Annotated in this window: 38 protein-coding genes and 1 pseudogene; 8 read left to right on the forward strand and 31 right to left on the reverse strand. The window is 49.5% G+C overall.

Annotation, left to right across the window (positions count from 1 at the left end; all coding sequences use genetic code 11):
- Nucleotides 1-89: 89 nt before the first annotated feature.
- Genes QQ055_RS02110 through gpmI form a run of 3 tightly spaced genes read right to left on the reverse strand, consistent with a single transcriptional unit; the run spans nt 90 to nt 2639 of the window.
- Nucleotides 90-791: a matrixin family metalloprotease gene (locus QQ055_RS02110; protein WP_283361918.1), complete on the reverse strand. Its 702-nt coding sequence runs from the start codon at nt 789-791 to the stop codon at nt 90-92.
- Nucleotides 769-999, reverse strand: a complete 231-nt coding sequence (gene secG / locus QQ055_RS02115; protein ID WP_069966892.1) for a preprotein translocase subunit SecG — start codon at nt 997-999, stop codon at nt 769-771. Before secG ends, QQ055_RS02110 begins: the two co-directional genes overlap by 23 nt.
- Before the next feature lie 41 nt (nt 1000-1040).
- Entirely contained in the window at nt 1041-2639 is a 1599-nt protein-coding gene (gene gpmI / locus QQ055_RS02120) for a 2,3-bisphosphoglycerate-independent phosphoglycerate mutase (RefSeq protein ID WP_283361919.1), read from the reverse strand.
- A gap of 245 nt (nt 2640-2884) precedes the next feature.
- Between gpmI and QQ055_RS02125 the strand changes: the two genes are divergently transcribed.
- Nucleotides 2885-4072: an HhoA/HhoB/HtrA family serine endopeptidase gene (locus QQ055_RS02125; RefSeq protein WP_284476333.1), complete on the forward strand. Its 1188-nt coding sequence runs from the start codon at nt 2885-2887 to the stop codon at nt 4070-4072.
- On the opposite strand, the gene QQ055_RS02130 is transcribed toward QQ055_RS02125, so the two are convergent.
- The 5 genes from QQ055_RS02130 to QQ055_RS02150 all read right to left on the reverse strand — a co-directional run bounded on the left by QQ055_RS02130 (nt 4069) and on the right by QQ055_RS02150 (nt 6845).
- On the reverse strand, nt 4069-4398 hold the full coding sequence (locus tag QQ055_RS02130; RefSeq protein ID WP_069966889.1) for a DUF760 domain-containing protein: 330 nt from the start codon (nt 4396-4398) through the stop codon (nt 4069-4071). The genes QQ055_RS02125 and QQ055_RS02130 overlap by 4 nt on opposite strands.
- A 101-nt stretch (nt 4399-4499) precedes the next feature.
- Nucleotides 4500-5039, reverse strand: coding sequence for an SMC-Scp complex subunit ScpB (gene scpB, locus QQ055_RS02135; protein ID WP_284476334.1), 540 nt, complete (start codon nt 5037-5039; stop codon nt 4500-4502).
- A gap of 23 nt (nt 5040-5062) precedes the next feature.
- Complete coding sequence (locus tag QQ055_RS02140) at nt 5063-5914, reverse strand: ABC transporter ATP-binding protein (RefSeq protein ID WP_284476335.1); 852 nt, start codon at nt 5912-5914, stop codon at nt 5063-5065.
- A gap of 44 nt (nt 5915-5958) precedes the next feature.
- A complete protein-coding gene (locus tag QQ055_RS02145; RefSeq protein WP_284476452.1) occupies nt 5959-6246 on the reverse strand; it encodes a TIGR02450 family Trp-rich protein in 288 nt (95 codons plus the stop codon).
- Between the two features lie 5 nt (nt 6247-6251).
- Nucleotides 6252-6845: a rhomboid family intramembrane serine protease gene (locus tag QQ055_RS02150; RefSeq protein WP_284476336.1), complete on the reverse strand. Its 594-nt coding sequence runs from the start codon at nt 6843-6845 to the stop codon at nt 6252-6254.
- A gap of 278 nt (nt 6846-7123) precedes the next feature.
- Here QQ055_RS02150 and QQ055_RS02155 point away from each other — a divergent pair, with 278 nt between their 5' ends.
- Nucleotides 7124-7294, forward strand: a complete 171-nt coding sequence (locus tag QQ055_RS02155; RefSeq protein ID WP_190566587.1) for a hypothetical protein — start codon at nt 7124-7126, stop codon at nt 7292-7294.
- A gap of 229 nt (nt 7295-7523) precedes the next feature.
- Nucleotides 7524-8552, forward strand: coding sequence for a helix-turn-helix domain-containing protein (locus QQ055_RS02160; protein WP_284476337.1), 1029 nt, complete (start codon nt 7524-7526; stop codon nt 8550-8552).
- Here the strand turns inward: QQ055_RS02160 and proB are convergent.
- The 7 genes from proB to QQ055_RS02195 form a co-directional block, all read right to left on the reverse strand.
- Nucleotides 8549-9658, reverse strand: coding sequence for a glutamate 5-kinase (gene proB, locus QQ055_RS02165; protein WP_284476453.1), 1110 nt, complete (start codon nt 9656-9658; stop codon nt 8549-8551). The genes QQ055_RS02160 and proB overlap by 4 nt on opposite strands.
- 239 nt (nt 9659-9897) lie before the next feature.
- Nucleotides 9898-10440, reverse strand: a complete 543-nt coding sequence (locus tag QQ055_RS02170) for a YqeG family HAD IIIA-type phosphatase (RefSeq protein WP_069966884.1) — start codon at nt 10438-10440, stop codon at nt 9898-9900.
- A 12-nt stretch (nt 10441-10452) separates the two neighbouring features.
- Nucleotides 10453-11571 carry an endolytic transglycosylase MltG gene (mltG, locus tag QQ055_RS02175; protein WP_284476338.1) on the reverse strand — a complete coding sequence of 373 codons (1119 nt, stop codon included), beginning with the start codon at nt 11569-11571 and terminating at the stop codon, nt 10453-10455.
- Nucleotides 11572-11606: 35 nt separating this feature from the next.
- Nucleotides 11607-12155, reverse strand: a complete 549-nt coding sequence (locus tag QQ055_RS02180; RefSeq protein WP_283361926.1) for a DUF3727 domain-containing protein — start codon at nt 12153-12155, stop codon at nt 11607-11609.
- Nucleotides 12156-12890: 735 nt separating this feature from the next.
- Nucleotides 12891-13361, reverse strand: coding sequence for a Holliday junction resolvase RuvX (gene ruvX / locus QQ055_RS02185; protein WP_284476339.1), 471 nt, complete (start codon nt 13359-13361; stop codon nt 12891-12893).
- Between the two features lie 3 nt (nt 13362-13364).
- A complete protein-coding gene (locus QQ055_RS02190; RefSeq protein WP_284476454.1) occupies nt 13365-14633 on the reverse strand; it encodes a GNAT family N-acetyltransferase in 1269 nt (422 codons plus the stop codon).
- 78 nt (nt 14634-14711) lie between these two features.
- Nucleotides 14712-15881 (reverse strand): F420-0:Gamma-glutamyl ligase, encoded by a 1170-nt coding sequence (locus QQ055_RS02195; RefSeq protein WP_283361928.1) that lies wholly within the window; start codon nt 15879-15881, stop codon nt 14712-14714.
- A 322-nt stretch (nt 15882-16203) separates the two neighbouring features.
- Between QQ055_RS02195 and cruF the strand changes: the two genes are divergently transcribed.
- Genes cruF through QQ055_RS02210 form a run of 3 tightly spaced genes read left to right on the forward strand, consistent with a single transcriptional unit; the run spans nt 16204 to nt 19136 of the window.
- On the forward strand, nt 16204-17118 hold the full coding sequence (gene cruF, locus QQ055_RS02200; RefSeq protein WP_069966878.1) for a gamma-carotene 1'-hydroxylase CruF: 915 nt from the start codon (nt 16204-16206) through the stop codon (nt 17116-17118).
- A 14-nt stretch (nt 17119-17132) separates the two neighbouring features.
- On the forward strand, nt 17133-18323 hold the full coding sequence (cruG, locus tag QQ055_RS02205; protein ID WP_286004159.1) for a 2'-O-glycosyltransferase CruG: 1191 nt from the start codon (nt 17133-17135) through the stop codon (nt 18321-18323).
- Between the two features lie 21 nt (nt 18324-18344).
- Entirely contained in the window at nt 18345-19136 is a 792-nt protein-coding gene (locus tag QQ055_RS02210; protein ID WP_284476341.1) for a ZIP family metal transporter, read from the forward strand.
- A gap of 43 nt (nt 19137-19179) precedes the next feature.
- On the opposite strand, the gene rnhA is transcribed toward QQ055_RS02210, so the two are convergent.
- The 10 genes from rnhA to argZ all read right to left on the reverse strand — a co-directional run bounded on the left by rnhA (nt 19180) and on the right by argZ (nt 32212).
- The gene (gene rnhA, locus QQ055_RS02215; RefSeq protein WP_069966876.1) at nt 19180-20019 is read right to left on the reverse strand and encodes a ribonuclease HI; all 840 of its coding nucleotides are present in this window, start codon (nt 20017-20019) and stop codon (nt 19180-19182) included.
- Nucleotides 20020-20149: 130 nt separating this feature from the next.
- The gene (cysC, locus tag QQ055_RS02220) at nt 20150-20728 is read right to left on the reverse strand and encodes an adenylyl-sulfate kinase (protein ID WP_286004160.1); all 579 of its coding nucleotides are present in this window, start codon (nt 20726-20728) and stop codon (nt 20150-20152) included.
- Nucleotides 20729-20743: 15 nt separating this feature from the next.
- A complete protein-coding gene (locus tag QQ055_RS02225) occupies nt 20744-21829 on the reverse strand; it encodes a hybrid sensor histidine kinase/response regulator (protein WP_284476344.1) in 1086 nt (361 codons plus the stop codon).
- 99 nt (nt 21830-21928) lie between these two features.
- A complete protein-coding gene (locus QQ055_RS02230) occupies nt 21929-25333 on the reverse strand; it encodes a PAS domain S-box protein (protein ID WP_284476345.1) in 3405 nt (1134 codons plus the stop codon).
- 107 nt (nt 25334-25440) lie between these two features.
- Entirely contained in the window at nt 25441-26601 is a 1161-nt protein-coding gene (locus QQ055_RS02235; protein ID WP_284476346.1) for a TFIIB-type zinc ribbon-containing protein, read from the reverse strand.
- A 135-nt stretch (nt 26602-26736) separates the two neighbouring features.
- The gene (locus QQ055_RS02240; protein ID WP_284476347.1) at nt 26737-28005 is read right to left on the reverse strand and encodes an SPFH domain-containing protein; all 1269 of its coding nucleotides are present in this window, start codon (nt 28003-28005) and stop codon (nt 26737-26739) included.
- A 160-nt stretch (nt 28006-28165) separates the two neighbouring features.
- A complete protein-coding gene (locus tag QQ055_RS02245; RefSeq protein ID WP_069966870.1) occupies nt 28166-28426 on the reverse strand; it encodes a hypothetical protein in 261 nt (86 codons plus the stop codon).
- Between the two features lie 89 nt (nt 28427-28515).
- Nucleotides 28516-29208: a Uma2 family endonuclease gene (locus QQ055_RS02250; RefSeq protein ID WP_284476348.1), complete on the reverse strand. Its 693-nt coding sequence runs from the start codon at nt 29206-29208 to the stop codon at nt 28516-28518.
- A gap of 47 nt (nt 29209-29255) precedes the next feature.
- The gene (locus QQ055_RS02255; protein WP_284476349.1) at nt 29256-29990 is read right to left on the reverse strand and encodes a Uma2 family endonuclease; all 735 of its coding nucleotides are present in this window, start codon (nt 29988-29990) and stop codon (nt 29256-29258) included.
- 107 nt (nt 29991-30097) lie between these two features.
- Complete coding sequence (gene argZ / locus QQ055_RS02260) at nt 30098-32212, reverse strand: bifunctional arginine dihydrolase/ornithine cyclodeaminase (protein ID WP_069966866.1); 2115 nt, start codon at nt 32210-32212, stop codon at nt 30098-30100.
- A gap of 412 nt (nt 32213-32624) precedes the next feature.
- Here argZ and QQ055_RS02265 point away from each other — a divergent pair, with 412 nt between their 5' ends.
- Complete coding sequence (locus tag QQ055_RS02265) at nt 32625-33587, forward strand: glutathione S-transferase family protein (RefSeq protein WP_284476350.1); 963 nt, start codon at nt 32625-32627, stop codon at nt 33585-33587.
- Nucleotides 33588-33592: 5 nt separating this feature from the next.
- Here the strand turns inward: QQ055_RS02265 and QQ055_RS02270 are convergent, their stop codons facing one another.
- From QQ055_RS02270 to QQ055_RS02290, 5 genes and pseudogenes are all read right to left on the reverse strand, one after another.
- Nucleotides 33593-34327: a DUF4336 domain-containing protein gene (locus QQ055_RS02270; protein ID WP_284476351.1), complete on the reverse strand. Its 735-nt coding sequence runs from the start codon at nt 34325-34327 to the stop codon at nt 33593-33595.
- A 45-nt stretch (nt 34328-34372) separates the two neighbouring features.
- Nucleotides 34373-34551 (reverse strand): annotated as a pseudogene (locus tag QQ055_RS10775) (Uma2 family endonuclease); the annotation flags it as partial.
- Nucleotides 34552-34649: 98 nt separating this feature from the next.
- Entirely contained in the window at nt 34650-35522 is an 873-nt protein-coding gene (locus tag QQ055_RS02280) for a 6-carboxytetrahydropterin synthase (protein WP_069966860.1), read from the reverse strand.
- An 87-nt stretch (nt 35523-35609) separates the two neighbouring features.
- The gene (locus QQ055_RS02285) at nt 35610-37133 is read right to left on the reverse strand and encodes an FAD-dependent oxidoreductase (protein WP_284476353.1); all 1524 of its coding nucleotides are present in this window, start codon (nt 37131-37133) and stop codon (nt 35610-35612) included.
- A 140-nt stretch (nt 37134-37273) separates the two neighbouring features.
- On the reverse strand, nt 37274-37873 hold the full coding sequence (locus QQ055_RS02290; protein WP_069966858.1) for a DJ-1/PfpI family protein: 600 nt from the start codon (nt 37871-37873) through the stop codon (nt 37274-37276).
- 254 nt (nt 37874-38127) lie between these two features.
- Between QQ055_RS02290 and QQ055_RS02295 the strand changes: the two genes are divergently transcribed.
- A complete protein-coding gene (locus tag QQ055_RS02295; RefSeq protein WP_286004161.1) occupies nt 38128-40173 on the forward strand; it encodes a diguanylate cyclase domain-containing protein in 2046 nt (681 codons plus the stop codon).
- A gap of 89 nt (nt 40174-40262) precedes the next feature.
- Here the strand turns inward: QQ055_RS02295 and QQ055_RS02300 are convergent.
- Nucleotides 40263-40450, reverse strand: a 188-nt coding sequence (locus tag QQ055_RS02300; protein ID WP_286004162.1) for a nitrate reductase associated protein, incomplete at its 5' end; no start/stop codon positions are given.

Below are 40450 nucleotides of genomic sequence, written 5' to 3' on the forward strand. Positions count from 1 at the left end.
CTGAGAAGTATAGGAGTAATTAGGATTCAACCCTGAATTCCTCTTCTTCCCCAACCCCCAACTCCCTAACCTCCCAACTCCCTTCTTCCTTAGCGTTGCTCCCAACCGAGGCGCGTCGGCTGTTCGTAAATGCGTTTTAGGGTATTAATATCTCTAGGGGAAATCTCTACGGGGTCTTGAACTTGCGAGAAGTACATGACATCTTCGGGGGAGGGAGAATGACCCCAGATCCCCAATGCATGACCCAATTCGTGACGAGCGGTTGCTAGGGTATAAATTGCGCTTTGATGGGGACTGAGGTAAATGTCGCAGCGATGCATCGGGGTTGCTGGCGATCGCGTATAGAATTCATAGCGGGTTTCTGCGGTTCTCGCCCGTAAAATTTCGCCTGTTGAAGAGAGTCGCAAGGGCGGACGACGAGACCAGATGCGTATATCGGCGTTTTCTGGACTGTCTACGGGGTTTAAGGGTAAATAGGGGTTCCAGTCCATTACAGCCCGTTCAACCGCCTTCTGCCAAGTCTGAGCGCGGTCTGAGGGGTCTTTGGGGACTTCAATGTAAACGGTAATGGGTAACGTTGACCACACTAAATAGCCCAGCGGGGTGGATTCGATCTCCTCGAAATAATCGCCACTGCGATCGCGCCACTGAGCCAGCGTTGGGGGTAAAGGATGAGCTTGGGGTGGAGGTAGGGCTGGGGTAGCGATCGCCAAAACTGACCCCAAAAACAGTAGGAGAATAGAAGCGATCGCCCACCGCCTCCAGGGTTTAACTCGCCAACCAACCCGCACTTAAAATCACCGTTAAGCCCATAAAGATCGCTGTTAGTACCCAAGTGGTTCGGTTGAGGGTGGTTTCTGCACTTTTGGCAGAGGTAAACAATTGGGCTTGTCCGCCAATTCCCCCAAGTCCATCGCCTTTGGGACTATGGAGCAAAACCAGCACAATTAAACCAATCGCCGATAAACCCCAAATTCCTTGTAAAACGTTATTCAGCATTGTTACAGTCTCACCGTTAACCCAAGAGCCAAATCCCTATCTTAGCGCGATAGACGCACGGGAGAGCGATTTTGCCGGACTTCGTAGGCGGGCGAACCAATCAGCGATCGCCCTGTCATTTCCGGCGGTTGAGGAAGCTTGAGAATCTCTAAAATAGTCGGTGCAATATCGGCTAGGCGTCCGTCAGATTTGAGATTGACTGAGGCCCCATGTCCAGGAATTTTTAAGCCTTCCCCTTCAACCAGGATAAAGGGAACGGGGTTAGTCGTATGCGCCGTCCAAGGATTACCTTCCGCGTCATTCATCAATTCCGCATTGCCATGATCGGCCAAAATTAAGGCAGTTCCGCCCGCTTTGAGGATGCTTTCAATCAGACGCCCCAAACACTCATCGACGGTTTCAATCGCGGTGACGGTTGCCTCTAGATTGCCGGTATGTCCCACCATATCAGGGTTGGCGTAGTTAATCACCACCAGCGAATAAACCTGTTCCGAGATGGCGGCGATCGCCACTTCTGTCACCTCAGCGGCAGACATTTCCGGGGCTTTGTCGTAGGTGGCTACCATTGGACTGGGAATCAGGTGGCGATCCTCGCCTTCAAAGGGTTCTTCTAAACCGCCATTGAAAAAGTAGGTGACGTGGGCGTACTTTTCGGTTTCAGCGGTGCGAAACTGGCGCAAACCGCGCTGGGCGAGGACTTCCCCTAGGATATTACTGAGGTTTTGCGGTTCAAAAGCGACCAATACGGGTAAGGTGGAGTCGTATTGGGTGAAGGTGACAAAGCTGAGGGGTTGAATTTGCGATCGCTCAAAATCCGCAAATCCTGGATCGACAAACGCTTGAGTCAGTTGTCGCGCCCGATCCGGACGAAAGTTAAAAAAGATGACGCCATCATTGGGTTCAATCGCCCCTTGAGCAATTCGCACGGGAACCACAAATTCATCGGTGACGCCTTCAGCATAGGAGGCTTCCATCACCTCTGTCGGGGTGCGTCCGTCGCCGCTTCCGGTTTGAGTCATCACCTCGTAGGCTTGTCTGACCCGATCCCAGCGGCGATCGCGATCCATTGCATAATAGCGACCGCTGATGGTGACAATTTGGCCGATCCCTATAAGAGCGATCGCCTCTTCAATTTTCTTCAGGCTACCAATCCCATCGGTTGGATAGGTATCGCGTCCATCCGTAATGGCATGGATGCACACCTGAGTAATATCTTGTTGTTTGGCAAAACTTAATAACCCCAGGAGATGGTCGAGATGGGAATGCACGCCTCCTTCCGAACACAAGCCCACCAAATGCAATTTGCCTCCGCTAGCGCGAACTTCTTGGCAAACTTTCAGCAGGGCTAGGTTCTCCTGAATTGAGCCATCTTCAAACGCATCGGTAATCCGCATCAGTTCTTGCTTAACAACTCGGCCTGCCCCTAAATTCATGTGACCGACTTCCGAGTTGCCCATTTGTCCCTCTGGCAGTCCCACTGCTTTTCCAGAGGTTGAGATTAAAGTTTTGGGATACGCTGCCCACAGGCTGTTCATGACGGGTGTCTTAGCAGCAGCAATGGCATTTCCATCTGTGGCTTCGCGATAACCCCAGCCATCTAAAATGACTAGCACCACAGGAGAGACAGGTGCTTGTGCCATACTGATTTCACCCTTATGTCGTGTATTTTCTCCGCCAATCATACCATCGACCTATACTAACCCGTTAACAAACCTACAAATTTGTGAAAATCGGCTCAAGATAAGGTTTCCTCACAATACTGTGTTGAACTCGTTAATCAAGAGATAATGTGAAATAACTTCCTATTTTCCCGGAACGCCTGAAGGCGTACCAAACGCAACTCTATTTTGTAATGAGCGATCGAGCAAAGTTGGATCGAGGAACTATGAGCTTATCAATCAAGCAATTAATGGTTTATCTCTGTTTGCTGACCATCGGCGGTGGGGCTGGCTTGCTCGGTAGTCGATCGGGACTCTTCCCACAGCGCGATCGCTCCTCCGCTGTTCCAGGCGTGATGGAACCTCTAATTTCCCATCAAGCTGATACTCCGAGTCGAAACGCCAACTCTAACTTTATTGCCGAGGCAGTAGAACATGTGGGGCCTGCTGTGGTGCGAATCGACGCGACGCGCCGCGTCAGCGCTCAATTACCCGATGCTTTGCGATCGCCCTTACTCAGGCGCTTCTTTGGGGACGAATCCCCCGTACCCAGAGAGCGGGTGGAACGCGGAACCGGATCGGGTTTAATTTTGAGCAACACTGGAGAAATTATAACGAACGCGCACGTCGTTGATGGGGCAGATTTTGTGGATGTGACGCTCAAAGATGGGCGAACTTTTGAAGGTCGAGTCATTGGTACCGACCCCGTTACAGATATTGCCGCGATTAAAATTAATGCTCAAGAGTTGCCAACCGTTCGGTTAGGAAGCTCTAACAATCTTGCGCCCGGACAATGGGCGATCGCGATCGGCAATCCTTTAGGTTTAGATAATACAGTCACGGCGGGCATCATTAGCGCCATCGGGCGATCGAGTTCCCAAGTGGGCGTTCCTGATAAGCGAGTGCGCTTCATTCAAACCGATGCCGCGATTAATCCGGGCAACTCTGGCGGCCCCTTGCTCAACGATCGCGGCGAAGTCATCGGGATCAATACCGCGATCCGGGCAGATGCTCAAGGTTTAGGCTTCGCGATCCCGATTGAAACCGCCCAACGCATTGTCAGTCAACTGTTTTCCAAGGGACAAGTAGAACATCCCTTCCTTGGCATTCAAATGATTGAGCTGACTCCCTCCATGCGCCGACAAGTGAATCAAGAAGGGGACTTTAACTTTCCCATCGTCGCCGAACGCGGCGTCTTAATTGTGAGCGTCTTAGACAATTCCCCAGCCGCCCGCAGCGGACTCAACCCTGGCGATGTCATCCAAAGCATTGATGGGACTCCCGTCAAAGAAGCCATTGAAGTCCAAGAAATTGTTGAGGCGAGTTCGGTCGGATCGTTGCTCAACGTTGAGGTCGATCGTAATGGACAACGAATGAGCATCCCAGTCCGCCCAGGACCTTTACCCAGAAATTAAAGGGAAGGGCCGTCTAAACGTTCTTCTAACTCCATACGCTGTTCCATGCGGCGCAAAAAATATCCCGTCATCATGGCTGAAGCCAGCAAGCCTGCTAAATTCTCGCGATCTGTCACAATTTGCACATTGAAATGATCGGATGGCAACATCCCCACCAGTCCGTGAACGTTCTGGGAAATAATTTGTTTGATTTCTGGACTCGCCGAACGAGCCACCCGCGCTAGCAGTTCGGGACTTTGGTGTTTCAGGTATGTCAGCAACTGATTGACTTGCTCTTCACCTTCATTGGCACCGAAAAAATCTGTGCTGTCCGGAGGAAAAACCATGAGAAATCTCAGTCTGTATGAGTCTACATCCTCCATTGTGACATTTGTTTTCTTCCCTGTACTGGCCTAAGCGCTGAATTCCCCCGAAGGGAAGGACATTTCTAAGCTGAATCTGCTGAGAGATCTGGATCTCCCACCTCTGTAACAGCAGGCGAAGCGATCGCTCGCTTTAGGGGGTGAGGGAGTTGATCGAGTTGAAAATATTGATGAAACTTGTCGGTGACATGCAACCAGTAGGAACGCCCATCGGCTTGTCGTCGCCGCCGCACAAAGCCTAACTGCACCAATTCGCCGACATGTTGGTAGGCTCCGCTTCCCCGGAGGTTGACTAACTCGGTTTGGCTGATCGAACCGCTCAGAGCGATCGCCGCCAGCGTCCGCAGCGCCCCAACTCCTAACTCAGCCGGAACCAAATTATAAATCAACTCTTGATAAGAGTCGCGCAGTTGCAAGCTATAGCCTTGAGGCGTTTCCAGCACTTCCAAGGCGCTATCGCGATGGGCATAGTCCGCCATCAATTCGATTAAGGCATCCTCCACCGCTTCGCGATCGCACTGGGCAAACTCTGCAAGTTCCCCCGTCGAAAGCGGCTGACCTTTTAAATACAAAATTGCTTCAATTGTTGTTGCTAACCGAGACATAACGATCCAAGTCTCACTTTTGATTAATCCAGTTGGCGTCCTGTGAGTTCCACAAAAATATCTTCTAGGTTAGAAGGACGTACCATCAGCCCCGTCTTGTCGGGTTGGGCTTCTAAATAGGTATTGGCTTCTGTCAGCGTTGGGAAAAATAGATACTCCCAGCGATCCCCCACCTGTTTCATCACCAGACCTTCCCCATGTTTTTGCCGAAACTGGGAAAGGGTGCCAAGTTCAATGAGTTTACCACCATCCACGATCCCAATGCGATCGCACAAAAATTCCACCTCATCCATGTAATGGGTGGTTAACAGCATCGTCATCCCCTGTTTATTGAGATCGAGAATAATTTCCCATAGGCGGCGGCGCGTTTGCGGATCGAGTCCCACCGTAGGCTCATCTAAAAATAAAATTTGCGGTTGGTGCAACAGCGCCCTGGCAATTTGCAAGCGCCGCTTCATTCCGCCTGAAAGCGTTTTTACCAGGGAATCTTGACGATCGACCAACTCTACATACTCTAGCCATTGCTGAATTTGCGATCGCCGTTGAGAGCGGGAAAGATGGTGCAGGCGGGCATGGAATTCCATATTCTCCCAAACCGTTAAATCCATATCCACGCTGGTTTGCTGCAACACCACCCCAATGTGTTGCTTCACCCGATGGGCTTCGCGGACGACATCATACCCCGCTACTGTAATTTTGCCTTGGCTAGGGCGAGTCAAGGTAGTCAGCATCCGAATTGTCGTAGATTTGCCCGCCCCATTGGGCCCCAATAAGCCAAACATCTCTCCAGAGGCAATCTCAAAGGAGAGATGATTCACAACTGGCACCTGATTAAACGATTTACAAACGTCTTCTAAAACAACAGCGGCACCCATAAACACGATTTCACATCATTTTTAACCGATGTTAGCATTTTGGCCTATCGCCATTCGCTGTCCGCGAGGGCTTGTTGCACGAGGGTTTTCGTGTCGAGGGTTTCCATTTCCTCCAAGGTTTGCCAACCCGGTACCCAGAGGGATCGATCCTGAAGCTGTTGAGCATTCATCCAGAAACGCACCTGGGGATCGCACGAGGCTTGCATCTCTGCAAAGACCCATCTGCCTTCGTTTTTGCGATTTTTAACCTGAAAATGCCGCCAGCCCCAAGTCTTTTGTTGGGCAGTCCATTTAGAACCCACCAAATAGGGGAATTTTTGTTTCTTTGCCATCATCTTTAAAGCGTCTTAGATTTAGCGCGATCGCTCAATAGGTAAGCCGCTACGCCTCCGCCAATAAAACCAAACAGGTGGCCTTCCCAAGAAATCCCCGGAACCGTGGGTAAAACGCCCCACAGCAGGCTGCCATAGAAAAAGCCAACGACCACAGATAAAAATATCGTGACAAAACTGCGCTCAAAATAACCCCGCAACAGGAGAAAGCCCAAGTAACCAAAGATGACGCCACTCGCGCCAATGTGAAAACCGGACGAACCGAACAACCAGACGCCTAAGCCGCTAATCAGCAAGGTAATGGCACTGACAATGAAAAAATCGCGGGTTTCTTTGAGCATCACTAGCCAACCTAATGTCAGGAACGGCAGGGTATTGGCGATTAGGTGATTGAAACTTCCGTGTAAAAATGGAGCCAACAAAATCCCGCGCAACCCGATGGGGTGGCGGGGTAAAATACCGAAAGTGTCGAGCTGCCCTTGAAAAACCATAACGTCAACAATTTCTACGATCCAGAAGATTGCGACCAAGGTTCCGAGGATAAGCGCTTGGCTTTTCAGTTCTTTGGCGATCGCATTAGTCTCATCTTGGCGATCCATTCATCCACCTCAAGCTAGATTAGGAGCTGATTCATGCTCTTTTCAGATTAGCAACTCGACCGACCCATCGACGAGGGTTAGAATGAAACGCATTCCGTCGATTCGCGCCCCCATTATCCGTAAAACTACTGCCTGCTCTGTGCCCCGCCTGAAAGATTCAGTAATCTTCTCTAGAGAATCTAAGCGGAATCTTTGGCACAGTTTTAGTAGTAGACAAAAGCGTCCAGCACTCCGATACTTCCTTCTGCGTCGCAACGGTTCTAGGTAATTTGATTTTTATGAACAAGATGTTTCGCTTCCCCCTGTGGTCCTACCTCAACCAACCGCTGTTTAGCTCTTCTTACAAAGCCGTTTTAAATCCACGTCGGTTTTGGTATATCTATCAAATCTATTGGCTAGAGCGCTGCTGGACGATGGACGGGAAACCGGAAGAGCATCCCCGCAGCTAGCGCCTTCTCCTGGGTTGGGGAGTTGAATTGCGCTTTTGAGATTCCGGAATGAAGATTCCTCTAGTGAAAAGGGAATTCAGACAGCACCGTTTTTCCGTTCGCTCGTTGTTCGCGCTCAATAAGATTTAGCCGCTTGTAGGTTAAAGTTGCACCTTCTAGCGATCCATTGCGAGTAGGGCTTTTTTTGAGGACGGCTGTGTTTTAACTTTTCGAGGAGAGAATCGAAATCATGGTATCAAACTCTGCGTCCTATTTGAATGTTGCCAAAGGCGCAACTTTAGAAACGCTATCCGCAGAAGTTTCCGCTGGGGCTGATTCGCCCGATCTCCTAGCTTTGTTGGGGCAAGTTGAAAGTCAACTCTATCACTCCGAAGTGTATCGCCGTTGTCTGAAGAGTTTGCGCGGAATGCTAGGAGAAACGGCAAGCAATGCTCAAATGCTATTTAAAGCCATTGGTCGAGAAGCGATTCGACTAGCTCTACAGGAATTTAGCCAACATTATGCCAACGCTGAGTCTCCTCAACCGGCGATCGCCGATCGACCTGCCCCTCCGCCCACTTGGGTTGCCATTGAGGAGGAGCCTTCTACAGCCGTCGTTGCCCCTCAAACTACTAGGGTTGTGCCTTCCACAATGCCTGATATTTTGGGTTCAAAACCGCAAAAACGCCTTTCAAAAACCGAACTTGCCGTCCAACAAGCAGAGCAGGAACGTCAAGAATGCTTGCGCTCAATTGGCGAACAATTGCGAAAAGCCCGTCAAGCGCGATCGCTCTCTTTAGCCCAACTCCATTCTCAAACGCTTATTCCCCCTCACCAGCTTGAAGCGCTGGAATTAGGACGCGTCGAGCAGTTACCCGAAGATGTATACGTGCGCGGATTTATTCGCCGTATTTCAGCAGTTTTAGGCGTTGATGGACAGCGGTTGCTAGCCGATTTACCGGCACCCGATCCGGTGAGATCGGCGATCCCATCGTGGTATCATCCGCCAACGACGCATCAGTCGGGGTTCTACTTGAATACGGTTCATCTCTACCTGGGTTATTCGGCGTTAATTGCTGGGGCTGTGGGAGGGCTGGCTTGGCTGTCGAACCAAACCGCGCCCGATGTGGGTTACGAAGCCGAACCGATCGTCCCCACAGAAACTGCGAACCCGACTAGTCAACGCGATAGCGGTAGCAAGCCCGGTTTAAGAGCGAGTCAGTCGGGTGGAATTGCCGGTTCCGATCTGGCTCCACCGGAAATGCTACCGTCTTTTTAGCTCACGACTAAGTTATCGCGGTGAATCACCGTTTCTGCGCCTTCATAGCCAAGAATTGCGGGAATTTCATCGGAGTGATGGCCGCGAATCTGCTTGAGTTCGGTGCTGCTATAGTTGACAAGGCCTCTGGCAATTTCTTTGCCAAGCGGATCGCAAAGCTGAACGGCGTCAGAGGGTTGAAACTCGCCACTCACTTGGAGAATTCCCGCTGCTAATAGGGATTTACCGGCTTGACAGATGGCCTTTACGGCTCCAGCATCTAGGACTAATTTGCCCGCCGGAATCAGACCGTTGGCGATCCAGCGCTTGCGAGCGTTCATGGGGCGCGGTTGGGCTTCAAATTGGGTGCCGAGGGGTTCGCCTTGGAGAATTTTGAGGATATTTTCTGGGCGCTTACCTTCGGCGATCGCAGTCCTAACGCCAGCGCTGGTGGCAATGCGGGCGGCGGTGATTTTGGTCGTCATGCCTCCGGTTCCCCATTGAGAACCGCGATCGCCGGTTTGGACTTGGAGTTGTTCGAGTTGCTCGATGTTATTCACTAAGCCGATCGGTTGAGCGTCGGGGAATTGGCGCGGATCGGCGGAGTACAGGCGATCGACATCGGTGAGTAAAAACAGCCAGTCTGCCTCAATTAAGCTGGCTACCAAAGCGCTGAGGGTGTCGTTATCGCCAAATTTGAGTTCGTCAGTGGCAACGGTATCGTTTTCGTTAACGATGGGAATGACGCCGAGGTTGAACAGTTCGGTGAAGGTGCGGTAGGCGTTGAGATAGCGAGATCGCTCCATGAGATCGGCCCGCGTTAGCAACACTTGAGCAATGGGTTGTTGCAGCGAGGTAAATAGGTCATCGTATACGCGCATCAGCCGTCCTTGACCGACGGCGGCGATCGCCTGTTTGCGAGACATGGTGCGGGGGCGTTCGACTAAACCTAAACGGGCGCATCCCACCCCAACGGCACCGGAGGATACTAAGACGACGGCGTGTCCTTGGCGTTGGAGTTGGCTGAGGACTTCAACTAAGCTGGCGAGCGTCGCTAAGGCCAAGCTGCCCGTTTCTGGACGCGTGAGGCTGGAAGTCCCAATTTTGACAACAAGGGTTTGAGGCATTGCAAGGCGTTCGGGAAGTGAAATAAGATTAAAGGTTGCCATCTCAATTGAACTTCCCTTAATTGTAAAGCGCCAGCCCTTCTATCGATTGAGGGCTGACGCTTCACTTAGATATTTATGAGGTTTTATTTTTAGGGTCTTTATGTTCGCTGACCCCATTTGATCTATTTCTATTTTGCCCCCGAATTGAGGTTTTCCCGGATCTCGTAATGTTTTCTTTATGTTTCCAAAGCTCAGGATTATTCACGATTTGTAAAGATTTGTTCTTTTGGGGTCAGGGAGGCTCCTAACGCTTGAGAAATCATGACTTCCAAGGATCTCAGGGGACTAGAACTCGCCGCCGCGCCCGGATTAACCATCGGTTCGACCAGAATGGTAAACAAACCTAAGCGATTTCCGGCCAGCACGTCAGTAAATAGGCGATCGCCAACCATCGCAATTTGTTGGGGGGGCAAATCCATTCCCTGAGCGGCTTGTCGGAGCTTGCGCCGCGAGGGTTTGCCCGCCCCCATAATGTAAGGTAAATCTAAAGCCTCAGCAATTCCCCGAATCCGAGGCTGGTTGATATTATTACTGACCAGCCACAGCTTGGCGACGGAACGAATGTTTTTAATCCACTCCTGCAACTCGCTAGAGGCCTGAGCCGACTTAATAGGCACCAAAGTATCGTCTACATCGAGGATCAGCCCCTTGAGGTGGTAGTGTTGTAACACCTCCGGGGTCAGATACAAAATGGGCTTCCCTAGCACTAAATCGGGTTGTAGGTGACGATTCCAAGTCATGGTGTTGAATGTTTACTCCGTGGTCAACTCATTACCCGCTTGAGGTTGACGATTGCTTAACTCTCGTTCAACTTGCGCGATCGCGCGGTTATGTTCCTCCAGGGTACGACTAAAAATATGCGTCCCATCATAGCGAGCCATAAAAAATAAATAGTCCGTTGCTGCCGGATTTAACGTGGCCTCTAAACTTGCCACTCCCGGACTTGCAATCGGCGTCGGTGGCAACCCAGCATTCAGGTAAGTATTGTACTCCGAGGGGGTCTGTACCTGGCGTAGGGTCAGCGGTTGCTCTTGAGTTTGGCGAATTCCCAAACCATACTCCACCGTCGGATCGGCTTCCAAGCGCATCCCGCGCTGGAGTCTTTGCGTAAACACGCCTGCAATCAATCCCCGTTCTTCGGCAACCACAGACTCTTTTTCCACAATACTGCCCAACGTTACCCACTCCAGCAACGACAAATTCGTCTGTCCTTGTCTCTGTTCGTAAACGGGTAAAGCCACCTGCTCAAACTGATACAGCATTTGCCGAATCACCAACTCCGGTGTCAGCACGCCATCCGCTAACTGATAGGTATCGGGATACAAAAAACCTTCTAAATGGGGTAAGTTCGGCGGCAGCCATACAAAGTCGTCATCGGGGATCTGTCGAGTTGCGGCTAAAAACGCCTCAGCACTGAAAAATCCCCGCGCCTCAAAATACTCCGCCATTTGCTTGAGCGACCATCCTTCCGGGATGGTGTAACTCAACTGCACAACCTCACCGGCCCAAATTTTTGAGGCAATTTCCGACAGAGATTCCGCTTGAGATAAAGCGTAAGTCCCGGCTTGGAACTCGCCCCGCGTTTCGGGAGCCATTCTAGCTCTTAAGCGCAACCACCGCGCCCATAAATTCCAAGCCGACGCCGAACGAATCACACCAATCGCCTCTAAATCCCTGCCAATTTGCTCAATGGAAGTCCCTAGGGGAATTTGAACTTGAATGGTTGCCTCTTCCAGATTGCTACCTGGGAGTTGTACCGGAGCTTTTGCCCAACTCCACCAAGACCAGCCTTGCCAGCCTACAATCCCTAAAACGGCAGGGAAAAAAATGAGATAAAACGACCATTTAGAAAGGCGACTTGCAACTGTCATTGAACTCAACTCGCGTGACAACTTCCACAGCAGGGTTATTCTAGAGCTTCAAACAACTGATCTTCGATCTGAGGGAGCAAGGGTTCAAGGCGCTGCAACTCCTCTACCGAGAGCAATTCTGGTTCTCCATCTTCATTCATCCGGGCCAAAATGAACATTGGATCGAGCGGTGCAAAAATTTCGTACTCCTGCCGATCGTAGTAGAAGCTGGCCAGAGACTGAAATTCTTCCTCGTCCTCGTTGTCGATTTCCTCTTCTTCTTCTTCTTCTAGGTCGAGATCCGGAATTTCGCCCACCACTGTGAGGGTGACTGCCGTGCGCTTCAGCGTCAGATTCTGTTCTGCTAAAACGGCTTTAGCCAGATCGAACAATCGATCGATTTCTTCGTCAGAATCCACAGGAGTCGGGGCTTCGCGGTCTTCAAGCCATGCAAAGATTTCTACAGGCGTATCCACAGGTAACAACAAGGCATAATCCTGGTTATCCACTTCTAGGCTGTGTTCGACATAGCAGACCAACTGGCGTCCAGCTTCGTCAATCACTGTCACAGTTGGGGTATCTACATCGAGATTATCGTCATCCATCGGGCGAGGTCTCCTTTGTCATGAGCGAGGCTTGCTAGACAGCAAGCTGCAAATTTTGTCATCTTCAAGAGTATCGCTTTGGGAGTTCCCTAGCCCTTATTGAACAGATGCAGGGTAGGGAGCTTTTACTGCGAAATCGGAATGTGTAGGCGATCTTCCTGGCGGCTTTGGGTGCTGACCTGACCCGATTTGATGCCTCATTTGTGGGTGGTCTAGGTCACAAGAGCGATCGCGCAGCCCGTGCGTTCTCAATTAAGCATCCAACAAACCCATCAAAAAATACCGACCTACTCCATAGAAGTTTTCCCCCGCTACCCCCGTAGAACAGACGGCGTTCAACTGTTTGAGCGAGAATTCTCTAAGTTTCGATTCTCACGGGTTCTCACTTGCTGATGTTGCTTGCACTGTTGCCCGCACCTTTAAAGATGGGGTAGTTTAAGCTCAAGCAACCGAGAGTGATTCGGTGTCCTGATTTTATCATTTGGGCGGTCACAACCTCTCCTATAAATCCTTAATTTTCAGGTTAATTTTAGGCGGAGCGAACTCGCTCAAATCCCTTGAAGAAGCCCCTCTATCCCGCATGAATTCTTTGATTACAGTATGAGGTTCGAGAGATTCTTCTGTGAACCCTCAACAGGTGACAGAATTTTTTTAGAAGGCAGTAAAATGCTGAATCCCTAGAGAAAATCGAGAGCGCTGATTTCAAATTTTGAGTCGCCTCAGTTTGTATTGAACTTAAAACTCCTCGTTTGTAACTATCTCTAATGGCGGATTTTTTGGAGAAGTTCTGCGCCGTTCGTCTAGCCATTGCTGCAAGATCAAAGCAGCCGCTTTGCGATCGATTAACGCTTTATGGCGGGAGGGAGAAAGCTTTTGGGTGATGAGCAACTGTTCGGCTTCTACTGAAGTCAGGCGCTCGTCAATATACTCTACAGGCAGTTGTAAGGCTCGTTCTAGGCGAGCAGCATATTTTTGGACGCGCTTTGCCTGATAGCCGAGGGTTCCTTGCAGCGTGTAGGGGAGACCAACGACTAGGACTTCAACGTGTCGCTCTTGGATAAGCTGGCGCAAAGCGGCAATATCTTGCTCAAACGAAGTTCGCACCAAGGTGGTTAACCCTGTGGCAATCAGTCCGGTGCCGTCACATCCCGCAACACCGATGCGTTTTTGACCAATATCCAAACCCAGGGCAGAAATGCGACTCACACCTTATCCCTCATCTGGGCGAACGCTACGAGGGGGCGGTGGGGTGGGATCGTTTTTGGCAGGGGGAGTGGCAGGACTTGCGCCATTATTGGGTAAATGGGTGGATTCAGCGGCGGCTGGGGGAGTGTTTAATAAATCGGGGTTGGTTTCTGCGGGCAACGGTTGCAGGGACATCCGACCTGGAACGGGCTTGCGGGTGGGTTGCAAGCTTTGCAGGACATCAGAAAGCTGCAATCCTTCTAAGGAAACGGGTTTCGATTCTCGCAGTTTGTGCCAAACTGAGCGCGACATCATCATGGTGTGCTGAACCCGCGTTGCGCCGAGACGCTCTAGATATTCTTCGCGTTCGGGTTGGTAGTCAGCCGAGGGGATCAATAGAGATTGTTCGGGAAAATCTTGGACGATGCGGGCCATTTGCGACAAGATTTCGGGGTACAGCCAAGTGTAGGCGGGGTGGACGGTGAGCTGGGCAACATAGGGCGCAGAACCGTCTTTGTGAATTCTGACTTGGAAGTAGCCGATCGCAGCTTTGCGGACTTGTTCAAAGACGTAGCCGCTGACGACTTCTGTACGAGAGAGCCATTGCTGCATTCCCTGAATGAGCGATCCAAGGAGGCTGGTTTTAAAGTCGTCAATATGGCGATCGTAGACTTGGCGCACGAGAGGCGGCATGGCGACGGTATCGAGTTGGTAGAGCAACTGGGCGTCGGCATTGCTGACGGGCAGAAGATTGGGTAAGTCTGGCTCGCGTTCGGCCAGTTGTTGCAAGAGGGCAGCGTCAACGGCCCAGTAGGTTTGCTGGGCGAGGGGCTGAAACCCGTTTTGGCGATAGAGCGCGATCGCATCTTTTTCGTTCACGTCCACTTCTAACAGCCAGGTACGGGCCTCGCGGACGGCTTGCAAGCAGTGGCGGACAAGCTGCGAACCAATCCCTTGACGCGAAGCCGCCGAGTTAACCGCAACCCGATGCACGCGCCAAGTGCTGCGCGTGCGGTTAAACGGGGAAATTTGAATCATGCCGACGACTTGGTTTTCCTGTTCGGCAACCTGAGCGTAAAATTGATATTGAAAGGGGTTGGGAAACCAGCTTAAGAGTTTAAATAAACCGTACCAACGGCGAATTTGCTGGACTTTCCCTTCCGAGTTCGGCGTACTCAAAGCTGTGGGGGAGGTAGACTCTTCCCCTAAGAGCAATTGTTCAATCGCATCTAAGTCGCGGTATTGAAAAAAGCGAATCTCTGCTTTGGTATTTTGCGGCAGGACGGGAGTCATGTTGGGTAGGGGCACAGGTTTTGCCTCTCATTACAGCCAAGGGCGCAATCTAAGTAAGACTGCTAAGAGCTAGCCTAACTAATTTTTTGGGGTTCTAATCAACACGACCGGGGTTTGCTCGTCGGCGTTGCCTGCGGGATTGCTAATTAGAGCTTGTTCCAAAATGTTAGAACTCAGATCGCGGGTTGCTGCCAATATCTTAACTGCTTTCAAGTCGTTCACGTCTACAATGGCCGCCGAGAGTCCGGTTTCTTTTTGGATGCGGTTAACGACGGCTTGCGGGTTTTCCGGGCCGTAGACGATGAATTGATCGTAAGGGGGTAAGCTGCCGGTTACGTCATCAATTAACCGCGCTTGTTCGCCCGCGAGTTGATAAAAGACGCCTGGTTTGCGAAGAATGGCTTTGGCGATCGCGCCAACGATAAAGGCGAATAGTACGCGCCCTGCACCTTCTACTTCTACCAAGGATTGCATCCCGCAGGCGGTGGCTAAACTGGAGGTGGGTAAAAAGTAGTAACAAATCCGTTTAGCGACCCATCCCGGTTTCAGGGTACTGGGATGGCGCATTCGACCTTGCATAATAGCGATCGGGGTTTCGCCAATGGTGACAATATCGCCCGGTTTGGCGTGGGGAAGAACGTAGCGTTTCACCATCTCCACCGGATCGTCGAGGTTTGTCAGCAGGTGGGTGCGGATGGGAAATACATCTCCGACGCTCGTTTGCCGTCCTTTGGGGAGAATCTGCGGATCGGGATATTGCAAGGGATAAATAATATGACCCGTTTTAGGAATTCTGCCTTCTGGGCCGTAGGTGAGGTAATGAACTTGTATCCAAGCGGTTTGTAACTGGCTCAAGTCTGGCCCGGTAATCTCAATGGCGACTTTGAGACGGGTGGTTTTGCCAACTTTGACAATATAGCCAAACCAGTAGCCATCGGCACGGGCAGGGGCATCTGGGTGTAGGGGGGTGACGTGGATGTGCGATCGCACTTCATCAAGCGGCCCGGATGAGAGTAACTTCACTTCGGCCGCGAGTTCCGGCACCATAATTTCTAAACGCCGCGTGCGGTTAATTAATTCCAACTCGCCGATCAACCGATAGCGGTTGGTCTGTTGAATATCCCACGTCCATTCACCGGGCGTCAGTTCTAGCTGGTTGCCGGGACGCTGGCGAAATTGCCACTCAAACAACACCACGAGGAGGGCGATCGCGCCCAAAAAGACCCCTAGGAGGATTGGCCAACCCATAATTGATATCTTCTCCTGTACTCTCAGACCTGATTTATATCAGAGTTTGGTTCAAAAAACTTCCGGCCTTTTCCGGCAACTCTGGGGAAAACTTCTCGCCTTACCTCTTTACAGTGCTTAATATTTTGTAAAATAATGATTCAAACTGTGCCGCGTAACTTTACCCAGAACCCGGAAAATTTTGGGTGAAAAATAGCTTCTAAGCCTCACGGCATTTAGACTTAGACAAACTTAGCTCGCTGGCAACCCCTAAGCAGTTTGGCAAATCTTTGTAAACTGTTAGGAAACGCCTAGCCGGAATGACCGCGAATTGAGGAGTTTTATGAAACAAGTATTGCTAGCAGAGCGCTTCTGCTTAATCGGTCACATTGTTGCCCTCGTGTTTGGTTTGGTGGGCTTGTTAGTCATCCTGCCCAACACAGAACTGATTATGAACTTACCTCCCATCGGACAAACCGCCATGCAGTGGAGCATGGCAGGTGGGGGAGTCGCGTACATCATCCTGGGTGCGATCGCCGTAGCCCTGTACGCTTACCGCATCCTCGGACTTGGCCCGTGGCTGGCGTTTATGGTGCCTTCGGTTGCCATTTCCCTAAGTAGCGAACTGCTCGGTACTAGCACCGGATTTCCCTTCGGTCATTATCAATACCTCAGCGGCTTGGGGTATAAAGTCGCGGGTTTAGTTCCCTTCACCATTCCCCTATCCTGGTTTTACCTGGGCTTAGTCTCTTATTTAATTGCCCGTTCTGGGTTAGAAGCCCGTAAAGCACCCCGCTGGCTGGCTTTCCCGGCAGCGATCGCCCTGGGTGCTTTGTTGCTCACCTCCTGGGATTTCGTCCTCGATCCAGCAATGAGCCAAACCATGACCCCCTTCTGGACGTGGAAGCAACCCGGCGCATTCTTCGGGATGCCCTACCAGAACTTTGCGGGCTGGATGGGAACCGGAGTCATCTTTATGAGCGTGGCAACCCTATTGTGGAAAAAAACCGAATTGGGCTTAACGCGATCGCAACTCAACTTCGCCTTAGTCGTGTACTTAAGTAACTTTGCCTTTGGCGGCATTATGAGTTTAGCGGCCGGCTTTTGGGTTCCAGTGGGCTTAGGCGTCCTAGTCGGCGTCGTTCCAGCAGTCGCGCTTTGGTGGGCAGCCAAACCCAGCTTAGGCGAAGGCAATACCGTTTTACGCGCCAACCAACGGGAAGTCACCCCCGCTCCTCTCAAAGTGGCCGCCAAGTAGTGAGTGCATCCGTCGTGATAGACCGACCAACCATCCAGGGGGCGTGCGAGCTGCTGTTACTCCTCATTCAACTTCCCGCGATCGCGCTGCTGCTGTCTCGCTTGCTCAAAGGCCCCACTCGCTATCCGCCCATTCAACCGCGCCCATCCCAACCCCAAGATATCGGAACCGTTAGCGCCGTCGTTCCCACCCTTAACGAGGCTCAACGGATTTCTCCCTTGCTGGTGGGGTTAAGTCGGCAAAGTTACGAGTTGCGAGAAGCGATCGTTGTCGATAGCCACTCCCAAGACGGTACCCCAGAACTAGTTAAAGCTGCCGGAGAGCAAGATCCTCGGTTTCGGCTCATTCAAGATGACCCCCTGCCCCCAGGCTGGGTGGGGCGTCCGTGGGCCTTGCATACGGGTTATCTGGCGAGCAACCCAAAAAGCGAATGGATTTTAGGGTTAGATGCCGATACTCAACCGCATCCCGGTTTAGTGGCGGGCTTGCTAGAGGTGGCTCAAGCCCAGGGATACGATCTGGTTTCCCTGTCTCCTCGGTTTATTTTGAAATACCCTGGGGAACTTTTATTACAGCCAGCGTTATTAATGACGTTGGTGTATCGCTTTGGCCCAACCGGAACCCCTGAAACGCCCGAACGAGTGATGGCGAACGGTCAGTGCTTTTTGTGCCGTCGGTCCGTTTTGGAAGCATTGGGCGGTTGTGCGATCGCCCGTTCCTCCTTTTGCGATGATGTCACCCTCGCCCGGTACGCGGCGCAACAGGGTTACAAGGTCGGCTTTCTGGATGGTTCTCAGGTTTTAAAAGTCCGGATGTATGATGGCGCTTGGGATACCTGGCAAGGCTGGGGGCGATCGCTCGATCTCAAAGACGCTTCGAGTCGTCCCCAGCTCTGGCAAGATTTAGCCTTTCTGTTCGCCGTTCAGGGTTTGCCCCTACCCATGATGGCTTTGCTCCTGTTCTGGCAACTGGGGGGAAGTGCTAGCCCCATTCTCGGCTATGCCTTGGGACTCAATGGCTTTTTAGTCTTCATTCGCTTTGCCCTAGGCGGTGCGATCGCCTCTGCTTACGATCGTCAAGACGCCCAGTATCCTTGGCTATTCTGGTTTTCCCCCCTCGCCGATCCCCTCGCATTTCTCCGCATTTGGCTATCTTCAACCCAAAGTTCCATTCAATGGCGCGGGAGGGAGTATCAAGCCCAATAAAAAGCACTCAATCGCCGCTCTATGCCTTCCTTAGATGAGATCCCCGTTTTATATCTGGGTTTATTGGGTAGTTTGCTGGCTGGTTTAGGAACCGGAGTAGGAGCATTACCCATCTTCTTTTTTAACGAGATTACCCAGCGAGTTCAAGGAATTTTGTTAGGATTTGGGGCGGGTGTGATGCTGGCAGCCACCTCTTTTTCCTTAATTGTGCCTGCAATAGAAGCTGGGGTAGAACAACAGGGAAATCGCCTATTTGCAGCTTTGGTTGTAGCGATTGGAATTTTAATCGGGGGAATTTTTCTTGGGTTAGCCCACCGCTATATGCCCCACGAGCATTTTGTTAAAGGGCCTGAAGGTGCCAGTACAACTCGTTTAAAGCGGATTTGGCTGTTTATTCTGGCCATTACTATTCACAACTTCCCGGAAGGTTTAGCGGTGGGGGTTGGATTTGGTGGCGAACAAATTAGTAATGGAATTGCCCTAACTCTGGGCATTGGTTTGCAAAATATTCCTGAAGGATTTGTGGTGGCGATCGCCCTAGCCACTGAAAAATACTCCCGGCGGACGGCGTTTTTAATTGCCCTCTTCACTGGATTAGTTGAACCAATGGGGGGAATTGTTGGGGCAAGTATTGTCTCAGTGGCTCAAGGCGTTTTACCGTGGGCGATGGCATTTGCTGCCGGAGCAATGCTATTTGTGATTAGCGATGAAATTATCCCAGAATCTCATCGGTTAGGTTGCGAAAAAGAAGCCACTGCTGGAGTGATGATCGGCTTCGTTATCATGATGTTTTTAGATGTGACGCTCGGTTAGCAGATTGTACGTTAAGAAGAATGACCCATGCTTTAATGACTGGCTAATCAACTCGTTCGAGTTGCCAGAGAATTTGATTTCCTTCGCGACGAACGCGGGAAACCACCCAATTTCGCCAAACCCAGTTATCGCCGCGACTGGTGACGGCGCTGGCGTTGACATCCATTAAATCTGCAAGTTCTGAACTGGTGATTAAGTAGCCTTTGCTGGCGACTTCTTCCGCCATTTGCAGGGTTTCCATGAGGTTGCGGAGTTGAGCAACTCTCACTTCACGGGGGGGGTTATCGAGAAATTCCGCTGTCGGTGTGGCAAGTGAATCTGTCATAACAGCATCAAGTGGGACACTACTGGATTGTATCGTTTTGTTACCAGTTGGGTGAATAGAGTTTGAGCTAACTGAATCGACTGATGCAGCTTGGCGCAGGGAGGGCGTTTGGCCGCCTGCGAAGGCTCTGGCGATCGCATCGCAGCGATCGTTACAGACATCATTGGAATGACCCTGTACGTAGCACCATTGCACTTGCTGGGAGTTAAGTCGATCGAGGGTTTCCCAAAGGTCTTGATTTTGAACGGGTTTGCCTTGGGAGGTTTTCCATCCTTTTGTTTTCCAACTAGAAATCCATTGAGTAATCCCTTTTTTGACATATTCACTATCGGTGTATAGGCTGACTGCTTCAGATTGTCCTGAAGCTGCAAGTAGTTTTAAAGCAGCGATCGCCGCCTGTAACTCCATGCGATTGTTCGTCGTTTGAGCCGCGCTACCGCCCATTTCATAAACCGAACCATCGTTAAAGTTAACCACTACTCCCCAGCCACCAGGGCCAGGATTTCCGGAGCAAGCACCATCGGTATACAAGCTAGCAATTTTCCGTTCAACAAGCATGGGAACTCAAGGCAAGGAAATAAATTCCAGGCTAACACGATGCTCCGCATCCATCCTATTCTGAGGGTGGGTGAGAATGTAGTAGCTTTTGTGACATCCTTAGTAGCAATATCGATCCCCCGCTTTTTTCTTAAGGACTGTCTGAGGTGAAAAACTCAGCTTCACGAGAGGGGGGGACGCTAGCAAGATAACCGAATTCAGTGAGTTTGACAAGAATTTTTGCCACGCTTTCAGTAACCGTTTCTCGATCGGTTCGGCATTCAATTTCAGGATTGACAGGCACTTCATAGGGGTCATCAATGCCGGTAAATCCTTGAATTTCTCCGGCTCTTGCTCGTTTATACAAGCCTTTGACATCCCGCGCCTCGCAGACATCTAAAGGCGCATTGACGTAGATTTCCACAAAGTTGCCAATGCGATCGCGCACTTCATCGCGAATATTTTGATAAGGGGAAATGGCAGAAACGAGGACAATCACGCCATTACGAGAGAGTAAATGCGCTACAAAACCAATCCGCCGAATATTCTCATCGCGATCGCTCTTAGAAAACCCCAGTCCTTTAGACAAATTTTTCCGGACAATATCGCCGTCTAACACTTCGATACGATAGCCATTACGGCGCAAAACTTCAGCAACCGCTTGGCTGAGGGTTGTTTTGCCAGCGCCACTTAAACCTGTAAACCACAGCGTTACGCCAGAGGAGTGCATTCCGTTTGTCTCTCCTTAGAGGGTAATGGTAAAAATTGAACCTTTCGGTTGATTGGCTTCTACAGAGATCGAACCTTGGTGAGCTTCAATCACCATTTTGCAAAACGCCAATCCTAAACCCACTTGCGTGACGCCACTCATGAGGGTTCCGACTTCATATTTATCAAATATTCGCTCTTTTACTGCTTCATCAATTCCCGGTCCTTCGTCTAATGTCCGAATCATTACCTGTTGGGGAGGAGGACAATTAAGATACTGGGTTTCTAGAGTAATCGTGCTGCGACGGGGAGAGAATTTAATCGCATTCGAGAGTAAGTTATCTAGAACCCGACTCAGTAAGGACGCATCGGCGAGAATCGGTTGGTCTAGTTCTGGTAGGTGGCTCACCAGGCGTTGATTTCTCGATTGCGCGATCGCCTCAAATTGCGCGATCGTTTTACTCACCAATTGTTTGAGATCCACTTCTACTAAGTTCAAAAGCATCTGTCCTGACTCCATTTTGGCTAGAATCAGCAGATCGTTAATCATACTATTGAGCTGGCGCGCTGCGAGATTAATGGTTTTAACTTTCTCTTGCGTTTTGCCCTCAACCCCATACTGCAAGAGCAATTCGCTACTTAATAAAATACTCGCTAGGGGATTGCGGAGATCGTGGACGATCATGTTGGATAAATCTTCCCGCAGGTGCAGAGTGGCTTCTAGGGCATCATACTGCTGTTTAATCCGCAGCATGGAGCGGACTCTGGCGCGTAACTCCACGCCGCTGACGGGTTTGGTGATAAAATCATCGGCTCCGGCAGCGAAGGCCCTGGCTAAGTCTTCCGGGGCATTGAGTGCCGTTACCATGATGATGGGGATCTGTTGGCAATGCCGCTTGGCTTTAATTTGACGACACGCTTCAATCCCATCGAGTTCGGGCATCATCACATCGAGTAAGATGACATCGGGTTTGATATTCTCTAGCTGTTGGATGGCGAGTTTGGCGCTGTCTAGATAAACAACCTCGTAGGCTTCCCGGAATAAATGAGCTTCAATGACTTCAAATCCAGAGGATTCATCATCGACAATGAGGACTATACTGTTCCGACTCACTGGGTTCATGGTTTAAGCTGGGGGATCAAAGGCAGGTTGCTATCAATCAAAACGATATCGAAATTAATGCTCCCTGTGTACTTCTCGATCTAGAGAGCAGACAAAATTTTAGGAACTTAAATATTGATTAATTTGATGGACTAGCTTTTTCAAGCCCACAGGTTTCGTCATATACTCTTGAGCGCCAGCCGCCAGACAGCGATCGCGATCTCCGGGCATGGCTAAGGCCGTCAGCGCAATAATGGGAATCTGGACGTTTTCTGGATTGGCTCGAATGCGACGAATGGCTTCTAATCCATCCATTTCTGGCATTTGAATGTCCATAAGGATGAGTTGTGGTTTGTATTGAGTGACCATCAAGACGGCTTCTAAGCCGTTTCTAGCCAAACACACTCGAAAACCGTGAATTTGTAGATAGTCGTGCAGTGTCAGAATATTGGCTTCGTTATCTTCGGCGATCAGAATCAGGGGGGGAGTTGCGATCGCTTCGGGTACCGCAGTGACAATCAAGGCAGCTTCAGGGTTGCTAAAGATTTGGGCTAAAGAAGATTGTAATTGCTGGCGGGTAATCGGCTTGACGAGGTATTCATTAGCACCAAGGGCGATCGCGCGTTGGCGTTCGTCTACCACAGAGACAATCAAAATGGGGATATGGCGCGTCTGTGGATGATTTTTCAGTTGAGTTAACACTTCCCAACCGGAAAGATTTGGCAAAATTAAATCTAAAACAATCAAATCGGGGAGATACTGCAAAGCCACTTCTAAAGTCCCTTCACCCCTGGGATGAATGTAGACTTTTGTCCCCAATTCTGATAAGTAACGGGCCACTTGTTTGGCGGCCGGATCGGAGTCTTCAATAATTAAGGCATGATTGATGTTTGCCGAACTTAAAATATTAGGAAGTAAGATCGGAGCCTCCGTCGGCGATTGCGAGGCTTGCCACGGTAAAGAAACAGTAAACGTACTGCCTCGATCGACTTCGCTAACCAGCGAAATGCTACCGCCATGCAGTTCAACAATACGGCGCACTAGAGATAAGCCTAAACCCGTTCCGGCATAGCGACGAGACAGGCTGCTATCGAGTTGAACAAACGGCTGAAAGAGTTTGGGAATATTGTCGGGTGCAATCCCAATTCCGCTATCTTCAACACTGAGGATGAGGGTTTGATTTTCGGGTTGCGCTTCCACCTTGAGCGATATCTGTCCGCCATCGGGGGTAAATTTAACCGCATTACTCAGCAAATTGACTAAAACTTGCCGCATTCGTCGCTCATCTACAGCGATCTCAATGGGTTCATCGGGGATGTCTAAATTGACTTTTAGTTGTTTTTGATGGGCTTGTTGTTTGATGAAGTTAAGGCTAGATTCGCAGAGCGCTTTAACGTTAAGGCGAGTGGTCTGCAATTCCATTTTGCCGGATTCGATTTTGGATAAATCCAAGATGTCGTTAATTAGTTCTAAAAGATGCTGTCCGCTTTTTTCGATGGTGGTTAAAGACCGTTTTTGGCGGTCATTTAAGTCCCCATAAACTTCTTCGAGCAGGGCTTCTGATAGCCCTAGGATCGCGTTGAGAGGCGTGCGTAACTCGTGACTCATGCTGGCAAAGAATTCATCTTTGAGGCGAGTGGCGCGGGCTAACTCGGCATTGATTAAACTAATGCGTTCGCTACTGCGCCGCAAGTCTTCTTCGGCTTGCTTGCGATCGGTAATGTCATAGACTAGCGCGCAAGCCCATAACATTCTCTGGTTTTCATCTAATACTGGGCTAGTGGAAATATTCGTCCAAACAAAATCCCCGTTTTTCGTCTGGAAGCGAAACTCATGCCGCGCGGCGACGCCCTGCTTGCGTTCGGTAAAATTTGCGAGTGCGAGATCGCGATCGCTCTGAACCATAAAATTAAACAACGGTTGCCCGATCATCTCCTCAGTGGGGTAATCTAGCATTCGCGCCATCGCTTGATTGACGTAGGTGGTGATGCCATTGCCATCAATCACCCAAATCCCTTCTTCTGCGAGTTCTACAATCTGCTGATAGCGGGTTTCAGTTTCTTGCACGCGACGCGCTAGGGTTTCATTTAACCGCCGAATTTCGGCTTCGGCCCGCTGGCGTTCTGTAATATCGGTAACAATGCCATCAATGCGGACAGCAACCCCGCGATCGTCGTAAGCCAGCTTGGCGCGATCGTGCAGCCAGCGAATTTCCCCATCAGGTCGGATAATGCGATAGGTAATCTCTTGATAGCCCTGTTCGATACAAACGCGGTTAAAGTTTTCTACCAAAGGGCGATCGCGCCGATCGACCATTTCTATCCATAACTGCGGGCGCTCAAAAAATGCCTCAACCGGATAACCAAAGACATTTTGAACCGCTACGTTCAAATACAGCAAGCGATCGCGTTGAAGCGAGACAGACCAAACAATATCTTCAATAGAACTGAGAATTCCATCGAGGCGCTGCTTGCTTTCAAACAAAGCCTGTTGAATTTGCTTGCGTTCGGTAACATCGCGAATCACAAATTGAGCTGTTAATTGACCCTCATCAATTAACGAACTAGCCGTTGCCTCAACATAAATCGTTTCCCCATCCAGTTTCAAGAGTTTTTCTTCCATCAGGGGAACCGTATAGGGGCGATCGCGCAAACATTGAGTCCGCTGACTAAACGTAGGACGGCTATCGGGGTGAACGAATTCTAGAACCGATTGACCCAATAATTCATCCAGACTATTGGCCCCATAAATTTGTAGCGTTGCGGGGTTGGCGTAGACAAATTGGCCATTTTGTTCGAGAAAAATTCCATCCGGACACAGTTCGATCAACTGACGATAGCGTTCTTCGCGTTCTTGCAACGTTTGTTTCAGGCGGCGCAGCAAATAAGCCGATAGCAGCGATCCCCCGATACCGATCGTCGCGAGGGCGAGAAGGGCGATCGCGCTTAAGTCACGCTGCTGTTGCAAGCGTTGAGTGCGTTGAATATTGAGCCGTTCTTCTTCGTGGAGAAAGCCTTCAATCTCGCTGCGGGTTGCTTGCATTTTCTGCCATCCCGCGAACAAAAGACGGTTTAACTCCAGGGGATCGGGCTGAGAATGGACGAGATCGAGCGTTCTATCGAGTGAATCCAAGCGTTGAATCACTTCGTAGCGGATGGCTTGGAGTTTTTGTTGCTGAGAGGGGTTATCGCTGACGAGATCGTTGAGATCGCTTAAGGTATCGGGAATGGTTTGAATAACGTACTGATAGCGATCGAGAAAGTGAGTTGAGTTGGTTAATAAATAACCGCGAACCTCGGTTTCTGCATCAAGCAGCGCTGTCAGCAGGTGTTGGGTTTCTAGGCGGACTTGCTGAGTGTGTTGTACAGAGGATTCTGTTTTGGTCGTGTTGTACTGCAACCAACCGATAATTGCTAAGGAGCCGATCAAACACGATAAGGGAATCATGACGATCGCGTTTCCCTGCCTTAGCTGAGTTAGACTGCGATTGAGTGGAGAAAAAAACTGGGCAATCTGTCTATTCATCCCGCAAAATGCTACTTTGGCTCTCTTGATGCCGACCCTTGTTCGGTTGTAGCAGATCGACCGACCAAAAGTTAGCACAGTAACAGTTCGCAACTCAAAGAAAAATCTTATCGTTGAGGCTGAGTGGGAACTGGAAAACGACTAGGAAGGCGAATATTTGCCCACGGAATCGTAAATAATGCCCAGATGGAAAAGGCGATCGCAACCATTGCAACCACTGTGCTGGCAATTTTCCATACACTATAGGGGCGATCGCCATGCACTTTCCCGGTTAGGGCGTTCACCATCACCTGATAGCGTTTCTGGCGATAGCGGTAAGCAGTAATCCAAACCGGAAGTAAGAGATGTTTAAAGGTAATTTGGCTATAAGTGGTGGAAATATTGTGAATGCGCTGTTCGTCGCCGCCAATATCCCAGCGGACATCTGAGGTGATGGTACCCGACATGATATTTTTAGCGAGTTGCAAGCCATCTTCAACCGGGACTTGCGATCGCTGGGCTTCAAACCCGGCAAGATAAGAAGGATTATAGGCACACAGAGATTGTTTTAACTCCCAAGGTTCTAAACAGGCGAGGCGATGCGTTTCAATCGACTGCGTACCGGGAACCAACACATCATCAAAAAAGCGCGACACTCGCCCGGATACTGAATGCCAACGAGTATGCTGAACTTGGCGGGTTTTCGTCTCCGTTTCCCCTTGAGCATTGGTTTCAGTATAGGTTTCTGTCACATAATAATGTTCTCCCCGTTCCCCCCGATAGGTACTGTGGGTTTGGGCGTCATAGGTCCAAAACGGGAGATACACCCCTTGCAGCTTTTCCTGTTGCGCGAGTTGTTTTAACTCCGTTGGGGCAAACCAACGACTTTTTAGCCAATCTTGAACCTGCTGGCGGGCTTGTTTTTGGCTAACCTTAAACGGAATTAAGCCTTCGGGTTCTAGAGTTGGGCTGGCTTCCGTCGGTTGCGCCACAATATTCGAGGCACAAAAGGGACATTTCCCGGCCGTGTGGGGTGGTTCAAAGATAAAACTCGCCCCGCAGTCGGAACAGCGGACTTCTAACGCCGTGGTGGAGAGTTTGGCAAAACGGGTTTGGTTTTGATAGGCGTGGGCGTCAAAACTCCGTTCTTCTACCGTTTGGGGGGTCTGAGAAATGGCTTCCTCGCGCCCGCAGTAGGGACATTTCAGCGATGTGGTTCCCGGATGATACTCCAAATCTGCCCCACACCCCGAACAAGGGAATTTTTGAGTGGCGGGTTGAGAATTCATAGAGAGGATGGGGGGATGGGGAAATGGGGGGATGGCATATTCTGTATGAACTCAGCATTCTCTGCGGCACAGAACCTAGCAACGGAACTTTGTATTCTGCACGCTTTAACCTTACTCGGCACGCTGTACTGAATGTTATTCTCCCAAGGATGCTAACAAGGGAGCTAATTCTGCTACATCTCTTGCCCGCACCCACTCGGTTTCGCCTTCGCGTCGGACATTGGTTCGACTGCTTAAGCCTTGTTCGGGTAATTGGTTAATGTTAAAGGGGCCCAGGGATTCGCCGTTGCGGAAAATATACCATTCTCCGCGAGCCACTTGGGGTTGAGGGATGGGGGGCGCAACGGGGGGCGGTAGGATAGAAGCTAATTCTGGCACTTGAACCGCAGGCTGCCATTCTGCTAACCCAGCACGCCACACTAAGGTATCGGCGGTTAGACCTTGTTGAGAGAGTTGGTTGAGGTTAAACGGCCCTAGTTGTTGATTGTTTTTCGCCATGTACCATTGGGCGGTGGGGGGTGGTGGGGGCGTTTGCGGGGTGTGCGGCGTTTGTTGACCAAAAGAGTTGGCTAACTGTTGCCCCATTGCCATCCCGACGCCAAAGTCTAGGGCAGAATTCCCGCCGCCAGGATTTTGGGCAGACTGTTCAACCGCGTTAGCAGCTTGGTATTGGGCATATTGCTGCATATTGCCCAAGACTCCCATTGAGGCGCGTTTGTCAAGGGCTTGTTCTACGGTTTCGGGGACAGAGACATTTTCGATCAGCAGGCCAGAAAGTTCAATCCCTAAATTTTGCATTTCCCCTTGAATGCCGCTGCGGACTTGTTCGCCGAGTTCGCGATAGTGGGCGGCCAGATCGATAATGGGAATTTGCGATCGCCCTAACCAACTGGCAAACGCTGTCACAATGATATTACGCAGGTGATCTTGGACGCGATCTACCTGAAACAACCCATCGGTACTGACTAATTCTTGTAGCAAAGCTGCCGGATCGACAATCCGAATACTGTAATTCCCATAAGCCCGTACCCGAACGACACCAAAATCGGCATCGCGCAGCATAATCGGGTTAGACGTTCCCCATTTCAGGTTAGTGAACTGTTTGGTATTAAAGAAATAGACTTCTGCTTTAAATGGCGAGTTGAAGCCATAGGGCCACCCTTGCAGCGTACTCAGGATGGGTAAATTTTGGGTGGTCAGCGAGTACATCCCCGGTCCAAAGACATCAGCAATTTGTCCTTCATTGACAAAAACCGCCGTTTGACCCGGACGAACCGTGAGTTTTGCGCCATTCTTGATCTCGTTCTGAAAGCGCTCAAACCGATACGCTAGGGTATCGTTGGACGGATCGAGCCATTCGATAATATCAATGAACTCGCCGCGAAGCTTACCAAAGAGGCTCACGCTGCTCCCTCCTATGAATCTACAACTGCCTAGGGCTACCTACTTTAAAGGTGCCATAAGTAACTTCAGCAAATCCACATCAATTTCAGAAAAATTCTCCAAAGCAAGAAGTAGCTTTAGGGGTAAGCCTCGTCAATTCTTACCCCTCAATCTCAGTTTCTTACTCGTTGTTAGAGGTTTCTTGTTCTTTTTGTAATAATTCTTCTTTTGAGTTTCCCCAGTAGGCGCTGTAGGTCCAAACTTCATTGTTATTCTGAGTTTCTACAGACCAGCGATAAATGGCGGATTTGGGATCGACTCCTACTTCAATTAGCTTTGCACCCATATAATATTCCATTTGGCGCTTTGTCATATCCTTGACGCCGCTAGGCTTATTTTTGCCGATGGTTCGGGACATATGCGCTTGTGTCGGTCTTGGCATCTTCTTTTTGTACGGGCAAATAGAGTAATTCCCCGATTCTAAAATCTCTCTGGGCTTTTAGCTAGTTGAGATTTGCGGTAGCTTGAGGGTTATTCGCCTTCATCCGGTTCGACTCCCAAGGCGCGTAACTGTTCGGCGAGTCGTTCGGCGCGTCGCTGTTCTCGTTCGGCGCGTTGGCGTTCCTGTTCGGCGCGTTGCGTTTCCTGTTCGCGCAGTTGGGCAATTTCTACAAAGGTGAGAAAGCGTTGTCCGTTGGGATGATAGATTTCTAAAGTATCAGAGGTCAGTTGAAAGCGAATCTCTAAGCGAGGACTTACCCAACCGTTCATCTCTTCAACCACTTCAAAGACGTTACCCGAACGCAGCCAGCCAATTAACTCATGGGTATCTGGGTCATATACGTAGTATTCTTCAACGCCGTAATGTTCGTAGAATTTGAATTTGTTGAACATTTTCCGGAGGCGATCGCCCGGAGATACAATTTCAAAAACCACCTGGGGTGTAATATTGTCTTCTTCCCATTGGCGATAAGACCCCCTATCCCCTTTGGGTCTGCCAAAAATAACCATTGCATCAGGGGCTTGGCGAATTTTATTGTCACCCTCCACGGGATACCATAACAAATCGCCTGCAACAAACACATCGGGACGATCTGCAAACAAGAGTTCTAAGTTTTCTTTAATGACCACTATCCAGCGAAACTGTTTGGTATTGTCTGACATCGGTTGACCGTCGCTGTCGGGGTAGATAATCGCAGGATTTGGCTTGAGGTGTTGTACCATGCTGCTGGGTTTGTGGCTGGAGTTGTTTTTATTGTAGCGATCGCGCCTTAATCTTCCTCAAAATCCGGTTCAACGCCTAACGCCCGTAACTGTTCGGCTAACCGTTCGGCGCGTCGCTGTTCCCGTTCAGCCCGTTGGCGTTCCTGTTCGGCGCGTTGGCGTTCTTGTTCAGCGCGTTGGCGTTCCTGTTCGGCGCGTCGAGTTTCTTGGGCTTGCAATTGGGCAATTTCAACAAAGGTGAGAAAGCGTTGTCCGTCGGGACGGTAAATTAAGAGCGTATCCGACATCAGTTGAAAGCGAATCCCTAAGCGGGGACTCACCCAATTCTCCATTGTTTCAAGCATTTCTAAATCGGACGCCGAACGCAGCCAACCGCTGAGTTCATTATCATCTGGGTCATAGAGATAATATTCTTCAATCCCATAACGTTCGTAGAATTTAAACTTTTGAATCATTTCTTTCGGGCGATTTCCCGGAGAAAGGATTTCAAACACCACCTGGGGGGCAATATTTTCCTCATTCCACTGGCGATAGGAACCTCTATCCCCTTTGGGTCTACCGAATACGACCATTGCATCGGGGGCTTGACGAATTTTATTATTCCCTTCCACGGGGTACCATAACAAATCGCCTGCGACAAACACGTCGGGATTATTTGCAAACAATAATTCTAAGTTTTCCTTGATAACAACGATCCAGCGAAACTGTTTCGTATTGTCTGCCATCGGTTGACCGTCGCTGTCAGGATAGATAATCGATTCTGTGGCGATTTGTTGAACCATAGCACGAATCAGGGTTAGGGGTGGATTAGCCTCATTGTAACGCCCGTAAAAAAGGCTGCCCTCGCGAGTGAGAACAGCCTCAGTTTGTCCTAATTTTCGATAAGGTTTTAGACGGGTTGAACCACCTTGTAGGGCTTGGTGAGTTTGTCGAGTTGTTGGACTAACAAGCTGAGGAATAGACCGACATCGGTGACGACGCCGACGGATTCCACCGAACCGCGATCGCTCAATTTTGTCACAACGGCCGGGTTAATATCCACACAGACCATCTTCACGCCTGCGGGGGTCATATTCCCGACGCCAATCGAGTGCAGCATGGAAGAGAGCATCAGAATCATATCAGTCCCTTCCAGCAGTCGGGCGTATTCCTCTTGCGCCTTAATTAAGTTCATTTCCGTATCGGGTAGCGGCCCATCGTCGCGGATGGAACCTGCCAGAGAGAAGGGAACGTTATTCTTGACGCATTCGTACATCACGCCGCGCGTCAGCGCACCTTGTTCTACAGCTTTGGCGATACTACCGTAACGGCGAATCAGGTTAATGATTTTGAGGTGGTGGCGATGTCCGCCGCGTACTGGGGTTCCGCGTTTCATATCGACGCCGAGGGAGGTTCCCATCATCGATTGTTCCATGTCGTGAACGGCGATCGCATTTCCTCCGAGTAGCGCTTGCACGTATCCTTCGCGGATCAGGTGCGAGAGGTGTTCGCCGCCGCCCGTGTGAATGACTACTGGTCCCGCCGTTACCACAACCTTACCGCCTTGGTCGCGGATTTGCCGCAATTCCCAAGCAATTTGTTCGACAACTAATTCTACGCGCCGTTCGCTAGAAACACCCGCCCCCATAAAGCTGAACTCTTGGGCGTTACGCTGTTCTCGCGATTCGGCCTTGCGAACGGTGCGAATCCCTTGAACGCCGACAATCACCTGTTCGCCTGCTTTTAAGTCGCGCAGCAGCTTGCAGTAGGCGGTAATTTCCCCTTCCATTTGAGAAACCACAATCGCCCCATCCATGCGTTGCTTTTGCACGGGAACCCACTGACAGTTGACGCGAACTTCGGTGGGATAAATGGTGGTGACATAGAAGTCATCGGGCGCTACCCCATCTTGGGCGACGGTTTGCAGGTTAGTGTCGCAGACCTCTTGCGGCGGTGCAACGGCCCCTAAGTCAATCAACTGAGACATGATTTCTTCCATCACATCCTGGGAAGGGGCAGAAATCTTAATCTCAGTGGTGGAGGTGCTTTGACGCTGTTCGCCGAGTTGGAAGTTCAGGACTTTGAAGCTACCGCCGTTTTCAACGACTAAATCTAAGGCACGATTTAGTAAGCCAGAATCCAGTAGATGACCTTTCATCTGGATGGTACGGCTTTCGATTTGGGTGGTGGCGTGCAGTTCTGGGCGGATGGGTTCGGTGACGCGCAAGGTTAAGCACTTGGATGCGCCTCCGGCTTTGAGGAATTCGGTTAAGGGGGTTTCGATAACGGTAAAGCCGAGTTCGCCGAGTTGTGCTTTTAGGTCGCTGCTGGCTTTGTTGAGGACGATGGTTTGGTTAACGTTAACGGCATTACAGGCAAAGTTAACCGCATCGGGTTCGCCAATCGCAATCCGTTTTTCGGCGGGAACCCGCATTTCAATTAAGCGGTTGGAGTAGGCATCGAAGGCGGGAGGATAGTACAGTAAATAGCCGCCTGTGAGGGGACAGAAGCAGGTGTCGAGGTGATAAAAACGCTCGTCGATGAGTCTTAAGGACAGAACTTCAATATCTAACCATTTGGCAATGTAGGGGTGGGAGTCGAGTTCTGAACGGAAACCATAGGCCGCCCATAACCAACGTCCTTCTCGGTCTAATAAGGCATCGCCTGCCCCTTCAAAGGGAAGATCGCGCGGGAGTTCGTGAACGGTGGACCCTTGGGACTCAAACCAGGCTTTGAAGTGGGGTTCTTCGCCTTGGCGTTCGGGGTGATAAAAACAACTCAGAACGACGTTATCCCCTAATACTAAACCCGCGTTGGCTGTAAACACCATGTCGGGCCAACCTTGAGCCGGTTCGACCAAATCGACGATCGCAATATCTTTGAGAATATGGTAAAGCTTTTGCCACTGCTCGACGGCGCGATCGCGCGAGGATTTGTGGACGTTTCCCTCCATCCACGGATTAATCACATAATCCACGTCGTAGTGGTCGGGAGGACACATGAGAAAGCGAATGGTTTCAGTCATACTCTAAGTTAATTGCAGATGGGGTAGACGCCTACGAACGCGCGACTGGCAGTGGTAGGAGTTGGGGAACGTTGAACTTGACGGCCTTCAGGTACAATTGGGCAATAATTGGGTTACGAATGCTCCTTTTTGTCCCTGCGTTGAGAACAAAATTAAGCCCAATTTTTAATCCTATCATTTTAGTGTAAACTTCCCTTGAAGCGTCAAGGTTTCCTCACATTTGCGACCTTAAAAATGGCGGTCATTCAGCCAAGGTGAATGAGTCGTTAATTTTGCCTAAAAATCGGCTTTTTTGGGGGATAGAGTTGGCGAAAAAGCCTTTTAGCTTGGGTTTAGACAACATCCTCTCTTTAGGGGATGTCAATGGAGGGGCGTTTAGGGTTGGATCGAAACTGTTGCTTGGAGGTTAACGATGCCACTCGGAATGCTAGTTGATGGGGAATGGGATACGGAATGGAAAGAAAGGGACGATTCTGGTAAGTTTAACCGGATGCCAACCCAATTTCGCGATCGCGTCACCGCCGATGGTTCTAGTGGCTTTAAGGCAGAACCCGGACGCTATCATCTGTACGTGAGTTTAGCCTGTCCGTGGGCGCATCGAACCTTGATTGTCCGCCAGATTAAGGGACTTGATGAGGTCATTTCTCTATCCGTCGTCGATCCGGAAATGGGGGATGATGGCTGGCACTTTTCCGATGGGCCAGGTTGTATCCCAGATAACATCAATGGAGCGCAGTATCTCAGAGAAGTATACGTGAAGGCGTGCGATCGCTATACGGGTCGCGTCACGGTTCCGGTTCTGTGGGATAAACAAAAAGGGACTATTGTCAACAATGAATCTCGCGAAGTCATTCGGATGTTCAATACTCAGTTTGGGGAGTATGCCAAATCTGAGGTTGACCTGTTTCCCGAAGGACTGCAAGACAAAGTAGAAGAAACCATTGATGCCATTTACCAACCGATTAATAATGGCGTCTATCGATCGGGTTTTGCCTCTACCCAGGAAGCCTATAACGAAGCGGTGACTGAGTTATTCGCCAATTTAGACCGCTGGGAAGGCGTGTTAGCCAAACAGCGCTATCTGTGTGGAAATCAACTCACGGAAGCAGATGTCTGTATGTTTACCACCCTATTGCGCTTTGATGCTGTTTATCACGGGCATTTTAAGTGCAATATTCGCCGGATTGTCGATTATCCCAACCTCTGGAACTACCTTAAAGATATCTACCAGTTCCCCGGCGTGGCTGAAACTTGCAATCTCGATCACATCAAGCGTCACTATTACAAGAGCCACACCCACATTAACCCAACGCGCATTGTCCCCAAAGGCCCTGACATCGATTTTAACGAACCGCACGATCGCGATCGGTTTTAATCTCGCTATAACCAGCGAAAAGCGCGATTAAGTTCGGCGGTGCCATTGTTCTCATACCAGCGACCGTGAGCTACAATCACTTTTTGAGGATTCCAAGCTAACATTTGTTGGAAACATTGACGGGCTTGTTCTTGATTTCCCCAAAAGGTGAATTGTAAATCGCGGGGAGTTTTGCCATCTGGATCGACATTTCCACCGATAGCCAACATCCAACGGTAATACCAAGGCACTTTTTGGGGTTCAAAATTCTCAATTAAATCGGTGAGAATTAAGGTAGAAGAAGGGCGATGAAAAAAGACCACTTCATCCATAAATCGACTGCCCCGAAAGATGAGTTGATCGAGTTCTGTTACCCATTCCGGCGAGGGTTTCTCTTGTAAGTCGGCTTGGAATTTAACCTCAATCTTTTGTTGTTTAGCGCGTTCTCGAACTCCCGGAGAAGCCCATGCGATCGCACTGGGATAAGCCTGACTCCAGGCCCCAATATGAGCATAGTGGATTTTATTGGGGGAAATCAAATGCTTAACTTTACCCAGTGCTTCAATTTGGGGTTGAAGTTCTGGGCTAAGTTCAATGGGGGAATGACACCATAAATCGCCATTATTTAGCCGTACAATCGTCATCCGGGTGGGAAAAGGGATGCGCGTACCATACATCGCCATGCGTACCACTGGGCCATCTACAATCCAAAGATTCTCTGCAACGGCTTTGAGGGTGTTAATGGGTTCGTAGAGTTTCATGCTTCACTCACTTCAGCCTCAAATTGGACTTGGCGATAGATATCTGCGATCGCCAAGAGCATCATCAAGAAGCTTAAACAAGTTCCCAGAAATCCGGTTGTGGTTGCGCGTTGCGCCACTCCTCGCCACAACTTCCCCATCCCAATACTCGTAGCGTTCTCCTGGGTGGCTTCCCAGGCGAGATATTCTTCTACACTCATCCGGAAATCAGGTAAAGCTATCATAGGTGCGATCGCGGTTAGTTTTTTCTAAGATAGCGAAAAGTGCGATCGCCCTTCGCCAGCATTGGGAGAGCGATCGCACTTCAAAAAATCGCTTAAACTTAAACGCTCGCTAAAATAGCCTCGCGCTGCTGCGAAGAGGTCGCGGCTTCGTTCGGTTCCGTACAATAGACTTCGCACGCATTATTCGGACTTTCAATCAGCTTCACCTTATGCAGTTTCGCCCCTGTTTCCCGGATCGGCTGTTGCAGCAACTCGCGAATATGGACTGCAATATTCTCAGCCGTGGGCACAACCTCTGCAAAGTAAGGAATATCTTTATTTAAAAACGTATGATCGAACGGTTCAACCACATGCTCGTCAATCGCCTTTTGTACCGCCGCTAAATCCGCAATCATCCCAGTGCGGGGGTCAATTTGTCCTTTAACCGTCACTTCCAAATGATAGTTGTGGCCGTGACCGTGAGGGCGGGCGCATTTTCCGTAGATTTCGCAGTTTTCTTCAAAACTCAAGTCTGGACGAGCCAGCCGATGCGCTGCACTAAAATGAGTGCTAATCGTGAGATAAGCTTCCATTCCTTCTCCTAGATAATCAGCCCAAAGTTCGGGGTGTTCGTACAACTGAATGCGGACAAGCGGTAGGTGGGGAGACAAGCGTTTCCAAATGGCTTGAGCGATATGTTCTGTCGTTGGTAAAGTTTGCTGAAACTCTGGCCAAGCCTCGTTGAGGAAAGAGAAGTCTAATTGACTAGTGACTTCACTTTTAATTACGTGCTTGACTTCTGACAGATTCAACACCATGCCATACTCATCAAGCTCTCCTTCCATGTAGACGAACAAGACGTAGTTATGACCGTGACCGGGAGAACGGCTCGTTGGGCCGAATTTTTGCTGATTTTCTGCCTCGCTGAGTTCCGGCAGCCAATAGCGATGGCTTGCAGAAAACTGAGCGCGACGGGTAATAATACATTTCATAGAGAACCGGGGGTGATTGTGTAAAGTTCCGTAAACCTACACTAATCCCAGAATAAACGAAATAGGTTTTTGTTGCATGAATCCGATCTAGGACAATGGTTCTAAAGGCTCAATGGGCGGGCCGTTCAGCACTTGTCCGCTGGTAGAATAGCGTCCCCCGTGGCAGGGACAGTCCCAGCTTTTTTCGGCGATGTTCCATTCCACAATGCAACCAAGGTGAGTGCAAACGGCAGAGAGCGTCTGAATGTTGCCCTCCGGATCGCGATAAGCGGCGACTTGTTTGCCCTCAATATCTAAAATTTTGCCTTCATCAAAGGCAACTTGGGACAATTGATGAGCATCGGCTTTAAATCGGTCTGCAATAAAGCGGGTGGCAACATCCACATTATGGGCAATAAATTGCTGGGCAGATGCCAGGGGTTTGATGCGGTTGGCGTCGTACAGTTGCGTCCAAGGGTTCTTGCGGCCCAGAATTTGATCGGCAATGAGCATGGCGGCTAGAGTGCCAAAGGTCATGCCGTTGCCAGAAAAGCCGGTGGCGAGATAAAGCTGAGAGTTGATCGGACTTTGACCGATAAATGGCAAGCCGTCAATGGGTTCGTAGAGTTGGGCCGACCAGCGATAATCAATGGAAGCCACATCGTAGTGCGATCGCGCATAGGCTTCTAAACGCTGGTAAGGTTCCTCTGTATCAGCCATTTCCCCCGTTCTATGGTCTGCGCCGCCAATAATCGCCAGTTCTCCAGAGGCGTCCGTATAGGTGCGCGTATAGTGGTAGGGTTCGGCTGTATCCCAAAATAAACCTTGGGGTAGGGGAGAATTTAAGCGAACGCCCAGGACATAAGAACGGTAGGGAGACACTTTGGTCGCAAAAATAGCGAGTTCGGATAAGCGCTTGAGGTCGTGGATGGGGGTATGGGTGGCGAGGACAACATAGCGAGCGGTAACGGTGTTGAGTTGCGTATAAACTCGCGCATTTTCTGAGTTAAAAGTAACATCTAGAACGCGGGTATTTTCAAAAATTTGTCCTCCCAACCGCACAAACGCTTTGGCTAATCCATTGAGGTACTTTGTGGCGTGAAATTGAGCTTGTTCGGGGAAGATAATACCGGCTTTTACAGGAAAGGGTAAAGGCACTTCTGAGGTGAGCGTGGCGCGAACGCCTAATTGATGGGCCGCTTCGACTTCGGCTTCTAACGTGCTTAAGTCTTCTTCTGACTCGCTGTAGAGGTATCCAGGCAGGCGTTGAAAATCGCAGTCGATTTGCTCTTCTACCACTAAATCAGCAATTCGTTCAATGGCGCTGCGGTGAGAGGCGGCGACCAGTTGGGCGACATCTTCTTCAAAGTCTGAAAGCAGGGTTTTGTAGCGGGTATCGAGGACTTCTGTGAGATGAGCAGTGGTGTAACCAGTCACTCCAGAGCCTAGGGTTGAAGCTTCTAGCAAGGCGACTTTAACGCCCGAACGTTGCAGGAGTAAAGCTGTTGTTAATCCTGTAATTCCACCTCCGACAATTGCGACATCGACCGTAATATCTTGCTGAAGTTGGGAGTAATTGATATCGGGTTGAGAATCTCGCCAAAACGAGGTTGATACCTGAGTGTGACTCATGAATGTTGAAGGTCCTTAACAACAAGCCTATGCGATCGCAAGGTATCGTTTTTAGGACCCTTCATACATCTGCTGTGAGGCGCATTTCTGCTGAAGATGGGTTGTTTTTGGCTTAAATTGACACCCATCTTCAGGAAGAGTTAAACCGCAACCCTTTGTGGATGCTCGATTTTGGTTCCTAAGATTTTTAGAAACTCTGCTAACCACTGGGGATGGGCCGGCCAAGCGGGTGCAGTCACTAAGTTACCATCGACAATTGCGGCATCAACGGCAATTTGCTGATAGTGTCCCCCGGCGCTGGTGACATCCGGGCCGCAGGCGGGGTAAGCCGTACAGCGTTTTCCGTTTAAAACTCCAGCCGCCGCTAGCACTTGCAAACCATGACACACCGCCGCAATGGGTTTGTTTGTCTCAGCGAAGTGACGGGTTATCTCTAAAACGCGAGCATTGAGGCGAATGTATTCCGGCGCTCGTCCCCCAGGAATAACTAAAGCATCATACTCTTGAGCGACGACATCGGTAAAGGTTGCATTTAAAGTAAAATTGTGACCTGGCTTTTCACTATAAGTTTGGTCGCCCTCAAAGTCATGGATGGCTGTCCGAACCGTGTCTCCCGCTTGTTTGTCGGGACAAACGGCATGAACGGTATGGCCCACCATTTGTAATGCCTGGAAAGGAACCATAACTTCATAATCTTCAACAAAATCACCTACCAACATTAAAATCTTCTTCCCGGTCATTTCTCGTGATTCCTTAATTCAATGGATTTCAGAAGATTGTTCTAATTTTGGCTCATCGAGTTGCCAAAAGGCGATCGCTGTTTCCTATTCTTGTCACCCTTGTATGTTTTTTTATTAACTTTGTAACCTAACTTATTAAAATGCAAGACAAGTTTAATGATTGTGCTAGGGTAGAAACACAGTTTTGAAAAACTGAATCATTTGAGACTGCAAATTTTTATAAAAACACTTTAATATTTCATCAATGCTTGACAATGAACGCTTTGCCTTTTGACTTTTATCGCTTATTCAACGATTTAGCCGTTAAGTCTCCTTGGACTCTTCCCGTAGGAACACAATTTTCTAGCGATCGCGAAGCTTTTGTGAGTGCGTTAAATGTTTGCAAGCAACTTCCCGGAATTTGTTTAAATTTAAACAAAAATCGAGAAATTTTAGCAATTAGTGACTTTGGCGCTCATTATTTAGGTTATGAAGCTTCAGAATTAGTGGGAAAATCGATTGATTTCATTGTAGCCGCCGCCGATCTTGACACTTATCACCAAAAACTCGATTTATTAGAAAGGAAGCAAACAGCCGTTCAAGATTGGGTTGGACAGCAAGTTTGCAAAGATGGCAAGCCAATTTTAGTCAAGATTAGTGGCAGTCTTATTACTTATTCTGAAGCTTTAAAGACGCTTTTTTTAATTTGCCAAGATATCGATCTCTATCTTAATCCCTTAAATCTAGAGGAAAGGTTAGACGCCAAAACTCAAATTGGAAATAGAACCCTGTTATTCAGCGATGAAATTCAGCTCAGAGACGAGCAACTGAAACAGGACAATCATAAACGCCACAATCATGAAGTTTTACTCTCTCAACAAGCCGCACAACTTGCAGATTCTCAACTTGCTTTGATCAACCAAATGAGTATTCTTCAGTCTATTCTAGACAGTATTGGTGATGGCGTGATTGTCGTGGATCGTCAAGGACGATTTCTGCTGTTTAATCCAGCAGCTCGGCAAATGATGGCTCAGGGATCAGTCTACAAAACAATCGCTGAATGGACAACCGATTATGAATGCTATTACTCTAATGGAATTACGCGCTATACTTGCGAAACTTTGCCTTTAACTCGTGCAGCTCAAGGAGAAGAAATTGAGCGAGAAGAAATTTACCTGCGCCATCGTCATTCTAGCCGAGAACTGTGGTTAAGCGTGAGTGCTAGACCCATTCGCAATGCTCAAGAGGATATTCGCGGCGGGGTTGCGGTTTTACATAATATTACCGAACGCAAGCAGGCAGAAATTGCATTGCAACAGCTTTTTCAACGCGAACGACTCCTCGGTTTATTAACGCGCAATCTCCATCGTTCTTTAGAGCTTCAGGATCTGCTCAAGAATATTGTCGATGAAATTCGGCAATTGCTCAACTGCGATCGCGCTTTAATTTACCGCTTTCAACCCTCCGGTAAGGATGCGTTGATTGTGGAGGAGTCTCTCAATACTCGCGCTTCCTATCTTCCCTTACGCGATTGGAAAGTTCGCCACCTCTCTTTTACTGAACCTCCCCTAATTGAGCAGTTTTGTCAAGGTCGGCTTTTGGCGTGCGACGATATCCAAACTGCAAACCTTCACAAGGCAGATATTGAATTACTCAAGGCGGTGGGTGTTAAATCTCTGTTGGTGGTTCCCATTTTGCAAGCCGAAAAACTTTGGGGACTGCTGGTGATGCATCAATGCAATCAAATGCGACAATGGCAACCGATTGAAGTTGATTTGATGGAACAGTTGGCGACTCAAATTAATTTGGCCATTCAACAAGCAGAACTCTATTATCAACTGGCACAAGCCAATGCTGAATTACAAACCCTAGCCTCTATTGATGGACTTACGCAAATTGCCAACCGTCGTCGCTTTGATGAATATCTCACCCAGGAATGGCGACGCTTGAGTAGAGAAAAAGCGCCTTTATCTTTAATTATTTGCGATATTGATTACTTTAAAGCTTATAACGATACCTACGGACATCAAGCCGGAGATGCCTGTTTAAAACAGGTGGCTTCTACGATTCGTTCTGTGGTTAAACGTCCAGCGGATTTAGTGGCACGATATGGGGGGGAAGAATTTGCTGTTATTTTACCCAATACGTCCTTAGATGGGGCCGTATTACTCGCAGAAAGTATTCGCTATCAAGTCAAAACGTTGCGAATTAAGCATCGCAGTTCGGCAATTAATCAGTATATCACGTTGAGTTTGGGGGTTGCCTCGCTCACGCCAAGTATGAAGGCGACTCCATCTCAATTAATTGCCATTTGCGGATAATAAAACTTTTATGGAGGACTAAATGGAATTTGGGGCGCGATCGCGTTGTGATTCAATCTTATGTATAATTGGGATTAGGGTTGATCTATTTAAGCTAAGTTAAATTCTTGCAGTGCTGGTAAAAAGTTATGATTTTCATGACTGGGACGACTCAGTTTAATTAAGGCGAAACGCTGCACGGGAGTTAGATTTTCCCAAGCCTTTAGAGTCATTTCTCGGTTGAGTTCTTGAGTTTTTTCTTGTACCTGTTGAGGAATTTCCGTAGCATTTAACCAGG

Source organism: Geitlerinema calcuttense NRMC-F 0142 (assembly GCF_030285425.1).

Coding starts and splice junctions, on each gene's coding strand:
- QQ055_RS02150 (WP_284476336.1), bottom strand. CDS start 6,845: ATGGATCGCCAAGATGAGACTAATGCGATCGCCAAAGAACTGAAAAGC.
- argZ (WP_069966866.1), bottom strand. CDS start 32,212: ATGACTGAAACCATTCGCTTTCTCATGTGTCCTCCCGACCACTACGAC.
- scpB (WP_284476334.1), bottom strand. CDS start 5,039: ATGTCTCGGTTAGCAACAACAATTGAAGCAATTTTGTATTTAAAAGGT.
- QQ055_RS02290 (WP_069966858.1), bottom strand. CDS start 37,873: ATGACCGGGAAGAAGATTTTAATGTTGGTAGGTGATTTTGTTGAAGAT.
- cysC (WP_286004160.1), bottom strand. CDS start 20,728: ATGCACTCCTCTGGCGTAACGCTGTGGTTTACAGGTTTAAGTGGCGCT.
- cruF (WP_069966878.1), top strand. CDS start 16,204: ATGAAACAAGTATTGCTAGCAGAGCGCTTCTGCTTAATCGGTCACATT.
- QQ055_RS02225 (WP_284476344.1), bottom strand. CDS start 21,829: ATGAACCCAGTGAGTCGGAACAGTATAGTCCTCATTGTCGATGATGAA.
- QQ055_RS02245 (WP_069966870.1), bottom strand. CDS start 28,426: ATGCCAAGACCGACACAAGCGCATATGTCCCGAACCATCGGCAAAAAT.
- QQ055_RS02295 (WP_286004161.1), top strand. CDS start 38,128: ATGAACGCTTTGCCTTTTGACTTTTATCGCTTATTCAACGATTTAGCC.
- QQ055_RS02155 (WP_190566587.1), top strand. CDS start 7,124: ATGAACAAGATGTTTCGCTTCCCCCTGTGGTCCTACCTCAACCAACCG.
- QQ055_RS02180 (WP_283361926.1), bottom strand. CDS start 12,155: ATGGATGACGATAATCTCGATGTAGATACCCCAACTGTGACAGTGATT.
- secG (WP_069966892.1), bottom strand. CDS start 999: ATGCTGAATAACGTTTTACAAGGAATTTGGGGTTTATCGGCGATTGGT.
- QQ055_RS02195 (WP_283361928.1), bottom strand. CDS start 15,881: ATGGGTTGGCCAATCCTCCTAGGGGTCTTTTTGGGCGCGATCGCCCTC.
- QQ055_RS02285 (WP_284476353.1), bottom strand. CDS start 37,133: ATGAGTCACACTCAGGTATCAACCTCGTTTTGGCGAGATTCTCAACCC.
- QQ055_RS02280 (WP_069966860.1), bottom strand. CDS start 35,522: ATGAAATGTATTATTACCCGTCGCGCTCAGTTTTCTGCAAGCCATCGC.
- rnhA (WP_069966876.1), bottom strand. CDS start 20,019: ATGCTTGTTGAACGGAAAATTGCTAGCTTGTATACCGATGGTGCTTGC.
- QQ055_RS02270 (WP_284476351.1), bottom strand. CDS start 34,327: ATGAAACTCTACGAACCCATTAACACCCTCAAAGCCGTTGCAGAGAAT.
- QQ055_RS02230 (WP_284476345.1), bottom strand. CDS start 25,333: ATGAATAGACAGATTGCCCAGTTTTTTTCTCCACTCAATCGCAGTCTA.
- QQ055_RS02160 (WP_284476337.1), top strand. CDS start 7,524: ATGGTATCAAACTCTGCGTCCTATTTGAATGTTGCCAAAGGCGCAACT.
- mltG (WP_284476338.1), bottom strand. CDS start 11,571: ATGACAGTTGCAAGTCGCCTTTCTAAATGGTCGTTTTATCTCATTTTT.
- QQ055_RS02130 (WP_069966889.1), bottom strand. CDS start 4,398: ATGGTTTTTCCTCCGGACAGCACAGATTTTTTCGGTGCCAATGAAGGT.
- proB (WP_284476453.1), bottom strand. CDS start 9,658: ATGCCTCAAACCCTTGTTGTCAAAATTGGGACTTCCAGCCTCACGCGT.
- QQ055_RS02255 (WP_284476349.1), bottom strand. CDS start 29,990: ATGGTTCAACAAATCGCCACAGAATCGATTATCTATCCTGACAGCGAC.
- QQ055_RS02170 (WP_069966884.1), bottom strand. CDS start 10,440: ATGACTTGGAATCGTCACCTACAACCCGATTTAGTGCTAGGGAAGCCC.
- QQ055_RS02210 (WP_284476341.1), top strand. CDS start 18,345: ATGCCTTCCTTAGATGAGATCCCCGTTTTATATCTGGGTTTATTGGGT.
- gpmI (WP_283361919.1), bottom strand. CDS start 2,639: ATGGCACAAGCACCTGTCTCTCCTGTGGTGCTAGTCATTTTAGATGGC.
- QQ055_RS02145 (WP_284476452.1), bottom strand. CDS start 6,246: ATGGCAAAGAAACAAAAATTCCCCTATTTGGTGGGTTCTAAATGGACT.
- QQ055_RS02235 (WP_284476346.1), bottom strand. CDS start 26,601: ATGAATTCTCAACCCGCCACTCAAAAATTCCCTTGTTCGGGGTGTGGG.
- QQ055_RS02140 (WP_284476335.1), bottom strand. CDS start 5,914: ATGGGTGCCGCTGTTGTTTTAGAAGACGTTTGTAAATCGTTTAATCAG.
- QQ055_RS02125 (WP_284476333.1), top strand. CDS start 2,885: ATGAGCTTATCAATCAAGCAATTAATGGTTTATCTCTGTTTGCTGACC.
- QQ055_RS02265 (WP_284476350.1), top strand. CDS start 32,625: ATGCCACTCGGAATGCTAGTTGATGGGGAATGGGATACGGAATGGAAA.
- QQ055_RS02190 (WP_284476454.1), bottom strand. CDS start 14,633: ATGACTCCCGTCCTGCCGCAAAATACCAAAGCAGAGATTCGCTTTTTT.
- QQ055_RS02250 (WP_284476348.1), bottom strand. CDS start 29,208: ATGGTACAACACCTCAAGCCAAATCCTGCGATTATCTACCCCGACAGC.